Source organism: Mesorhizobium sp. WSM3860 (assembly GCF_002294995.1).
Classification (GTDB): Bacteria; Pseudomonadota; Alphaproteobacteria; order Rhizobiales; family Rhizobiaceae; genus Mesorhizobium.
This window is the reverse complement of sequence record NZ_NSGF01000007.1, coordinates 109432-166429: the sequence shown is the minus strand read 5'-3', so window position 1 is coordinate 166429 and position 56998 is coordinate 109432. Positions and strand designations below refer to the sequence as shown.

General features: G+C 58.7%; 56 protein-coding genes, 3 pseudogenes and 1 riboswitch (2 of these 60 running past the window's edge). Of the genes and pseudogenes, 22 read left to right on the top strand and 37 right to left on the bottom strand.

Going from position 1 to position 56998, the window contains the following annotated elements; genetic code table 11:
- Positions 1-139, bottom strand: the 5' end (the start) of a protein-coding gene (locus tag CK220_RS14220; RefSeq protein ID WP_095812114.1) for a thiamine pyrophosphate-binding protein. Its footprint begins 1664 nt before the window's first position; the window shows 139 of its 1803 coding nt (coding positions 1-139); its start codon is at positions 137-139; the stop codon falls past the left edge of the window.
- Positions 140-511: 372 nt separating this feature from the next.
- Between CK220_RS14220 and CK220_RS14215 the strand changes: the two genes are divergently transcribed.
- On the top strand, positions 512-1396 hold the full coding sequence (locus CK220_RS14215) for a sugar phosphate isomerase/epimerase family protein (RefSeq protein ID WP_095812113.1): 885 nt from the start codon (positions 512-514) through the stop codon (positions 1394-1396).
- A 34-nt stretch (positions 1397-1430) separates the two neighbouring features.
- Here CK220_RS14215 and CK220_RS14210 read toward each other — a convergent pair whose 3' ends face one another.
- Positions 1431-2186: a DeoR/GlpR family DNA-binding transcription regulator gene (locus CK220_RS14210; RefSeq protein ID WP_095812112.1), complete on the bottom strand. Its 756-nt coding sequence runs from the start codon at positions 2184-2186 to the stop codon at positions 1431-1433.
- A gap of 535 nt (positions 2187-2721) precedes the next feature.
- Between CK220_RS14210 and CK220_RS14200 the strand changes: the two genes are divergently transcribed.
- From CK220_RS14200 to hisN, 3 genes are all read left to right on the top strand, one after another.
- Positions 2722-3918 (top strand): Gfo/Idh/MocA family oxidoreductase, encoded by a 1197-nt coding sequence (locus CK220_RS14200; protein WP_210201427.1) that lies wholly within the window; start codon positions 2722-2724, stop codon positions 3916-3918.
- Positions 3919-3982: 64 nt separating this feature from the next.
- A complete protein-coding gene (locus CK220_RS14195) occupies positions 3983-5008 on the top strand; it encodes a glycoside hydrolase family 3 N-terminal domain-containing protein (protein ID WP_095812109.1) in 1026 nt (341 codons plus the stop codon).
- Between the two features lie 149 nt (positions 5009-5157).
- Entirely contained in the window at positions 5158-5949 is a 792-nt protein-coding gene (gene hisN, locus CK220_RS14190; protein WP_095812232.1) for a histidinol-phosphatase, read from the top strand.
- A gap of 118 nt (positions 5950-6067) precedes the next feature.
- Here the strand turns inward: hisN and CK220_RS14185 are convergent, their stop codons facing one another.
- Complete coding sequence (locus tag CK220_RS14185; RefSeq protein ID WP_095812108.1) at positions 6068-6889, bottom strand: helix-turn-helix transcriptional regulator; 822 nt, start codon at positions 6887-6889, stop codon at positions 6068-6070.
- 130 nt (positions 6890-7019) lie between these two features.
- Between CK220_RS14185 and CK220_RS14180 the strand changes: the two genes are divergently transcribed.
- Positions 7020-8021 (top strand): Gfo/Idh/MocA family oxidoreductase, encoded by a 1002-nt coding sequence (locus CK220_RS14180; protein ID WP_095812107.1) that lies wholly within the window; start codon positions 7020-7022, stop codon positions 8019-8021.
- A gap of 129 nt (positions 8022-8150) precedes the next feature.
- On the opposite strand, the gene CK220_RS14175 is transcribed toward CK220_RS14180, so the two are convergent.
- The 8 genes from CK220_RS14175 to CK220_RS14140 all read right to left on the bottom strand — a co-directional run bounded on the left by CK220_RS14175 (position 8151) and on the right by CK220_RS14140 (position 16956).
- Positions 8151-8966 (bottom strand): IclR family transcriptional regulator, encoded by an 816-nt coding sequence (locus tag CK220_RS14175; RefSeq protein ID WP_245429176.1) that lies wholly within the window; start codon positions 8964-8966, stop codon positions 8151-8153.
- A gap of 59 nt (positions 8967-9025) precedes the next feature.
- Complete coding sequence (locus CK220_RS14170; RefSeq protein WP_245429175.1) at positions 9026-10603, bottom strand: ABC transporter ATP-binding protein; 1578 nt, start codon at positions 10601-10603, stop codon at positions 9026-9028.
- A 1-nt stretch (position 10604) separates the two neighbouring features.
- On the bottom strand, positions 10605-11435 hold the full coding sequence (locus CK220_RS14165) for an ABC transporter permease (protein WP_095812106.1): 831 nt from the start codon (positions 11433-11435) through the stop codon (positions 10605-10607).
- A gap of 17 nt (positions 11436-11452) precedes the next feature.
- The gene (locus tag CK220_RS14160) at positions 11453-12409 is read right to left on the bottom strand and encodes an ABC transporter permease (protein ID WP_245429172.1); all 957 of its coding nucleotides are present in this window, start codon (positions 12407-12409) and stop codon (positions 11453-11455) included.
- Positions 12410-12480: 71 nt separating this feature from the next.
- On the bottom strand, positions 12481-14067 hold the full coding sequence (locus tag CK220_RS14155; RefSeq protein WP_095812105.1) for an ABC transporter substrate-binding protein: 1587 nt from the start codon (positions 14065-14067) through the stop codon (positions 12481-12483).
- 78 nt (positions 14068-14145) lie between these two features.
- Complete coding sequence (locus CK220_RS14150; RefSeq protein ID WP_095812104.1) at positions 14146-15024, bottom strand: dihydrodipicolinate synthase family protein; 879 nt, start codon at positions 15022-15024, stop codon at positions 14146-14148.
- 485 nt (positions 15025-15509) lie between these two features.
- Complete coding sequence (locus tag CK220_RS14145) at positions 15510-16100, bottom strand: DUF1349 domain-containing protein (protein WP_095812103.1); 591 nt, start codon at positions 16098-16100, stop codon at positions 15510-15512.
- Positions 16101-16311: 211 nt separating this feature from the next.
- Positions 16312-16956, bottom strand: coding sequence for a hypothetical protein (locus CK220_RS14140; RefSeq protein WP_245429170.1), 645 nt, complete (start codon positions 16954-16956; stop codon positions 16312-16314).
- A gap of 497 nt (positions 16957-17453) precedes the next feature.
- On the opposite strand from CK220_RS14140, the gene CK220_RS14135 reads away from it, so the two are divergent.
- Entirely contained in the window at positions 17454-19049 is a 1596-nt protein-coding gene (locus CK220_RS14135; protein ID WP_245429205.1) for a GMC family oxidoreductase N-terminal domain-containing protein, read from the top strand.
- A gap of 134 nt (positions 19050-19183) precedes the next feature.
- Positions 19184-20407: an MFS transporter gene (locus tag CK220_RS14130; RefSeq protein WP_095812100.1), complete on the top strand. Its 1224-nt coding sequence runs from the start codon at positions 19184-19186 to the stop codon at positions 20405-20407.
- 379 nt (positions 20408-20786) lie between these two features.
- On the opposite strand, the gene CK220_RS14125 is transcribed toward CK220_RS14130, so the two are convergent.
- From CK220_RS14125 to CK220_RS14080, 10 genes are all read right to left on the bottom strand, one after another.
- Positions 20787-21686, bottom strand: a complete 900-nt coding sequence (locus CK220_RS14125) for an alpha/beta hydrolase (protein ID WP_095812099.1) — start codon at positions 21684-21686, stop codon at positions 20787-20789.
- A gap of 43 nt (positions 21687-21729) precedes the next feature.
- A complete protein-coding gene (locus CK220_RS14120; protein ID WP_141245144.1) occupies positions 21730-22404 on the bottom strand; it encodes a hypothetical protein in 675 nt (224 codons plus the stop codon).
- Complete coding sequence (locus CK220_RS14115; protein ID WP_095812097.1) at positions 22397-23914, bottom strand: FGGY family carbohydrate kinase; 1518 nt, start codon at positions 23912-23914, stop codon at positions 22397-22399. Before CK220_RS14115 ends, CK220_RS14120 begins: the two co-directional genes overlap by 8 nt.
- A complete protein-coding gene (locus tag CK220_RS14110) occupies positions 23911-24633 on the bottom strand; it encodes an amino acid ABC transporter ATP-binding protein (RefSeq protein WP_095812096.1) in 723 nt (240 codons plus the stop codon). The genes CK220_RS14115 and CK220_RS14110 overlap by 4 nt, the downstream gene beginning before the upstream one ends.
- Entirely contained in the window at positions 24630-25283 is a 654-nt protein-coding gene (locus CK220_RS14105) for an amino acid ABC transporter permease (RefSeq protein WP_095812095.1), read from the bottom strand. Before CK220_RS14105 ends, CK220_RS14110 begins: the two co-directional genes overlap by 4 nt.
- Positions 25280-25948: an amino acid ABC transporter permease gene (locus CK220_RS14100; RefSeq protein ID WP_095812094.1), complete on the bottom strand. Its 669-nt coding sequence runs from the start codon at positions 25946-25948 to the stop codon at positions 25280-25282. Before CK220_RS14100 ends, CK220_RS14105 begins: the two co-directional genes overlap by 4 nt.
- Before the next feature lie 183 nt (positions 25949-26131).
- Positions 26132-26941: a transporter substrate-binding domain-containing protein gene (locus CK220_RS14095; RefSeq protein ID WP_095812093.1), complete on the bottom strand. Its 810-nt coding sequence runs from the start codon at positions 26939-26941 to the stop codon at positions 26132-26134.
- A 73-nt stretch (positions 26942-27014) separates the two neighbouring features.
- Positions 27015-28262 (bottom strand): Xaa-Pro peptidase family protein, encoded by a 1248-nt coding sequence (locus tag CK220_RS14090; protein ID WP_095812092.1) that lies wholly within the window; start codon positions 28260-28262, stop codon positions 27015-27017.
- A gap of 344 nt (positions 28263-28606) precedes the next feature.
- Positions 28607-29278, bottom strand: coding sequence for a GntR family transcriptional regulator (locus tag CK220_RS14085; RefSeq protein WP_095812091.1), 672 nt, complete (start codon positions 29276-29278; stop codon positions 28607-28609).
- A 344-nt stretch (positions 29279-29622) separates the two neighbouring features.
- The gene (locus tag CK220_RS14080) at positions 29623-30873 is read right to left on the bottom strand and encodes a D-amino acid dehydrogenase (RefSeq protein ID WP_095812228.1); all 1251 of its coding nucleotides are present in this window, start codon (positions 30871-30873) and stop codon (positions 29623-29625) included.
- Between the two features lie 136 nt (positions 30874-31009).
- A riboswitch (glycine riboswitch) is annotated at positions 31010-31099 on the bottom strand.
- Between the two features lie 225 nt (positions 31100-31324).
- Here CK220_RS14080 and CK220_RS14075 point away from each other — a divergent pair.
- Positions 31325-32473 (top strand): annotated as a pseudogene (locus CK220_RS14075) (IS30 family transposase).
- 468 nt (positions 32474-32941) lie between these two features.
- On the opposite strand, the gene CK220_RS14070 reads toward CK220_RS14075, so the two are convergent.
- The 8 genes from CK220_RS14070 to CK220_RS14035 form a co-directional block, all read right to left on the bottom strand.
- Positions 32942-33238, bottom strand: coding sequence for a hypothetical protein (locus tag CK220_RS14070; protein WP_095812090.1), 297 nt, complete (start codon positions 33236-33238; stop codon positions 32942-32944).
- Positions 33239-33326: 88 nt separating this feature from the next.
- The gene (locus tag CK220_RS14065; protein WP_095812089.1) at positions 33327-34862 is read right to left on the bottom strand and encodes an FAD-dependent oxidoreductase; all 1536 of its coding nucleotides are present in this window, start codon (positions 34860-34862) and stop codon (positions 33327-33329) included.
- A gap of 180 nt (positions 34863-35042) precedes the next feature.
- On the bottom strand, positions 35043-35699 hold the full coding sequence (gene fsa / locus CK220_RS14060) for a fructose-6-phosphate aldolase (RefSeq protein WP_095812088.1): 657 nt from the start codon (positions 35697-35699) through the stop codon (positions 35043-35045).
- A gap of 115 nt (positions 35700-35814) precedes the next feature.
- Positions 35815-36192, bottom strand: coding sequence for a DUF488 domain-containing protein (locus CK220_RS14055; RefSeq protein WP_095812087.1), 378 nt, complete (start codon positions 36190-36192; stop codon positions 35815-35817).
- Complete coding sequence (locus CK220_RS14050; protein WP_095812086.1) at positions 36183-36404, bottom strand: hypothetical protein; 222 nt, start codon at positions 36402-36404, stop codon at positions 36183-36185. Before CK220_RS14050 ends, CK220_RS14055 begins: the two co-directional genes overlap by 10 nt.
- 41 nt (positions 36405-36445) lie before the next feature.
- Positions 36446-36850, bottom strand: coding sequence for a cytochrome c family protein (locus CK220_RS14045; RefSeq protein ID WP_095812227.1), 405 nt, complete (start codon positions 36848-36850; stop codon positions 36446-36448).
- 119 nt (positions 36851-36969) lie between these two features.
- Positions 36970-38739: a GMC family oxidoreductase gene (locus tag CK220_RS14040; RefSeq protein ID WP_095812085.1), complete on the bottom strand. Its 1770-nt coding sequence runs from the start codon at positions 38737-38739 to the stop codon at positions 36970-36972.
- 27 nt (positions 38740-38766) lie between these two features.
- Positions 38767-39507 carry a gluconate 2-dehydrogenase subunit 3 family protein gene (locus CK220_RS14035; RefSeq protein ID WP_176479085.1) on the bottom strand — a complete coding sequence of 247 codons (741 nt, stop codon included), beginning with the start codon at positions 39505-39507 and terminating at the stop codon, positions 38767-38769.
- 215 nt (positions 39508-39722) lie between these two features.
- Between CK220_RS14035 and CK220_RS14030 the strand changes: the two genes are divergently transcribed.
- Positions 39723-40574: a LysR family transcriptional regulator gene (locus tag CK220_RS14030; protein ID WP_095812226.1), complete on the top strand. Its 852-nt coding sequence runs from the start codon at positions 39723-39725 to the stop codon at positions 40572-40574.
- Here CK220_RS14030 and CK220_RS14025 read toward each other — a convergent pair.
- From CK220_RS14025 to CK220_RS14015, 3 genes are all read right to left on the bottom strand, one after another.
- Positions 40564-41421, bottom strand: a complete 858-nt coding sequence (locus tag CK220_RS14025) for an ATP-binding protein (RefSeq protein ID WP_095812083.1) — start codon at positions 41419-41421, stop codon at positions 40564-40566. The genes CK220_RS14030 and CK220_RS14025 overlap by 11 nt on opposite strands.
- Before the next feature lie 106 nt (positions 41422-41527).
- Positions 41528-42052: a plastocyanin/azurin family copper-binding protein gene (locus CK220_RS14020; protein ID WP_176479084.1), complete on the bottom strand. Its 525-nt coding sequence runs from the start codon at positions 42050-42052 to the stop codon at positions 41528-41530.
- Positions 42049-42462 carry a DUF5602 domain-containing protein gene (locus tag CK220_RS14015; protein WP_095812224.1) on the bottom strand — a complete coding sequence of 138 codons (414 nt, stop codon included), beginning with the start codon at positions 42460-42462 and terminating at the stop codon, positions 42049-42051. The genes CK220_RS14020 and CK220_RS14015 overlap by 4 nt, the downstream gene beginning before the upstream one ends.
- A 418-nt stretch (positions 42463-42880) precedes the next feature.
- On the opposite strand from CK220_RS14015, the gene CK220_RS14010 reads away from it, so the two are divergent.
- The 8 genes from CK220_RS14010 (at position 42881) to CK220_RS13980 (ending at position 46932) form a co-directional block, all read left to right on the top strand.
- Positions 42881-43405 carry a PTS sugar transporter subunit IIA gene (locus CK220_RS14010; RefSeq protein WP_095812082.1) on the top strand — a complete coding sequence of 175 codons (525 nt, stop codon included), beginning with the start codon at positions 42881-42883 and terminating at the stop codon, positions 43403-43405.
- Between the two features lie 179 nt (positions 43406-43584).
- On the top strand, positions 43585-44049 hold the full coding sequence (locus CK220_RS14005; protein WP_095812081.1) for a group III truncated hemoglobin: 465 nt from the start codon (positions 43585-43587) through the stop codon (positions 44047-44049).
- Between the two features lie 60 nt (positions 44050-44109).
- A complete protein-coding gene (locus CK220_RS14000) occupies positions 44110-44613 on the top strand; it encodes an Rrf2 family transcriptional regulator (RefSeq protein WP_095812080.1) in 504 nt (167 codons plus the stop codon).
- Positions 44610-44753, top strand: a complete 144-nt coding sequence (locus CK220_RS31920) for a hypothetical protein (protein WP_176479083.1) — start codon at positions 44610-44612, stop codon at positions 44751-44753. The genes CK220_RS14000 and CK220_RS31920 overlap by 4 nt, the downstream gene beginning before the upstream one ends.
- A 90-nt stretch (positions 44754-44843) precedes the next feature.
- Positions 44844-45143: a hypothetical protein gene (locus tag CK220_RS13995; protein ID WP_095812223.1), complete on the top strand. Its 300-nt coding sequence runs from the start codon at positions 44844-44846 to the stop codon at positions 45141-45143.
- A gap of 86 nt (positions 45144-45229) precedes the next feature.
- The gene (locus tag CK220_RS13990) at positions 45230-45436 is read left to right on the top strand and encodes a hypothetical protein (RefSeq protein WP_141245142.1); all 207 of its coding nucleotides are present in this window, start codon (positions 45230-45232) and stop codon (positions 45434-45436) included.
- 305 nt (positions 45437-45741) lie between these two features.
- Positions 45742-46206: a nucleoside diphosphate kinase regulator gene (gene rnk, locus CK220_RS13985; protein WP_095812078.1), complete on the top strand. Its 465-nt coding sequence runs from the start codon at positions 45742-45744 to the stop codon at positions 46204-46206.
- A 162-nt stretch (positions 46207-46368) separates the two neighbouring features.
- The gene (locus CK220_RS13980; protein ID WP_141245141.1) at positions 46369-46932 is read left to right on the top strand and encodes a nucleoside-diphosphate kinase; all 564 of its coding nucleotides are present in this window, start codon (positions 46369-46371) and stop codon (positions 46930-46932) included.
- 7 nt (positions 46933-46939) lie between these two features.
- Here the strand turns inward: CK220_RS13980 and CK220_RS13975 are convergent, their stop codons facing one another.
- Positions 46940-47485 carry a DUF488 domain-containing protein gene (locus tag CK220_RS13975; RefSeq protein WP_095812076.1) on the bottom strand — a complete coding sequence of 182 codons (546 nt, stop codon included), beginning with the start codon at positions 47483-47485 and terminating at the stop codon, positions 46940-46942.
- Between the two features lie 422 nt (positions 47486-47907).
- Between CK220_RS13975 and CK220_RS13965 the strand changes: the two genes are divergently transcribed.
- From CK220_RS13965 to CK220_RS13945, 4 genes are all read left to right on the top strand, one after another.
- Positions 47908-48570, top strand: coding sequence for a 5-formyltetrahydrofolate cyclo-ligase (locus CK220_RS13965; RefSeq protein ID WP_095812222.1), 663 nt, complete (start codon positions 47908-47910; stop codon positions 48568-48570).
- Positions 48571-48673: 103 nt separating this feature from the next.
- A complete protein-coding gene (ctaD, locus tag CK220_RS13960; protein WP_095812075.1) occupies positions 48674-50269 on the top strand; it encodes a cytochrome c oxidase subunit I in 1596 nt (531 codons plus the stop codon).
- Positions 50270-50312: 43 nt separating this feature from the next.
- Positions 50313-50915, top strand: a complete 603-nt coding sequence (locus CK220_RS13955) for a Tim44/TimA family putative adaptor protein (protein WP_095812074.1) — start codon at positions 50313-50315, stop codon at positions 50913-50915.
- Positions 50916-51539: 624 nt separating this feature from the next.
- Complete coding sequence (locus tag CK220_RS13945) at positions 51540-53468, top strand: adenylate/guanylate cyclase domain-containing protein (RefSeq protein ID WP_095812221.1); 1929 nt, start codon at positions 51540-51542, stop codon at positions 53466-53468.
- Between the two features lie 118 nt (positions 53469-53586).
- On the opposite strand, the pseudogene CK220_RS13940 reads toward CK220_RS13945, so the two are convergent.
- From CK220_RS13940 to CK220_RS32470, 3 genes and pseudogenes are all read right to left on the bottom strand, one after another.
- Positions 53587-54053 (bottom strand): annotated as a pseudogene (locus tag CK220_RS13940) (PIN domain-containing protein).
- The gene (locus CK220_RS13935) at positions 54053-55192 is read right to left on the bottom strand and encodes an XRE family transcriptional regulator (RefSeq protein ID WP_095812072.1); all 1140 of its coding nucleotides are present in this window, start codon (positions 55190-55192) and stop codon (positions 54053-54055) included. Before CK220_RS13935 ends, CK220_RS13940 begins: the two are co-directional and overlap by 1 nt.
- 66 nt (positions 55193-55258) lie before the next feature.
- A pseudogene (locus tag CK220_RS32470) lies at positions 55259-55447 on the bottom strand (hypothetical protein); the annotation flags it as partial.
- A 541-nt stretch (positions 55448-55988) separates the two neighbouring features.
- On the opposite strand from CK220_RS32470, the gene CK220_RS13925 reads away from it, so the two are divergent.
- Positions 55989-56609, top strand: coding sequence for a hypothetical protein (locus tag CK220_RS13925; RefSeq protein WP_141245140.1), 621 nt, complete (start codon positions 55989-55991; stop codon positions 56607-56609).
- A gap of 328 nt (positions 56610-56937) precedes the next feature.
- Here CK220_RS13925 and CK220_RS13920 read toward each other — a convergent pair whose 3' ends face one another.
- A protein-coding gene (locus tag CK220_RS13920; protein ID WP_176479082.1) for a hypothetical protein crosses the window boundary here: on the bottom strand, positions 56938-56998 show its 3' end. The gene runs 239 nt beyond the window's last position; only the last 61 of its 300 coding nucleotides appear in the window; its start codon lies off the right edge, out of view — the gene reads right to left on this strand; the stop codon is at positions 56938-56940.

The window sequence follows — 56998 nt, the reverse complement described above, 5'->3', positions numbered from 1 at the left end:
GGATAAAGGGCAGTTGCGAGCCTTCCTCGAGAAAAGCATCGAACAGGGCCCAGATGCCATGTCCAGGTACGCCAGCCACATATTCGACGCCATATTCCTTGAGCGCTCTTGCGACGATCTGCCCACCGGTCAGTTTCATTGTTCGACCCTCTTATGTTTTGGCTGACGAGGCGGTTGCGAGATATGCTCCTCGTCCATGCTCTTAGTAAGCAGCCATGGAGGCCCTTGCGACAAGTTCGCAGGGTAGGTTTATTCGACGCAATGTGACGCGCTATCAGAGAAGAATTGCGACAGTAGAGGTTGTCCGTTTCCGGCCGCTGATGGACGAAATATGCCGAGAATGGGCTCCTGCCAAGCGCAGTACGCGTCCGGGTTCCAGGAGATTTTCGACGCGATGTAACGCGATAAGTGCTGCATATCGCGCAAGAATTCGTACTGCCGCGCAATTCCGCCTCAACAAGGCGTATGGCTTGCTTGCTGGCAAAGTCAACCACTTACGACGGTCGAGGCCATGTCGAAGCGCAACCAGATTGTCCTGCATGCACTCGTCGCGCGATACGGCACGCTAGCCCTTGACCTCGATATCGCACACCAGATCGGTTTCGACGGGCTGGAAGCATCCGGCGCCAAGATTCGAGCTTTCATGGACGCTGGCTTCAGCCCCCAGGACTTGCGGCGCCTTGTCGGCGATACTTTCATTCCAGGAATTGGATTTCTTCTTGACGTGGAACGCTACGGCGATGCCCGAAAGGACCTGCTGAAAGACGCGGAAGCGTTGACGGACCTTGCCGCGGCGATTGGATCAAAGGGCATGCAGGTCATTACGGGTCCAATCAGTCTCGAGGCTCTCGATCCCAGCAGCGTTACCCGGCGACCCGATCTCTACCGAGGCGTTGTTGGCCTGCCGATAGAGGAACAGATCGACATCACGGCGTCTGGACTGGCCGCGGTCGCCGACATTGCCGCCCAGCGCAACCTGGTCATCTACCATGAAGCGCTGTCCTGGACGCCGCTCAACACCCTTGACAGGCAGCTTCGCACCATCAGGAAAGCAGCGCGCGACAACATACGTCTCGTCGTCGACTTCTGGCACTGTTACACCTCAGGCGACGGCCCCGAACAAATCTCGCGATTGGACAAGGATCTGATCTACGGCGTGCACATTTGCGACTCTCTCCCGTTTGCGGGAGGAATCCCCGACGAGCCCGTGCTGCGCGATGTAGAAACAGGCAAGGGCGCCCTAAACCTTCGAGAGTGGGTGGCTGCCGTGAAGTCCACCGGCTACAATGACTGGTGGAGTTGCGAACTGTTCTGCAACAAGCAGCATCAGATGAACAGCTACGACGTCGCTCGCGATCTCAAAACCCTGTTGCAGGATCTTGTGGAAGCTCCTTAAGTCGCCGGTCGTCGAGGCTTCGATTTGGACCACCCTATGCGCGGTGGATCACCGTGCCCTGCTTGCTAAACAATTGGAGGGTCTCGGCAGTTAGCTGGCGCCCGACCACCAAATGGTCGATCTCTCCAGGTCCCGAAACTTGAAATGGCGCGACCCTCGACGTCCTGTCGACGGTAGCAAAAACCACCCGAGCGGCGCTTCGCCGACACATCACGCGTTTGATTTCAGCCTCGGCAAGGTCGAATGCGGTCAAGCCGACGGAAGCATCTACGGCACAATCGGCGGCAAAGAAGAAATCGGCATGGAACTGCTCCAACTGCGAGAGGCAGACGGGTCCAAAAGAACAACCTTTGTCCTGGTCGTACAGGCCGCCCAACAGAACCACGCGCGCTAGACGATGCCCTGCCAACGCCGTCGCGACAGACGGAGCGTTCGTCACAACCGTCAAGGCCATGTCACGGGGCAAAGCGGTAGCGCATGCGACGCTTAGGGCTGCTTGATCCATCAGGATCACTGCGCCGGACTGCACGAGCTTGGTTGCGGCAGCAGCCGGCGCCGCGAGATCGGTGACGGAGATTTTCAACCGCCCGCCTCCCGTGCCGGTCGCCGATGATCTGGCGAGCGCTCCGCCGTAGACCCTGCGGCAAAACCCGGCTTTGGCAAGATCGCGAAGATCGCGGCGTACGGTGTCTTCCGACACACGGAATTCGAGCGCCAGCGCGTTGGCCAGGACCTTGCCCTGTTCTGCCAATCTATCGAGTATGATCGCCTGGCGCTCTTCCGAAAGCATCACCCAAACCTCCCAAGCAGATCATGGGCAGCTTCTATTTCCGTCTTCATGGCTACCGGAAATAACTCCCAACGGAGCCTGGCGACAATGTCTTCCTGGCCGGCGCTGCCAGTCGAGCCAGAGCGCTGCTCGTCGTACATGTGGTCGACTAGTCCCACTACTTGCCGCTCACCAATGCAATTTCGCACAGTCATCATTCCTGACGCATTTGGACGTTCTTTTCCGATGTCGGGAAAGGGGGAATGCGGGTCGTGGAGGCCTCCGAGATATCCTATCCACCAGACCAACCCGGGTTGTCGTGATCGCTCACGGGGTGCGGATACCATCGCGGCTGAGCGGCGGTCAAATGCGAGCATGGACTTGATGCTCCGCTGAATAGCGATCTAGGCACATCGCGTCACTGTGCGTCACAGATTGGAACCGTGCGAACTTGTCGCTCGATCTAGCGAGTGGAAGGATACCCTGGGACTTTTCCTCAGCGCAGCCGCTGTCGAATAGGACGAGTACAACATCCGTCTCCGACCGGGTCAAGAAGGTGGACCGAAATGCGCAATGGGTACCTATGAGCCTTCTAACGAATGACATCCCCCGCAAACGTCGCTTTCGCGCCGGCATGGTGGGAGGCGGTCGTGGTTCATTCTTTGCAAGCCGCCACCGAACTGCCATGCGGCTAGCCAATCGTTTCGAGCTGGTGGCTGGTGCCTTTTCGTCCGACCCGCAAACCTGCCTTGAAGCCGGCGAGGCGCTTGGGGTGACTGCGGAGCGCAACTACCTCAGCTTCCATGATATGGCGGCCTCGGAAGCGACTCGCGAGGATGCGATCGAAGTCGCGATCATCGTCACGCCCAACCATCTGCATTTCGAACCGTGCAAAGCGTTTCTCGAGGCGGGTATCCCCGTCATCTGCGAAAAGCCGCTGGTCCATTCGTCCGAGCAGGCGCGCGAGCTTCAGCGAATAGCGGCGGCAAACGACACGTTCTTTGCCGTGACATACACCTACACTGGCTATCCCATGGTCCGCGACGCGCGGGCTCGTATCCGCGCGGGCGAGATCGGGCAGGTTCGCTTCATGCATGTGGAATATCTGCTCGAATGGCTGGTGAACGACCCGTCGAAATTAGGCAAGGGCGGGATATGGCGCGGCGACCCGGTAAAAGCCGGACCGACGGGCGCGCTGGGGGATATCGGCACGCACGCTTTCAACATCCTCGAGTTTGTGTCCGGGCTCCGGTGCACTGCACTCAGCGCCAATCTGATGCGAACGGTCGACTCTTTCGGGTTGGACGACACTGATCTGATCCAGCTGGAATTCGAAGGCAACGCCAACGGTCTCTTGTGGTCCTCCTTTGCCGCTCCGGGCCATCGCAACGGCCTGCGCTTCAAGATCGTCGGCTCCAAGGCCACCATGGAATGGCGGCAGGAGGCGCCGGAAACGCTCAGTGTATTCCGGCTTGGCCAAGGCGACCTCACCTATCGTCGCGGAAATGGCGACCTCTCGGCCGACGCGAAACAGGCCACCAGCCTGCCAGCCGGCTCTCCCGAAGGCTACCTCGAAGCGCTTGCCGTCTTGTACAGCGACTATGCGACGGCGCTTGAGGCAGGCCGAAACTGGCGAGAGGCGCTGCAGGTGCCGGTTTCCGACATCTACGAAGGGCTGAGGGGCGTCCTGCTTTCCGAGGTCAGCGTTGAGTCTTCAGCGTGGAAGTCGTGGGTTGCGTTCCCAACTTCCTGAAGCAGACAAATGTCAAATGCCTGAACTCTGCCCTCTCAGAGCCAAACACATCAGGACTGAAAAAATGGATGACATCTCCCGCGACGCTTACGCAGTACTCCTACCAGCCTTTGACAAGGTTGAGTTCACTGACGCGTCGGCGTCTTTCTTCAATGCCGGCGGCGTCGCTTCCCTTCTCGGATCGACGCGCGAGGAATATGTGGCGCGTCGCATGTCGCCGGCCAGGCAGCGATCCGAAACGCCGCAGCTTCTCCTGGACTACCACGACCGCGCGCGGGCGCTCGCAGACGATGTGCTGATCGCAATCGACTACGAACTGGGAGGGGTGCACCGCCTTCATAAGCTTGGACCCCAACTTCCTCATCCGCGCGAAGTTCTGGAGATGAAGGAGAGCGAGATCGAGCACTTCGGAGCGGAGGCGGCTCGCGCCGCCCGGTCCTGCGGTATCAACTTCTTCCTGGCGCCCGTCGTCGATCTGGTGACCGGAAGCAACCCATGGCTGCGGGACCGCACCTTTTCCGTGGATGCCGACCTCGTCAGTCGCGCCGCGTCCGCATTCATTCGAGGCGTTCAGAGCCAGGGCGTGGCGGCAACAGCAAAGCACTTTCCGGGGCATCCCCATGTGCCGGCTGACCCGCACGACAGCGCGACTGTGACGGTCATTGCCTCGCCGGACGAGCTCAAACCCACTCTGAAATGCTTCGACGCGGCCATCGCGGCGGGTGTGCGCGCCATCATGACCGGACCCATACCGGTCGATGCGATCGATCCGACCGAGCCATCGTCGACTTCCGCAAAGGTGGTCGCGATGCTTCGCGGCGCCCATAGATTCCGTGGCCTGATCGTCTCGGACGATCTCGATCTGCCCGGAACGTTACGCGGCCGCACGGTTCCGGAAGCCGCGGTGGCGTCGCTCAAAGCCGGCGTCGACCTTCTCCTATTGGCGGGCGGACCCCAGGTCGATGAGGTGGCAAACCGTATCATCGCCAGTGTCCGCGCCGGCAAACTCGAACGAGACGTGGTTGCCCGTGCGGCGAGCGCAGTGCGTCTGCTGGCCGCGAATTCTGATCGGTCCATGCAGGCGGCCTGAGGAACCACCCGAGCAAATGCGCATGCCTTTGCCGGATACAATCGCCCTGTGCCTGTTCTAGAGAGAGCAAAGCGCGCGTCCCAGAAATTCGAACTCGATCCGCGTTTGACGCAAGCGGCGGCCGCATCGACCAATTGGAGATGGAACCCATGTCAAAGCTCCCGGACTCATCTTTCCTGCACCATCTGGCTGACTTGGCAGATGCCGAGACCCTGCCCCGCTATCTGGTCGATCTCGCCGTAGAGACAAAGGTGAAGGCCGGATACGGGTTCGATCCGGTGACGGAGGCAGATCGCGAGGCTGAAATCGCATTGCGCGCCGCCATAATCAAAGAATTCCCGGACCACGCCGTACTCGGCGAGGAATTCGGCGAGACTGGCGGCGGCAGCGACTGGCGATGGGTCCTCGATCCCGTTGACGGAACGCGACCTTTCATCTGCGGCCTTCCGGTCTGGGGGACGCTCATCGGCCTAACCAATCGCGGCCACGCCGAGATGGGGATGCTCAGCCAGCCCTATATCGGCGAACGGTTCTGGGCCGACGCGACCGGCGCATGGCGCCAACGCGCCGGCGAGCGGAAGGCGCTCAAGACGCGCGACATCGACAATCTTTCCGACGCCATCCTCCACACCAACTCGCCCGAACATTTTCACGGTGATCTCAAGGCTGGATTCGAACGGCTGAACAGCGCAGTAAAGATGACCCGGTATGGCGGGGAATGCTATGCCTTCGCAATGCTGGCGGCGGGTCGGATTGATTTGTCGCTTGAGCCGTCCCTGCAGCCTTACGACATTGTCGCCCTGATACCGATCATCGAGAAGGCAGGCGGCGTCGTCACACGCATAGACGGTGGCCGCGCCGAAGAGGGAGGGCCGGTCCTTGCCTCAGCAACCCCCGCGCTGCATCGGTTGGCGCTGAACGGGCTTCTCGGCAGAGCGTAGTCTGATTGAAGATGTTACGGGCCAAACCAGCCCAGCAACGCCGCATTCAGCCTTCCTTGTGCCAGTCCGAGGATAGCCTGTTCATAGACAACCGCCTCGTGCAGTGAAAGCTCCGAGACTACATCTGGATCATGCCGGACCCGTCCCCGAGATACTGCAGCACTTCCCTGGGGATGCTCGAGTCACCCCTGTCGATCACTGTAAGCTCCTTGAGGTGACGGCGCTGAAGCAGGCCTGGTCCCTTGTAATGCAAAGCGACCTTCGTTGAGTAGGGTTGCCGAAAGGCATTGGCCGCGATGCCGCTGGCAATTCCGAACATGAACCGCTTGGCATTTCGCTTGACCTGGGCGTAGACGCCGAAAGTGATCTCATTACTCTGAATGCCCTCGAAGTCGGCTGTGAAAAGCCTGTCGGCAACTGGGAAACTAAACCCGTAGTACTTAAAGACATATTCGGTTTTCCCCGGCTTGTCGAAGCTAGGAAACCGTTCGATATAGTAATGTTGCAAAAACTTGTTTGGCCTATACAGGCAAAACGCCGACTTAAGAATGAAACCTTTATAGATCGAAGAAAATTGATATCGATCATAAACACCCAAGATTTCCGAGTCCTGTACGGTACTGTCAAAAACAATATTCGAAAGGAAATTTACAAACTCAGGCAGATGCCGGGCGGTCGACATTGCATGAAAAAAGTTTCCGTCGATCAGCGTCCGAAATTCCTCGGGATTGGAGAAAAGGATCGGAACGCTCAGGCCGAAGAAGTTCGCGATCGTGCGCAGATTGGCACTCGACGGCACATGGGCGCCTGACAAATATTTGTTAAATTGTTGCCGGTTGACGTTTAGTTTGCGACAAACAGCAGCGACAGACCCGTGGCGATCGCACAAGGTCCTCAGATTCGCCGCGAGCGCGGCAGTATCCCCTGCGATGTGATTCACCTCGATCGCCTCCCCGATGACGCGAACAGACGCTATGTGTACGTCACTTTAATGCAGACTTCAACGAGATGCGAAGTTGGCTGCAGCGTGCGAATGCGCCCATACTTGGACCGGATTAGGAGCGCCCGGCATGGCAACTCACGGCAAGACGGGGTGGTCAGTTATGGGCACCGGCACCATCGCCACTGAGCAGATGGTCGCCGGCATCAGGGCGCAAGGGCATACTCCCTTGTGGGTGGTCAGTCGGCGAAAACTGGATGCCGCGCATTTCGCCCAGGACCTCGACATTCCACAGTGGACGACCAACTTGTCGAATGCCCTCGGCGATCCTGACGTCGAGTTCAGCTATGTCAGTGCACGCCTTGGGCGTCGGGCGCATTACATCACCGCTGCAGCGAAAGCTCGCAAGAACGTGCTCTGCGACGGACCGATCGCCGAAAACAGCAAGATGGCCGCTGAGCTTGTGCGTCTGTGCGACACCGCCGGCATCGTGCTTGCGGTACATCACCCGTTCCGAGCATCGGCAATCCACCAGACCATGCGCAGACTGATCCTGGATGGTGACATCGGCAAGGTGCAATCAATGCTTCTCACTCGCGAGGGACCATACAAGCCCGCAGCCAAGCGCAGAAAAGACGATCTCGATAGCGAAGGCGACATCTATCTCGACATGTCCGTCGACGACATTGACCTTGCCAGGTTTCTCACGGGTGCAGAGCCGCGTGAAGTTTCAGCCCTTTGCACTCTTGTCGAGGGCAGCCCTAGCCAGATTTCCTATTCATTTCAGCTGGACGATGGCAGCTTATTTCATGCATTCGAGAGCTTCGCGATCGCGGACTTGGAAAGCACGGTGGTGGTGGCTGGAGATCGCGGTACACTGATCGCCCATGGTACGCTGAATGGAAAGGCTTCGGGTACCCTTATGCGTCGGCACGGAGCCAAGAATGAACTCGTGCCGGTTCGCGACGGGGACGCACATCTTGCTGCAGTCGAGGACTTTGTCAGCGCCCCGGAGCGAAAACTGTCCTGGCTGGCACGAGGATCAGACAATGTCGCCGCCCTGCGCGCCGCAGAAGCTGTGGCTACGGCCGCCTCCAAGCGCCGAACCGCCATAGTTCAAGGCAGCCAGTAAACGAGGGGTGTTCTCAAGCGAGATCGATCTGCGCCGGGTATTGCGGACCAGTGACGGCGCCAGCTTGACGCCAATCGTACTCAACGCCGAACGCTGCAGAGCTGAGGCGTGGACTGTAGCAAAACTGACCTAGGATTGCCTGGTGTGATCGGATGGCTTTCCCGAATACCCCATTGCACGAGATATCTGCCCTGCGATCTCGGCAATGCGCCCCCCGGTCGAGGGGACATCCTCGTCGGTAACGCGCGCGATTGGCCCACTGATGCTTATGGCGCCGAGCGGGCGTCCCGATTGATCGAAGACAGGCGCACCGATGCAGCGTCCTCCTATGGCGGACTCCTCATTGTCGATAGCATAGCCCCGCTCCCGGATAAGCGGAAATTCGGCACGCAATTGGTCGAGGGTGGTGAGGGTGTTATACGTGTAGCGGGGGAGCCCCGGTTCCCTTAGCAGCACGTTGACTTCCTGCGCATCAAGCCAGGCGAGAATGGACTTGCCGAGAGAAGTGGCGTGCCATGGATTGACTACGCCGACGGATGCTCCCTGACGCAGCGTCTGCATGGCCTCGATACAGTCCACGACAATGACCTCATGGCGCAGCCATAGAGCGAAGCTGACCGTCTCGTTAAATTGCTCATGCAAGATTTCGAGATAGGGATGGGCTACGGTTCTAACGTCCCTGCGATGTAGTGATTTCTGCCCAAGAAGATAAAGCCCAATGCCCAGGATATAGCGATTGCCGTTGACTTTCTCGATCAGCCCATGCCCGACGAGACTGGCGACATAACGCGAGGTGGTTGGCTGGCCCAACCCGACTTCGCGCGCGATCATCGACAACGACATCGGCTGGTCCGACCGTTCAAGAACGCGCAAGACGGCTACCGCCCGGTCAACAGCGTCAAAACGGGCATTTTTCTGCTCATCGGTGAACAGGTCGTTTGGCAAGATCGTTCCAGCGAATCCGTGGCAAAGGACCCTCTTGGTGCGCCAAGAAGACCCGGCCGTCAATTGAGCCGCGGCGCGGCACCCAACAACATTTTCGTATAAAGATCCTGTGGCGAACGCAGGACCTCGTTGGTTTTCCCCGCCTCGACTATGTTCCCATCTTTCAGGATTATGATGGACTGCGCAATTTCCGAAACCAGTGGCAGATTATGCGTTATGAACAGCATCGCAAGGCCGTCCTTTTTCAGATCGAGCAGAAGCTCGACGACCGCCGCCTGCACAGACACGTCGAGAGCCGAGGTGATCTCGTCACAAACCAGAAGCTTCGGTTTCATCGCGAGCGCGCGGGCCACCGCGACACGTTGACGCTCGCCTCCGGATAGGTCCGCCGGATAAAGGTCGACAACCCTTTGCGGCAATCGAACGCGGTCCAGAAGCGACCGGACTTCAGCGCCGACCTGTGCTCTATCAGCCAGTCCTGTGAGGCGAACGGTGCGTGCGATACTTTGGGCGACCGATTCCTTGGGGTTAAGTGAGCGGTCGGGATTTTGGAAGACGATCTGCATGGCGCTCAAATCTGCCTTTGAGCGACTTGAGACGGCGAACGGCATCAAATGCCCCTGGAATAACAAGCTGCCCGAAGCGTTGCTGTGCAAACCTGTCACGCAACGGCCCGTAGTGGTTTTGCCGCTGCCGCTGCCGCCGACCAAGCCCACGCACTCGCCTTTGCCGACCGAGAATGACACTCCGTGCACGACCTCGACGTGACCATGAGCCGCGCGCAGGTTCTTCACCTCCAGGACGCTTTGGATTTCGATTGCACCCTCGGCCTCGCGCGCCGCCGCAGGACAATCGGTTACCAGTCGTGGAATAGCGTCGAGCAGCATGCGCGTATAGTCGTCGCTCGGTGCTGCGAAGACCTGCTTGCGGCCCCCTTGCTCGACGATCCTTCCAGAAAGCATGACGGCCACCCTGTCTGCCACGACGTTGACGACCGCAAGGTCATGGGTGACGTAGACCACGCTGGCGCTGCTGGACTTGACCAGCCTCGCTATCAGCTCAAGGATCGTCTGCTGGGTGGATACGTCCAGGCCCGTGGTGGGCTCATCCATCACGATGACTTGCGGAGACGTGATGAAGGCCATGGCAATTGCGATGCGTTGCAGTTGACCGCCGCTCAGCTCGAAGGGATAGCGTCTAAAAAACTTTTCATCGTCTGGCAGATCGACGCTCCGCAACGCCTGACGCATCAGTTGCTTCATGCCGGTGCCCGTATGGCCGTGCGCCGCAAGAAGCTCGGCCATTTGCTTGCCGACTGACATGCGGGGGCTGAAGCTCGTGGTCGGATTTTGTGGAACCAGCGATACTTTGCCGCCCTGGAAGGCACGTTTCTGCCGCCCCGAGACCGAGAGGATGTCGGTGCCGCCAATCAAAATCTTGCCGGACGAAATACGCATTCCCGGCCGCGCAAAGCCTAGCAAACTCAAGGCGACCGACGTCTTTCCAGATCCCGATTCACCGATGATGGCCAGGACTTCACCCCGCTCCACATGAAGGGAGACGTCGCCGACGATTTCGCGGCCGTTCAGATCATGCATGAAAAGGGATTGCACAACGAGCGGGATTGCTTCGGTCATTTCAAATCTCTTTCGACCGACCGACCGAGCGCGCAAAGCTGTCGGCAAGCACGTTGACGGCAACGGAGAAGGCAGCAATTGCCAGAGCTGGCGCGATTGCGATCCATGGCGAGATCGTGATGCCAATCCGGTTTTCACTGATCATCAGACCCCAGTCGGCCGCCGGCGGCGGCAGGCCCAGGCCCAGATAGCTGAGGGAGGCGTAAAGAATGATCGACCCGCAAAGCCGCACACCGAAGTCGGCAAGGACCGGCGTCAGCACATTGGGAAGGATGTCGAGGAAACAGATCGCCGTCCAGCTTTCTCCGCGGGCGAAGGCCGCCTCCACGTACTCGTTCTTGGAGATATCCATCGTAATCAAGCGCACGATGCGGAAGATGCGAGGCGAATGCAGGATAACGATGCCGACTATGACGGTAGGGAGGCTGGGCCCGGTCGAGGCGAGAAGCACCAGGAGGAAGATGGCTGGCGGCAACGCATAGATGACATCGGAGATTGCGATCAGCAGGACATCGAGGGGTCCTCGCCGCAGCCCGGAATAGATGCCCAGGGGAACGGCCACGATATAGGCCGCGACGGTCGCGCACAGTGCAACAACCAGGACTGTCCTGCCGCCGTAGAGGAAACGGCTGAAAGTGTCGCGACCGAGGAAATCTGTTCCGAGCCAATGCTCGTACGTTATGGGCGCGAACGGAGCGCCGACAACTTCATCAAAGGCGTAGGGGCTGAAATAGGGTCCAAGCGAGGCAAGAGCGACGATGACCAGGACCAAGACCAGGGCGATGCGGGCCGCGGGCTTGGCCAGCGTAAGGCGCAGGACAGAGGTGGACATGGACCAATCTCCCCGGCTCAGTTATTGCCGCGTGCAACGCGCAGCCTTGGGTTCAGGAGCAGGATCAGCGCTTCCGACACCAGGTTGATGAGCACGTAGGTAGCCGTGATGATCAGCGTAATGGCGAGCACTGTCGGCATGTCACGGTTGATCACCGCATCTGAAAGCGCGCTGCCGATTCCGGGCAGTTGGAAAACGGATTCGGTCACAACGACTCCTCCCGCCAGCCAGGCTGCGTTCAAGGCGATAGTCTGAATGGTCGGCGTGATGGTGTTGGGAAGGACGTGCCATATCAACACCCGCGCGGGACTTATCCCGCGCAGCCGCACCATGTAGATGTACTCGGCGCTCAGCACTTCGAGGGCCACCGCCCGAACCATGCGCACCACCTGTGCGAGTGTCGTGCCAAGCAGCGTCAGCACCGGCAAGATGAACAGGCTGGATTGGGAGGAAAGAGGCAGGCTGTCGTTGATCAGCGAGACCGGCGGCAGCCAACGCAGATAGACCGCGAAAAGCACGATCAGCACGGTGCCAATGACGAACTCAGGCAACGCAACCGTGACGATGGTCGGCACGGATATCAGGTGATCTGCCAATCTGTCCTTGTAGATCGCCGCAAGGATGCCAAGGACGAATGAGAGCGGTATCAGCAAAAGCAGCGACGTGACCGTCAGTATCAGGGTGTTGACGGCCCTTGGCCCGATCGCCTCCCACACCGGCCGGCCCGAGGGAATTGATCGTCCGAAATCGCCAGTGAGGGCGCCTTCGATCCAGCTGAAATATTGCACGACAGCAGGCCGGTCCATGCCGAACTGGCGCCTGAGCGCCTCAACCGCCGAAGGATCAGCCTTGGCACCGAGCGCAGCCCGGGCCGGATCCCCTGGCAGATACTGGGTCGCGGCGAAGACGACGATGGACACGGCAAAAAGCGTGACAACAGCCAGGGTTATTCTTGTTAACAGAAGCTGGAGCAAAGGCTTATTCAAGGGTCTCACTTTCAAGAAGCGGAACCGCCGCGGCCTGGCCGGCCACGGCGGCTTGCAGCTCACCCGAGATAGACGTTTTCGAACTGATAGTAGCCAAGATTTCTCTGGGTGGAGGGAACGATGTTCTTGACCTTGGCACTGGAGGCGTCGAGGAGATCGCGGAAGCCCCAGATGATGTAGGCTCCTTCGTTCCAGAGGACCTTCTGCGCCTCCACGTAATATTCGCGGCGTTTGGGGGCGTCGAAGGTGGTTCTTGCCTTGCTCACCCACTTGTCGAACGCGTCGCTGGTCCAATCCGGTTCGTTCCAGTAGGCGCCGCGCGCATAGCCCTGGCCGAATTGGGATTCGAGGGTGTGCTGGCCCCAGTCCGAACTTCCCATCTGGGTCTTCTTGAAGTTCGGGCCGGAATAGTAGCTGTCCGGCGGGACAACCATGAGCTCGATGTTCACGCCAATTTTCTTCGCCTGGTTGGCGATGAGGGTGGCAGACGCCTGCATGCCTGGAGCAGCGTCGGAAGTGTAGAGGGTGATTGACTGGCTGTTGTCGTAGCCCGCCTGCTTGAGCAGCGATTTGGCCTGATCCGGATCGTATGCACGCTGCGGGAGTTCGGATGCATAGTCCGGGTCGGTGATGCAATGCAGATCGTTGCCGATCCTGCCATAGCCGGACAGCGCGTTGTCGAGCAACTGCTGGCGATCGACCATCAGCCTGAATGCCTGCCGGACCCTCACGTCAGTAAATGGCTTCAGGTTTGTCATCATGAATTGATCGGTCGTGGCGCCGCTCTTGGAGCGCAGCAGGGTGAGTGCGGGATTTGCTTCAATCAAGCGGGCGAGACTTCCATCGAGCTGAGCCACGGCATCGACCTGGTTCGCCACCAGCGCGTTCATGCGGGCGGTCGGGTCGTTGATCGCGATGAATTCGACCCCATCGAGATATGGCTGACCGGGTGTGCGATAGTTATCACTGCGCGCCAGCGTCACCCGCTGGCCGCGGGACCAGGACACAAACTTGAAGGGCCCGGTCCCGATCGGCTTGTCGAAGTCGGTCGTGCCGTCCTTCATGAGGAACATGACCTTGCTGCCCAGCACTTGCGGCAGCAGCGCATAGGGCTGCTTCAGCTCGACTTCGACCGTATTGGCATCGAGCGCGCGCACCCCTTTCGGCTCCAGGAGCGGCGCCAGGTTGGGGTAGGCATCGGCCTTGTTGTCGGAATTGAGGATGTACTGGATGGTGTAGACGACGTCCTTGGCCGTGAAAGGCGCGCCATCATGCCAGACCACACCTTTCTTGAGCTTGATCTTCCAGACGTTGCCCTCGGCGTTGTGAGTGAAGTCATCCGCCAGCTTGTTATAGAGCTTACCATCCTTGTCGAAGTCCGTGAGCCGGTCGAAGATCGACTGGGCGACGGCGAAATCCATATCGCCTGTCGAGATAAAAGGGTTGAGCGAAGATTTCGCGCCGGCAGCTCCAAGGCCGACGCGGAGCGTGCCTCCCCGCTTTGGTTCCTCGGCCAGAGCCGGGCGTAGCCCCGCCCCGGCAAGCACGATACCTGCGCCCAAAAACAGGCCTGTCTTCAATACATCGCGCCGCCCTACAAGCGTCGGATCTGCGTTAGGGCGATTGATGTCGATGTCCTTGCTCATTTCCACATTCCCTCTGTTTGGATTGTTATGTTTGCTTGTCTAATCGACCAACGACGGGCAGCTGCGGCCGATTCCGGCTCAGGCAAGCAGTCCGGCTTGCTTGAGCGCCTTGATGATGTTTTCCTGATCCTCCTTGGCCAGGTTGCCATTCGGCAGGCGCGGTTCACCCACCTTGCGGCCCTGGGCATTGATCGCGAACTTGATGCGGGCGGGAAAATTCACGCCCTTGGTCATTTCGCGGGCGAGCGGTGCGATCTTGTCCGTAAGCCTGCGGCCGAGCGCGTAGTCGCCCGCTGTATGCGCGGCATGGATCTCCACATATTGCTTCGGGATGACGCTGTTGATGCCGGAAATCGAGGCCTTTGCCCCGAACAGGAAGCTCGCAATGTTCACGCTGTCGGCACCAGCGGCGATGACAACTCGGTCTCCGACGGTCTGGACCAACTCCGTCACGGGCTCCAGCGCCACCTCCTTCACGCAGATGACCTCGGGCAGCTTGGCTATGCGCTGCATGACGGCCGGCGGGTTAAAGAAATGATTGTAGTAAATGATGGGAAGCGAGGTCGCCGCCCCAACATCCTGGATGAACTTGTCCAGCCCATCCCCGGACGGAGTATTGTAGATGGGCGGTCCAAGCATGAGGGCGCAGGCGCCGTTCTGCTTGGCGATTTGACCACGCTTTATCGCGTCACGTGTGGTGGTCGTGATTATGCCGGCAATGACTCGCAGCTTGCTGCTGGTTGTTGCCGCCTCCACCAGGATGCCGAGTTCTTCGGCGGAAAGTTCATCACCTGAACCGGTGCTGCCGCCGACGACGGCGAGGCTGATGCCCGCGCTCTCCATGAACTTCAGTTCGCCCTTGAACAGATCAAGGTCCAGATCACCATCGGGTTTGAAGGTCGAGACGAGCGGCGGGATGATCCCCTTGATCTCGTCCTTTTGAAGCACAGTCGTCATTGCCAATCCTTATTTCACTCAGTGAAAGTCACTATTACTGAATGAACATCCCGTGAAGTGCTTCGCTTGTCAAGAGCGTTTTGCGCAGCGGGCTCGTCCTCGAGGCGGATCGCCGGTCTTCTGTTCAATGGAAGGCGTGAACGCGGGCGACTTCCGGCTTCTGTTGGCCTGGAGCCGCTTTGCGGGCTCTGCATCAGAATGCCAAACCGGAAGCAGGCGAGGGAAAACGAGACGGCGTCACTGTCCGGGCCACCGCCCGCGGTGTTGCCGACGCGATGCCGTTCGCGCCAGGATATGAACGAAGCCGCGCGCCCCACTTGCTCCTACCGGAAGTCGCGGCGGCCGGATGTGCGGGTCCGCTCGTGTTATCAACCAGCCGATAAAGCAACCGCCGCCGCTATGATAACGCGCACTGTTCGAGAACAGATCGAAGTAGGGAACCGGGCCGTTGCAGATGACGGCGTCGTCAATGAGTGCCGGCTGGACTATTGTCCGTTGCGCAGATCATCGATCTTGCCGACGGAAAGTTTGATGTCCGAAAAGACAGCGGTCGTGCCCTCACCCGTGGGCGATTGAACCCCCATGCCGATCCGGATGGGTCGCCTTGCAATGCCAGGCAGCGTGAACCAGCGCAGGAAGTTCCAATATTTGCCGTCGGCCGAAAAATGGAGGGCGATTGCTTCCCCATCGCTGTAGATGCGCAACCACACATGGTCGCCGGGATAGGCCGGGCCGTCAGAATCGTCGGATGTCGTGCGCGTAACCACGCTGACGATGGTCGGCTTGCGCGCGGCAGAGAACTCGAAGGCGATCTTCGCCCAGTTGTCGCCGTCGCACTCGATGAAGAGGGCGCCACCGTCAAAGGCGGAGGCGAATTCGACGGAGACCTTTGCAGACAATGCAAAATGCTTGTCTTCGACCTCGCCCACCAGTCGCGTGACATTTGCCATCCGGCTTTTGCCGCCTGGTGCGAAGAACCAATCGGTCTTTGCGTTGGCACGCAGCTGCACCAGATCGCCCTGGATTGTCGCGTCGCCATTTTCCGTGCCCTCAACGAGCAAGGTGTCGAGTTTCATCAGTGCTTCCTTTCCCTTAGAATACTTCGTGCCGAGCGGGGCGCCGTTCTGATCATCCACGCCGAAAGTCCGCCACCAGCCCCCCGAGGCAACGCCGTGTCAGTCCGCACCTATGCGGGATTGCCAGCCCTGAATGGCCGACGGAGACACGGCCGACCCCTGGTCGCGACGCCATTTGAAGGCTCGTGAGTGAGCACGACTTTGCCAGCTGTCAGGGATGAAGTTCTATGGCCAGCCAAACTGAGTCGGTATCCGCGTAGTAGCGATGCCAGGGGTAGGTCCACTGGTTCTTGCCGGTAACCCGGCAAAATGGGTCGTGCGAATATCCGACAGGCATAACCACGTCTTCGTAAATCGTGGCTTCGTCGCGCAGTCGAAACTTCTGCATGCGTCCGCTGCCGTGGATCTGGGTATGCGTTTCCAGGAAAGGGTGCTCGTTATGGATGAAGCAGTCCGTATCGCCCGGCGACCACCACAGGTTCAGCTTGAGGGTAAACGTCTGCGGCGATCCTGGGGCGGCACGCTCATGGGTGAAGACCAGCGGGTCGGTCGACACCGTACCGATCTCGTCCTGCGACGAAATGAACAGCGGCGTATCGCGCGGAAAGCTCTTGATGCGATTGCCGAGCCAGTCCCAACCACGAAACATGCAGCCGCCAAGATTGGTGGCTTTTCGCACCTTGAGGATAGCCGCTCGGTCCGCGGACTTGATTTGCCCGCCCTTCAGCCATGTCGACTTCCAGGCGGGCACGATTGCCGGATGCTCGTCCCCGGTGATCATGGCGCTGGGACTGATGTTCACAACGACCGCGTCTTCAACGGCATAGTCGCGGACATCCTCCACGAGTTTGGCCAAGATGAAGTCGTCGGCAAACGAAAGGTCTCTCGTTTGGTTGGGCACGGTTTTGGTCCATCCTGAGGGTGACTTTCGCCACACCAGACCACAATGCGGCAGTTGGAAGAAGTGCGCGTTGTGACGATTCTTGTCGTGACCTGACGTCCCTTGTGCGTCGCCCTGCGAATGCCTTCATACCCGCGATACTGGCACTGGCGCTATCTGCTTTCCAACCATCGCCCGGACGGCCAAACCTGCGGGGCGTCCCATGCCTGAGCCCAGGCGCGACGTCTTTCTCAGCGCGTCATGTTGCGTCTAAGTTCGCCATCCTGCGAACTTGTCAGCGGTGCCCGATGTTTGCCTACTAGCCGCCGACGCCTCGGTATTGTCGAGGTTCGCCGCGGTCAATCGAACATTGACCGAGGCGTCCTGGCCCTGAAACCGGGGCCGCTTTTAGGATCGGACCGATGACATCGCATGGCTCGGCTCTCTGGGGCGTACGTCCGCAGGAAGAAGTGATGCAAACCAAATGTGACTACATCGTCATTGGCGGCGGCTCGACCGGCTGCGTGATTGCCTCGCGCCTTTCGGAAAATCCCGATGTCTTGGTCTTCCTGTTGGAGGAAGGGCCGCGCGACCTCAATCCTTACATCCATATACCGGGCGCCTACTACAAGACTGCTCAAGGATCGCTCCTGAAACGAATTGCCTGGGAGCCCACCGCAAACCAATCGCGAAGCGAGCAGCCGACCATGGTCCAGGCCCGAGTGCTGGGCGGAGGCAGTTCAGTCAATGCCATGATCTATATTCGTGGCGCCCCATCCGACTACGCCCGCTGGGAAGCGCTCGGCGCCGATGGCTGGAATTATGATGATGTGTTGCCATTCTTTCTGCGGTCCGAAGACAACAACCGGTTCTGCAATCAGGCTCACGCCGTGGGCGGACCGCTAGGCGTTTCCGACATCGACCACATCCACCCCCTCACACGCGCCTGGCTGCAGGCGTGCCAGCAGGCCGGCCTGCCCTATAATCCGGACTTCAATTCAGGCGACCAGGCCGGCTGCGGCCTTTACCAGATCACCGCCAAGAACAAGCGGCGCAGCAGTGCTGCCACTGCCTTCATTAAACCCGCCCGCCGCAGACCTAACCTCCAGGTCCGAACCGGTTCCACGGTTACGCGAATAATCGTCGAGAAGGGTCGTGCCGTCGGTGTGGAGTACGTAGCAAAAGGCCGCAAATGGGTGCTTATGGCCAGTCGCGAAGTGATCCTATCGGCGGGTGCGATTGCCTCGCCGAAATTGCTGATGTTGTCGGGAATTGGTTCCGCCGGCGCCTTGCGCGAACATGGCATTCCTGTCGTTGCCGACCTGCCGGGCGTTGGGCAGAACCTCCAGGACCATATCGAGATATCTCTTGTCTATCAGTTGAACGGCCCCCACAGCTACGACAAATACAAGAAGCCGCACTGGAAGGCCGCTGCCGGTCTGAATTACCTCCTCTTCAAGGATGGTCCCGCCTCGTCGAACCTGATCGAAGGGGGTGCGTTCTGGTGGGGCAATACGAGCGAAGCAATCCCGGATGTGCAATACTTTATGGTGGTGGGAGCCGGCATCGAGGAAGGCGTCGACGCCGTCCCAGGCGGGAATGGCTGCACCATCAATCTTGGGCAGATCAGGCCGCGGTCTCGAGGGGAAGTGACGCTGAGAAGCGCCGATCCCCATGACAATCCACGCGTTGCACCGCGATATTTTTCCGACACCTACGATCTGGATGCCGTGGCTGAAGGAACGATGGGGGCGTTCGAGATCATGGAGCAGCCAGCCATCCGCCGCTACATTGCCTCAAGGCAGATCCCGTCCGCCGGGACAGCGACGCCACTTCAGGTGAGAAAGTTCTGCCAAGAGGTCGCGCATCCGGCGCTGCATCCCGCCGGCACCTGCCGAATGGGCGAGGACGGCATGGCAGTCGTTGATCCCGAGCTTCGCGTTCACGGTATCGAAGGCCTCCGCGTGGCCGACGCATCAATCATGCCAACCCTTATTTCCGGCAACCCCAACGCAGTTTGCATTATGATCGGCGAGAGGACCGCGCACTTTATCCAGCATGGCAAGTAGTAACGTGCGACCCTGCTCCGCCCCGTCTCAAGGATTAGCCTGCGCCCGCCCGGCCGTTGCCCTTCCCACCCTAACCGTGACGGCCTCGCTCCAATCACCGGCGTTTCTCAAATTTCAACCCTGCAGCAGTGAGAATGGCGTTGCTGAAGGATAGCTCGACGATCTCCCCAGCCATCAGAAGCAGCCGTTTCTTTTGCAGCCTTTTCTTTTTGGGAGCAGGCGTCGGCATCGGAGCTTGGGCGTCCTCACTTCCGGTCCTCAGCGCTCAAATGGATCTGGACAAGGCGCAACTTGGGCTGATCCTAATTGGCTTCGCTCTGGGCGCAATCGTGATGATGACCAATATCGGGCGCTTGGCAGCGATCGTCCCGAGCAGCGTACTCAGCTTGTTAGGATCCTTAACATTTGGCGCAGCGCTGTTGGCCCTCCCGCACGCCGGTGGCACCTATGGGCTGGCGCTGATTGTGTTTCTTGCCGGTACCGGATTCGGAACGCTCGACGTATCAATGAATATTGCTGCCTCGACACTGGAGCGTCGTATGCGCCGGCAAGCAATGTCGTCTTTCCATGCCGTATTCAGTTTCGGAAACTTGATCGGTGCGTTCGTTGTCGGCCAGATACTGTCCCACGGTGGCGCTTTGACCATATGCCTTGGCGTCGCGGGACTTGGTGTGGCGGCAGCCGCGGTTGTCGCCTGCGTAGGGTGGAACAATTCAGGCTGGTTCGACGATCCTGCCGACTCCATTGAGGCGACGGATGGCAAATTCGATAATGCATTAAAGAACCACCTGTACCTGCTCGGTGGCCTCGCATTTCTGGCAATGCTCGCCGAAGGTGGGATGATGGATTGGAGCGCTATTTTCATCGTGACACGATCCGGCGGAGCAGAGAGCACAGGAGCCTATGGCTTCGCTACTTTTGCTATGATGATGGCGACGGGAAGACTGTTCGGTGACCCCCTCGCCAATAGGATCGGTCAGATGCCAATGTTGCGCTGTTGCGCAATAGTCTGCGCGGGTTCCGTGCTCATAATGATCCTAATGGCTGACAGTCTTCCGATTGTTCTGGTCTCGCTCGCCGTATGCGGTCTTGGGCTTGCCAACGTCGTCCCCACCCTTTTTGCGGCCGCTGGCCGTGCAGGAGGCACTTCTGCTGCCCGGGCAATGTCAATCGTAACGACGATGGGATACGCTGGACTGCTCTTAGGTCCTGGGTTGTTGGGCTTAATCGCTCAGATCTGGTCGCTAGCCGGCAGCTTCTGTGTCATCCTGCTGGCCTTTATGGCCATCTCTGCTTCAGGGCGCTCCGTAACGGAAAATGAGGCCACTGGTGACCGGCCTGTTCACCGCAGCAGTTAAACGAATGGCTCACATTTAGGGCTGCTGTTTCGAGCGACCTGCCATTACCGCTTAACATTGGGCGAGCGGCTGGATCGGATCCTTGAATCGATTTCGGCGAACCGCCTCGTAACCCCCTGGAAACAACGATTATGTTAGTCGCCGAGGGTGTGAAATTTCCGCGCAAAATCAATGGTTTGGAGGATGGTTAGCCAACCCATATCCTTCGTATGATCTCGTATGGTCTGGCGAACCTGATGACCAAGAAGGGGACTAGTTTCCATGCGAGCGGTTGTCTCTTTTATCCCGATAGCGCGCCTCAGAGGCCTACATTGCTCCTCCGCGGAGCCATCCGATCCGATGACTCCGCCAGCAGCCTTCAGCCGCCACGACTTCGCTGTCAGTGCAAGTCTAATACCGCATTGATCACCATTTCAGGCGCCTCAAGAGGGATATTGTGACCGATACGCGGAAGCACACGTCGCTCGTAAGCACCTTTGAAGTATTGAGCTTCGTTGTCAATTTCAGACGCCGGGACAACACCGTCCGCGCCACCGCAAAGCGAAATGGTCGGAACGATGATGGCTGGCCTTTCTGCCAGCCTGCGCTCCAACTCTTCGAGAGCCGGATCTCCTGGGGCATACCCAAAGCGATGACGATACGAGTGGATAACCACGTCAACGAAGTCAGGATTCTCAAACGACGCCGCTGTCTGTGCAAAAACCTCTTTGTCGAATGGCCACAAGGGCGACCAAAGCTTCCATAGCAAGCTGCAGATGTCGTTTCGGTTTGCTGCCAAACCAGCCTTTCCGCGTGCCGTATGGAAATAGTATTGATACCAGTATCGATACTCCGCGTCCGGGCTCTGAGGTGTAGCGGAACCAGAAATGTCTTGTATGCTATAGCCACCACCAGTCACCAAACAACGGACCCGGTGGGGCCAAAGCGCCGCAACGATGCAAGCCGCCCGGGCACCCCAATCATACCCCACCAAAGCTGCGCTCGGAATTGCAAGTTCATCGAGGAGATCGAGAAGATCACGACCAAGCGATGCCTGCTGTCCGGTTCTCATAGATTCATCGGAAACAAATCGGGTTGGCCCGTAACCGCGCAGATACGGAACGATGATCCTGTAGCCGCGCTCACTTAGCGGACCGACAGTATGGTCAAAGCAACGCGGATCATATGGAAAACCATGTAGCAGCACGATTACGGGTCCCTCGGCAGATCCATGCTCCTCATAAGCCAGGTGCAAGTCACGCGTGCGAACAATCCGAGTTGGGAAATTCCTTCCTGTCATTTCGAAACCTCCTCAGAAATTGCACTTCTGGACCGATGCCATCTCACCGAATTACAAGCGCGTTCTGAATTGCGGCAAGTTGTCCCGTCCAGTCTAGATCCGCGCCAAACTTCTGTTCAAAGAGGGCCGAACCTACTGTAAAACCCCATGGCGACAGGCGACGTATCGCCTCGAGCCTGAAAAACGAATTGATACTGCCGGTAATGACCGTCGGCACAGTGTTGCACACGTGCAAGATCTCCTTTGCCAAGGCCTCAGGCTCGCCGTCGGTGTAACGGTACATCGACAAACAGAGCCCTGCTGCCCCGCCCTTTATGACGCGCTGGGCATCGTCCAAGATCTCCTGGACAGTCCCGTGAAGCATTCGCGGGATCCCAGACCGGCGGCCGAAGGTTGGATAGTATGCGACACCTGTAGGAGCCAGCAGATGCACCACCGAGGCGTGGAATGCACAGCCAATCAGATGTGAACATCTGTTGCGGATGGCGAACTCGGCCGCGATCAGACATTCCTCCTCATCCTCATTGAGAGACTCGAACACTATAGATTTGCCCTCTTTGTGCATTACTGCCGCGATATCGCCGCAAGCCTCGTGGGACAACGGCGTGTCCTTGAAACCCCAGAAACGGATTGGTGACTTGCGACAGCTCTCAAAGATGTCGATCGCATCGGGCACGGTCTGGTCATCCCGTGTCAACATCGCAATTACTTCAGTCAATTTTCTCTCCTTGAAGTTCCTCAGCCTTTTTTCGCATATCACTCAGTTCGGCATAGGCTGGAGCCAGTTTGGCCTGAACAGACCGATAGTATTCGTAGTAGCTGCGATACATATTTCGAAAGGTGAGCTGCGGCTCAAATGTCCTTGTTGGACTTACTCCAACCTGAACAGCTTCTTCGAATGAGGAGAACGTTCCAACGCCGACCCCAGCGAGAAGGGCCACTCCGAAGGCCGCGGAACCGGATGCGACGCATTGAACAGATCGATCCAGGATGTTCGCAATTATTTGCGGCCACACCTTGCTTTCTGCGCCGCCACCAATGAGACGCCAAGCCGTCGGCGGTTCAGCTCCTGTGTAAGCCCCCAGACAATCTCGCAACGAGAACGCGACGCCCTCCATCACCGCACGCGCAAAGTGGCCGCGCGTATGATGCGCTCGAACGCCGGTAAAACTGGCGCACAGGTCAGGGTTCCAGTGAGGAGATCGCTCCCCCATGAGATATGGATGGTAGAGAAGACCGTCGGCACCGGGTCCTACGGATTGAACTTCGAGGTCTATGAGCTCGTAGGCCTGTTTTTCCGCGGACAGGAACGTGTCACGAAACCACCGCACACTGTGTGCAGCAGAATTCGTGGCCAGGCAGTTGTACCAGAGACCCGGGACGACATGGCCGTAGGTGAGCGCTTTCGGGTTCGGCGTGGCAGTTTCCGAGAAAATGCATATCGTCCCCGCGGTGGCCAGCTTGACGACTCCAAGCCCGCAAGAGTGGACTCCGGCACCAAAGCACTCGGCGGCGGTGTCTGAGGTACCGGCAATCACGGGCGTGCCCGCAAGCAAACCGGTCTCTGCCGAAGCCTTTTCCGTCACGTATCCAGCTATGGCCGTGGGTTCGATGATTTGGGGCAGCATGCTGGCAGCCAGAGGAACGAGACCACAGAGATCCTTAGCCCATTCGTCGGCTGCCATGTCCACGAGCATGCTGCCCTGAGCATCAACTCGGTCCGTGTTGTATTTCCCGGTCAGCCAATATCGAACATAATCTTTGCCAAACAGGATATTTGACGCTTTCGAGAACGCTCCGGGTTCATGTGCGCGCAGCCACATCAACTGCGGAAGAGTCCAGGTAGGGCTTGGAGCCTGCCAGGTTTTTCTGAATATCTCTGGATTCGACGAACCGAGCGCAGCGGCAATGGAGGCGCTTCGCTGATCCGTCCAGATAATAGAATTCCGCACCGGGACGCCCCGATCGTCAAGCAGGACAGCATTGTGCGTCGGCGCGGTGACACCGATTGCCCCCACGTTGGATGATCCAACTTTGGAGACAACCGACTTGATGCAGCTTGCAGCAGCGGCCAGCCAGTCAGCAGGCGCCTGCTCCGCCCATCCGGATTGTGGATGGAGCGTCTTGTATTCTTGCGACGCCTGCGCAGCGGTGCTGCCGATGGCGTCAATTGCCATGACCTTGCAACCGCCAGTTCCGAGGTCGACACCCAGAAGGAGGCGTTTCATTTGACCGCTGCCAGGAACAGTTTTGTAAGGTCGTTCTGAGGCTTGCCTATGACCTGCTCCGGAGGACCGAACTCGCAGATCTTACCTGAAGCAAAGAAGGCCACCTGGTCGGATATTTCTCGAGCGAAGCGTATTTCGTGCGTGACAATGAGCATTGTCATCCCGTCCTTCCTTAACATTCGCAAGGAATCCAAAACCTCCTGAACAAGACTCGGATCGAGCGCTGAAGTGATCTCGTCGAGAAGCAAGTACCTGGGCTGCATCGCCAAGGCACGTGCAAGCGCCAGGCGCTGCTGTTGCCCGCCGGAAAGCTGGCTCGGGTAGGCATTTGCTTTGCTGTCTAGGCCGAAGTGAGCCAACTCCTGAACAGCGAGTGCGGCGGCCTCCTTCTTCGGCAACCCCTTTACGATCCTGGGTGCCAGCGCAACATTTTCGAGCGCTGTTAGATGAGGAAACGCATTGTATTGCTGAAAGACAATACCGATCTTCTGTCGAAGCTTGTTGAGGTCGGTTCTCGGATCGTTGACCTGCGTACCATCAACTCTGATACTGCCCGCCTGGACAGGCTCTAGCCCGTTTATGCATTGCAACAGCGTGGATTTGCCTGAGCCGCTTGCACCGATAAGAGATACGACGCGGCCCTTCTCAACTGCAAGGCTTATACCTTTCAGCACCTCAAGTATGCCAAAGCGCTTGGTTAGGTTGTCTACTTCGATCATCGCCGTATCTTTCCTTCGAAGTGATCTACCCAGGCGGTTAAGGGGAAGCATAGAGCGAAATACGCTACGCCGACGCCGGTCAAAATTAGCAACGGCTCCTGTGTGCGGTTGATCAAGATCTGCGACGTACGCAGAAGCTCGATGTATCCCAATACCGCCGCGAGCGAGGTATCCTTGATCAACCCACCCACGAGCCCCACCGACGAAGGCAAGATGGTTCTGAAGCCTATCGGGAACGTCACGTAGACAAAGTCCTGCACAAGCGACATCCCGAGCGACCTGGCGGCCTTTCGCGTGGGTAGTGGAACTGATTGAATGCCACCGCGAACAAGCTCGCCCCCGTATGCCATCATGTAGAGGCTGAGCACGATGATACCTGTCACAAACGGGGGCGTTTTCAGACCGCTCAGCGAAAGCACGCTGTTCGCAAGGATCATCTGGATGATCACCGGCACGCTTCGGACAACATCCGCAAGCACTCCGAGAGGTACAGCAACATAAGCTTTATCTGAGGCTCTACCCACACCTGCGATGATCGCCAGTACGGTCCCTGCCGCCAAAGACACCGCTGTGAGAGCGATGGTTCCAAGCGCCCCATAGAGGACAAACCACAGGTCGCTGACCGACAACGCAGTAAACGTCTCATTCATCGCGCGGGGTTCCTGCTGATTTTTCTGAAACCCACCCATGATAGACCAAGAAGAAATTTGGCAACCACGTAGTAGATCAACGCAGTGATAGCGAAGAACTCAAACGTCCGAAAACTCTTCGACGATTCGAACGCCGCTGTCCCAGAAAGTTCCTGAAGTCCGACTACCATCCCCAAAGAGGAATTCAGCATAGCTACCATCACCGTGTTGGTGATGGGAAACCAGGCGAATGCAAGAGCCTGCGGAAATATGATTCGAATGAAGGTCTGGGCTCGCGTCATTCCAAGAGACCTGGCGGCGGATGACTGTTGCACTGGCACGCTGGAGATCGCGCCGCGCAGGTTCTCTGACAGATAGCTAGCGTTGTTGAATGTCAGAGCGAGTAAAGTCGCCACGTAAGAGCTGAGATTTATCCCGAATGCTGTCAGCCCAAAATAGGCGACGTATATCTGAAACAAGCACGGCGTGTTTCTCCCGATATGGACCCACCCGCTGCCCACTGCGAACAGGACACCCCTCGATTGACGCATCAGGGCCAAAGGGACCGCAATAACAAACCCTAACGCCATCGACAGGAAGGTTATCTGCAGGGTCAAAGCTGCTCCCGACATCAAGGCGGGAAATGCGCGCCAGACAACGCCCCACTGGAACACGTAGTCATTCATTTCGAAAACGCTCCATGCATCGGTCCAAGGGTCCAACGCTACATCGCGGTATAGCCAACACGGTCGCAGGCATACGCTGCCTTCCCATCGATGGCAGGGTCGACTTCTGGTCATCATGGTACGATGCTACAGCGCCGACGACGCGCTTGCGCCTGCCGTCGACACTATGCTCACGTGACTGCCTCAGTACTGAACATCCGCACGCGCAAGGGCCGGGACTTCGCCGCCGAACCACTTCTCGAAAAGCGCCTTGTATCGTCCGCTTTCGACCTGGTAGAAAATGAACAGGTTGATCCAATCGCGTAACCCGACATCACCACGGTTCACCGCGATCGCTGACCAGTCCGTGAAGTTGGGGACGTAGCAGCACAACTCCATCGACTTGTCTTTTTGAGCCTTGAGGATTTCGGTGACGAACGTGTTGGTCTCGATCAATGCGTCAGCTTTTCCTTGAGAGAAGGCCAGAAGCTGCTCGGCATTTGAGCCATAGCTCTGATTGAGGCACCCTTCTGCCCAGGCCGCGCACTGTTTCAGGTATTCGGCCTCAGGCGTGGTTCCGCGCACGACGGCTACGTTCTTGCCACGCAGGGCCTCCCACGATTTGATCCCGGAGCCCACACGGCTGATCACAGAGAGTTTGTAGACGAGGTACGGATGCGAGAAGAGTACAGTCTTCGCCCGCTCTGTCGTGGCCGTCATGCTGCCGATTGTGACGTCCACCTGGTTCGTTACCAACGCCGGAATGCGCTGCTGCGACGCCGTTTCGACTATCTCGGCCTTTACGCCGAGCGCCGCAGCCATGTCATTGCAATACTCGACATCGTAGCCTGCAGGCTGATTGTCTTTGTTCCGGAATCCGGCAGGTGGAAAGTCGAGCATGACGGCGCATCTGAGTGTGCCCGAGTTGATGACGTCGTCAAGCTTGTCGGCATGGGCCGGCGCGGCGCAAGCGAACGCGGCAAGAGCCGCCAGGTAGGCATATCTGTGCAACATGTTTCTTCTCCCATTCGTTGCTGATTCACTATATTATATATAATATCGAAGGTCAAGCGATCTGGCTCTTTGGCTACAATTCCAGGGCATCGACCAGCGGGGTTTTGGAAAGGATCTCGGCGCCCCTGCTGGTGATGAGAACTTGCTGCTCCAGCTTGACGCCCTCCTTCCTGCCTCGCTCGCCGATGTAGCTCTCCACGGAAACGACCATGTTTTCCTCGAAGGTCGCTTCGTAGCCAAGCTCGGCGAAGTCGCACCCGAACGGGATTTGCGGGTACTCGCCCACCATTCCGACGCCGTGGACCATGGCCATATACCTGTTGGGAACAAAGCGTTCGGGCAACGGCCAGGCCGCCTCGGCAAACTCGCGTGCACTCAGGCCAGGCTTGAGCAATTCGATGTTGGTCAGCAGCTGCTCTTGGCTGATTTCATAGAGTTCCCGCTGCTCTGCGGTGGGCGTTTTCCCGGGACAAATCCATGTCCTGGAAATGTCCGACATGTAGCCGAGCGGCCCGATCATATCGGAATCGAATGCAACGAGGTCCCCGGCCTGGATGACTCGATCGCTGCACTCCTGATACCAAGGATTGGTTCGCTCGCCAGAGCACAAGAAGCGCGATTCAATCCACTCGCCATTGTGCGCAATGTTGACGTCATGAAAGACAGCCCAAAGCTGGTTTTCGGTAATGCCCGGCTGCAAAGCGGCCTTCATCCGTTCGCACCCGACATCGCAAACGTCTGTAGCCAGTCGAAGAGCCTGAATCTCTTCCACCGTCTTTATCGACCGCGCTCGCTCCAGCGCTTCCTGAGCATCAAACAGCTTGATTCCGTGGCTTCTCAGCCTGTCGGCGCCGCGAGGTTCACATCGATCGACAGCCAATCGGTTATTCGAACCCCCGTATTCCCTGACGACCGCGGCAATGTCCTTGGCCCAGCTGTCAGCCTTTTCGTCTGCGCGCCCACCCGCAACCTGAAAGAACCAAGGCGTGGATCCTCTGATCTCGTCGATCGTTTTCAATCCGTCGTTCAAATGTTTCGAGCTGAGGAACTCGAACAGCACGACCGGGCCGGCAGTGGATATGAACGCCCATCGGCCGGGTGCGTGGATTGTCCAGCCGAACTGGTTGCGGCTGCCCGTCGCGTAGCGAATGTTTATCGGATCTGCGAGCAGACACCCTGCGTAATCGTGCCTTGCGAGTTCCCGCTGAATTTTTGTGAGGCGCTCGCTGTTGAGTTTCGACTGATCGATTTCCTCCAGCCTGAGGCCGACATCAAATGCAAGCGGCTGGACGTTTGCAGGTGTCAAAAAAGGCGCTTCCATCGCTCACCTCGATCTAGATTATATATTATATATAATGCGAACAGATGAGGTGAGGCAAGCCCTTTTTTGCGAATGTCGCAAGTTTCTGCGAATGGACAAAACTAATGACGACAAGGGCATCTGAGGCTCAGGAGGCACTCACCCAGCGAAAGCGCCGATGAGCGCGTCGTCGTCCGCAAGGACGCGCTCGGACCCCTCTCGCACGATGCTGCCCGCCTCCAGCACATAGCCGTAGTCGGCAAACTTCAGGTCGACCTTGCTGTTCTACTCGACGAGCAGAATGGTGACGCTCTCGCGATTGAGGAATAGTGCGCAGTGGCCGCGAGATGCGGGCGGCCTAACTGCTAAGGTCGCTTGTCTTTGTCCATGTCGGCGAGAAAGTCGACCAGTTCCCGACCGGCGGCCAGGATGTGCCTTTCGAGCATTTTCGCAGCACCCTCCTCGTCACGCTCCCTGCAGAGGATCAGCAATTGGCGATGCTCCTTCTGAGAACGGACACCGCCGCCAATATTCCGCAACTGGACCCTTGTGTATCGATCGGCTCGAACGTGATAGGCTTGGGCCAAGGCGATGGTCTGTGGTCTGTTGGCCGGACGGTAGAGCAAGGAGTGGAATTGCCAGTTTAGACGCCCGTATTCCTGGACTTTCTGTTGGAGCAATGCGTCATCAAATTCTTCAAGAACTTCCTTGGCCTCCTCTAAAGCCCGCTCAGTTATGTTGTGAATTGCCCGCCTTAAAAGAGGAACTTCCAGGTAGGCCCGGATTTCAAATACCTCGACAATGTCGTCGAGGGAAAGGGACGCGACCACCGAACCGTGATGCGGTTTTGACACCACCAGGCCCTCGGACTCGAGCTGAACCAGAGCTTCACGCACAGGTATTGGACTTACGCCCAGCTCTTTTGCTAGCGGGTTCTGGCGCAACGGTGCACCGGAGGCAAACTCTCCACTTATGATGCGCTCTCGCAGGGTATTCAGAACGTCCTCAGACAAAGTTCTGCTTTTTCTGATATCCATGAGAGGCCTTCCAGCATCCTCGATCTACATCAACGAGACAGATACGACACAAAACCAGATTCCGAGAAGGCTTATACCTATCTCTAGGTGAGAAGCGGCCCCCTATTCGGCACGAAACCGGCCCAAGACGCCCGACTAGAGCGCATTTCAACCAACTCCCGGCTACTTTATATATAATATATACATAGGTCAAGCCTGCACCTCAGGCGGTGGTGCGGTCGAAACCAGGATTAGCTCTCTGGAAGGTCCCGTCCGGCAGGCGTATTCGGACCGAAGCGGCGCACGGGACCTTGGCCCTACGCCGTGCCGGGCCGCCATGGAATCCATGGTCTCGCATCTCGGAATCAGGCTGCGCTCTCGGTCGAACAAAGTTCGCTTGAAATTGTGTCTGCCACCACCTGTGCGGTAGCGGCAGACAAAGTCCAACCAAGGTGCCCGTGGCCGGTATTGTAGTACACTCCACGTTGGCGACCTTTTCCGAATCTGGGCATCATATCAGGCATCATCGGTCTGAGACCCGCCCAGGGAACGACCCGGTTGGTTTCTACTCCGGGAAACAGCCTACGCGTCCAGTCTACCAGGGGCTTGATGCGGTCGTGGCGAATATCACGGTTCATTCCGTTGAACTCCGCCGTGCCAGCGACACGGAAGCGTCCGTCACCAAGGCGACTCGTCACGATCTTGGCGCGGTCGTCTAGCAGGCTTACCCATGGCGCGCCATGCCGACTGCTTTCATCTTCGAGATGAACGGTGATTGAATAACCCTTGACCGGATAGATATTAACACGGTCACCCAGCATCGCGGCGAAGTGACGGCTAGCCAATCCTGCACAGACCACAACGCCATCGGCTTCCACGATCGTGAGATTTTGTTCTCCACCGGCCCGACCAACGGTGCAGCCAATGCGGAACATGCCGCTCCGCGTTATGGAGTCGACATTTGCGTCAAACAAGAACTGAGCGCCGCGCTGCTCGCACGCCTTCGCGAGGCCCACACTGAATTTGTGGATATCTCCCGTAGAATCCGACGGGGTGTAGAGGCCGCCGTACAAATCGCCGTGAACGGCCGGCTCGATGCACCTTGCTTCCGACGCTGTTACCGGCCGGCGATCCAGGCCGCCCTTGACCAGCATGGAATTAACCTCGAGCGCGCGTTGAAAGCTCGGCCTATCCCAGTAGATGTGCAGAATTCCACGGCGGACGTGATCGAAACTAATGCCCTCTCTCTCGGCAATCGAAAAAAGGTGCTGGCGCGCCGCTATGGCCAACCTGGTGGTTTCGGTGGTGTTGTGCCGATATCTCGAAATGTTCGAAACGAATTCAGCGAGCCAGGAATATTTGTGCCAGCTGGGCGCAGGATTCATGAGCAATGGAGCATCCCGCTTAAGGATCCACCTAAGGCCTTTAAAGATAGTGGACCAGTTGTTCCAGACCTCGGCATTGCTTGCCGAAAGTTGTCCGCCATTCGCAAACGACGTTTCCATGGCAGGGTAGCGATGTCGGTCCAGCACCGTGACCGAATGCCCACGCTCCAGTAGTGCATAAGCTGTGGTGATGCCGGTGATGCCGGCTCCGATAATAGCCAAATGAGACACAATGCTCTCCGCGGTCAAACTGAGGGACGAGCCGAAGCTCCTGTTAGTCCCCAATCTGTCGCTTTACCTGAGAGCTTAATCGCATGAATTGCGAGTTCCCCTTCGGTGGGCACTCTGGGTGCCTCTCTCCAGATCGTTCAACAGCGCGGTCTTTTTGCCTGAGAGTTTCCTGGGGGGTTGCTCCTTCGGCGCCGGCCTTTCTCCCGGACTCTTCCGAACTATCTCAATGAACAAATCGCTCCATATGATGAAAGGTGACTGCTTGCAATGGGCCTCGCTCAGGGTTTTCAGCGACCAAGCCTGTTCGGCTGCAGCCGGCTGCATGTGACCAGCCACTTGCAAGCCATGTCTGCTTTCAGGGCGTGGCAAGCACGTCCAATGGCCGACATCCGGCGGTGGGTTCAACCGGTCACTGCAACACTCTTAATCTGAGAGGACGAGGAGGTGTTGCATGGTGACGTCACGGATCTGGTTTACGTCAGCGCAGAAGGCCGAGCTTTGGTAGCGATGGAAGCAAGGTCAGAGCATTTCGTCGATCTCGCGGGCACTGGACCGCCGGAACAAGACCGGCGTTCAGCGGATCGTATCCTTACACGGCGGCATTACTCCCTCAGCAAGGCGTAGAGCAGCCTCGGCGCTCGGGCTGGCGGAGCGCGAAGAGATCTCTCGCGGGATCGCGGCGGGTCTCGCGATACGCGCTATTGCACGAAGTCTCGGGCGATCGCCATCGACAATATGTCGGGAGATCTCTCGCAATGGCGGTGCACAAACGTATCGCGCAGCCCGGGCCGACAAGCAGGCTTGGCAGCGCGCGCTACGCCCGAAGCAATGTCGCCTGGCGCGCTCTGGACGGCTACGGGGGCGGGTGGCGCAAAAGCTGGCGCTGCAATGGTCGCCGGAGCAGATTGCGGGCTGGCTGAGGCGAGCGTACCCAGGCGATCCAAGCATGCGGATATCTCATGAAGCGATCTATCGCAGCCTATTCATCCAGTCGCGAGGGGTGCTCAAGAAGGAACTGACAGCGCACCTGCGCACCAAACGACAGATGCGCCTCGGCAAAGGTGCACAGAGCCAAACGGGGCAAGGTCAAATCCTCGATATGGTCTCCATCCGCGAGCGTCCCGCAGAGGCGGAGGATCGTGCCATCCCAGGCCATTGGGAGGGTGATCTGCTCACAGGAGCGAACGACACAAACATCGTCACCCTCGTCGAGCGGCACAGCCGGTTCACGATGCTTGTGAAGTTGGCGAGAAGGGACTCGGCGACCGTCGTGGCGGCCCTCGCCGAGAAGATCGGCACTTTGCCCCAAGAGCTGCTGCGCTCGTTGACCTGGGACCAGGGCAAGGAGATGGCTCGTCATAAGAGCTTCACCGTCGCAACCGATCTACAGGTCTACTTCTGCGACCCGCGCAGTCCCTGGCAACGCGGCAGCAACGAAAATACCAACGGTCTGCTCAGGCAGTACTTCCCGAGAACAACCAATTTCTCGCAGGTCTCGCAGGCCCAACTCGACGGCGTCGCCCTGCGGCTCAATCAGCGCCCCCGAAAAACCCTGGACTTCGAAACGCCCGCCTATAGGCTACGGAAGGTGTTGCAGTGACCGGTTGAACCGGCGCATTGCTGCCATTCGGCAGAAGTTGAATGCGGTCAGCGAGTGACTGGATCAGCTTCTTGAATCAATTTAGGCGAACCGCTTCGTAACCCATTGACAAATAACGATTATGTTAGTCGCTGAGGGTGTGGTACTTCTAAAGAAAATCAATGGCTTACGGGATGGTTAGCCAACTCATATCCTTCGTATGATATCGTATGGTCTGGCGAACCTAAGGATCGCCGAAAGAGATAACTTTCTCCAATCAAGCTAGGGCGCGACGATCTTCGATGGAAGCGGAATCCCCTTTCGGAGGAGACCGGAAGCGAGGCGGTTTGATTCTAAGCGTCCAGTTAGCCTTAGGCCTAACGACTGTCAGGCAAAGGTCCGCACCGAACGACGCGGGCATCTGAAGCCTCGCGCCGCAAATGCCATTGCATTCCCGTTTCATGCTGACCCCGAGACGCCCAGGCTGGCTTACTCAAACATGATCCGGGCAGTGCCTCTTTTGGCGATCAACATTCTTCGGGCTTCCTGAATCCGCTCTGCCTGCAGTTTGGTATATGGACCCATCGGTCGGGTCTTTTCATCGCCGCGACGGACCATGCAATACCAGCGACCGCTGTCCGAGAAGATCTCGACTGACGTGGGCGGCTCGCCCGGCGTGCCTCTGGCAACCTCGTTTTCGAACTCGACGATCTTTGAATAGCGCTGAGCTTGGGCAACCGCGCGCGGTCCGTCGGCAGCCCGAAAACCCTGTTGCGTTGTGGACATAGGTTGATCTCCTTCCGGGCCACCACGGCGCCCTGTTCGATAATTCTGGTTGCGCTCTTTGTCCCGGTCGCCGTGCCCGGAGTGGTTGCTAGGTCGCCATTTGGCGCTCCATTTCCACCTCGGCTTCCAGGCTCTCGACATCCTGGAAGATCGAGGCGGCAGCCAACATGCGCCCTCCCCTCTTGAAACGCAGCAGGCAGTCCCTGGCGGCGATGTCGCCCTCGACTGCGATCTCGTCCCATCGTTCGGCATGACCGACATAGTTGATCGGGACGTCGTAATGCTGGCTCCAGAAGAACGGGACTGCAACGTACTTCTCGCGGTGTCCGAGCATATTCAGCGCGGCGGCCTGCCCCTGCCTTTCAGCAACCACCCAATGTTCAACCCGGATATTTTCGCCGCTGTGCGGATCGGGCCACCGCGCGATGTCGCCGGCGGCGAAAATCCCTGGCCCGCTCGTTTCCAGGAAAGCGTCAACGGCGACGCCGCGGTCAACGACCAGCCCTGCTTTCTCGGCAAGCCCGGTGTGCGGCCGCACACCAATGCCGGCGACGACGAGATCCGCCGCCAGAGTACTGCCGCCGCTGAGTCTCACCGTCCCGCCGTCGATGCTGCTTACGGTTTGCTCCAGATGGAACACGACACCGTGCTCTTCATGCAGGGCGCGGACAAAGTCGCCCATCTGCGAGCCCAGGATACGCTCCATGGGCCGCTTCTCCGGCGCCACGACATGGACGTCGATAGCGCGCGCACGCAAAGAAGCGGCAACCTCGAGCCCGATGAAACTGGCGCCGATCACGACCGCACGGCTTGCGGTGGCAGCTCGCGCAATGATCTCCTTGCAATCCGCGAGCGAGCGCAACGTGCGGACATGCGGCTGGTCGGCGCCAGGGACGGTCAGGCGAACAGGTTCCGCCCCGGTCGCAAGCAGCAGCCTGTCATAGGGAATCCTGCCCCCGTCCGCGAGGACGACCTGCCGCGCTCGGGCGTCGACATGCATGGCTTCCGTGTTGAGCCGCAGGTCGATGTTGTTCTTGGAATAGAATTTCTCGCCGCAGAGCGGTATCCAATCCTCAGGCGCTTTTCCGGCGAGATAGTCCTTAGAGAGGTTTGGCCGGTCGACGGGCGGCGATTGGTCGTTACTGAGCATGACGATGCTGCCTTGGAATTGCTCCCGCCGCAGCATTTCGGCCGCTGCGAACCCCGCCGCGCCGCCGCCTATGATGACGATTTTCTCAGGCGCCTGGCCGGAGCCTCCGGAGCGCGGTTTCGGAGCCGTCCGTTTCAGTTTCTTGCCGACGAATATGCGGCCGTCCCGCTGTTCGACCGCCCAGCAGGCGAGATGACTGAAGCCAGGAGCGCGCAACGCTTCCCCTGTCCGCAGATCGAAGCACGCATGGTGCCAGGGGCAGCGGACGGCATCATCCGCCACAAGGCCGTCTACGAGCGGCCCACCGTAGTGCGTGCATGCCGCACTGATCGCGAACACCTCGGTGCCGCGACGCACCAGCAGCACTTGATCGTCGCCACATCGGCCGACCAGCTTGCCGCCGTCAGGAAGGTCGGCAAGCGCGACACCTTGACTGAGATCCGGTCCCGTCGACTTGTTCTGGTTCTGGGCCATTGCCTTCTCCTTTGATATTTCAGGATCAGACGTGCCCTTTTCAGTCGAGAAGCGGGAAATCGGCTGAAAGAGCGTTGGAATTCAACAACAGCATCTCGCCATTCCAGGCATCCTGCAAACGAATTTGATCGGCAGTTGCGTGCATATTTTATGATAGATGCCGACAGGCCGGACCAACATTTACAGGATAGCTTGCCCTGTCTTGCCCCAGTCAGTGAGAAAGGACTCGAGGCCCTTGTCGGTGAGCGGATGTCTGGCGAGATTCCTGATCACAGCTGGTGGTATGGTGGCGATATCTGCGCCTGCGATCGCCGCCTGTTTGACGTGGAGAGGCGTGCGAATTGAAGACGCCAGGATTTCCGTCGTGAGGGATTTGTCGTTGTCGTAAATTGCCCGGATTTCGCGGATCACCTCCATGCCGTCCAGACCGAGATCGTCGAGCCTGCCGACGAACGGCGAAATGAAGGCCGCGCCTGCCTTGGCCGCGAGAAGGGCCTGGTTGGCTGAAAAGCACAGTGTGACATTGACCTTGTGTCCGAGCCGACTGAGCGCGCGGCAAGCCCTGAATCCATCCCAGGTCGATGGCACCTTGACCGCCACATTTGGGGCGATGCTGGCCAAACGCTCCCCCTCGGCGATCATGCCATCGAATTGGTTCGCCGTGACCTCCGCTGAAACCGGGCCCTCGATCGTCTGGCAAATCTCCTTGATCACATCTCTGATCGGTCGGCCGGTCTTTGCGATAAGAGAGGGGTTTGTGGTCACCCCATCGAGGACGCCGGCGGCAGCGAGTTCGCGAATTTCGGAGATATCGGCGGTATCGGCAAAGAATTTCATTTTTGTGCTCCTCAAGGTGGACGAGCCCTCGGTGATTGGATGAGTGTTCTTTGCTTTGGTTCCGGGAGAGTGGTCCCCGCACGCCCGGATGGCATGCGGGAGCGACCTGACGTCTCTACCGAGGTCTCAGCAAAATCTCCCTGAGGACGACCGCATCGTTGTGGGCCTCGTTATGAGCCGAATAGACGAGTGTGACGGCACCATCCCTCATCAGGTCGCGCAGCCGGTCGAGTTCATCGCGATGCTCATGGATTTCGGCCGCATATCGCCGGCGGAATTCCTCCCAGCGGGCTGGATCGTGTCCGAACCATTTCCGAAGCTCGGTGCTTGGCGCGAGTTCCTTCATCCAGTGGTCGATGGCGGCGTCGGCCTTCTTGACCCCGCGCGGCCAAAGCCGGTCAACCAACACCCGCTTGCCGTCGTCGGTAGCAGGGCTCTCATATGCCCGCTTCAACTTTACTCTCCCGTTGAAGATTTTTCCGCTCATCGACATCGCGTCCCGTCCGTCTCCGTGTCGTTGACAGCATCGAGAAGCCGGGAGAATTCCCTTCTAAGGATTAGCTCGTCGGCGTCATCGGATACGAACACGAAGATGTCGCTGCGATATCGCTCGATCCAGTGATGGCCGGTTCCATGGCGGCGCAGGTAATCACTGATCTGATGAACCGTGGAATACCCTAGACCCTGACGCAGGACGAACTTCATAAGATTGTGCTTTGCAAAGCCGGGACAGGTCGCCCCCTGACTCAGGGGGCGACCTGTCCCTGAGCGTTGAACTGTTTCAGATAGGCGATTACGTCCGCGATCTCCTGGTCCTTGCTGAGACCGGCGAATGTCATCTTTGTGCCGGGTACCAGTTTGCGGGGCGCGCGCAGATAGGTCGTCAGCGTCGGTTCATCCCAGGTCAGACCCGAATTCTTGTTCGCCGCGGAATAACTGTAATCCGGATTCACACCGGCCGCTCGGCCGACGACCCCGTTCAGGACCGGCCCTACCCCGTTCCTTGCGTCAGGGCCGACCTTGTGGCAGGCCATGCACCTCTTGAAGACGACGGCGCCGGCTTCGGCATTGCCGGAAGATGCGTCCTGGGCATGGGCCGCACCGACTGCGGTAAGAATCGCGGTCGTCAATCCAAGGAACGTCGATTTCATGTTGGCTGCTTTCAATGAGCGGCGGCTTGGTTTTCGCCAAGCCGCCCTGGCAATATCGGGATTCGAAACACCCAGCCTGCCGGATCCAAAGTGTGATCCGGGGACCCGGCAGGCTTGCCTCAGGAGGGAACCAGTGGACCGGGGTTCTTCAGATATTGGTTCTTGATCGCGTCCACTGCCCAGTACGCAAGAGCGCCTACCGGTCCGGTCGGGTTCTTCCCGGCGTTCTGGGGAAACACGCAAGCGCCGGTGACGAACACGTTCGGAACATCCCAGACCTGAAGATATTTGTTGAGAACGCTGGTGCTTGGGTCGGCACCGAAGACTGCTCCGCCTGTGTTGTGCGTGCTCTGATAGGGGACGATCGAATAGGGGATGGGCGGCACGTTTCGATCGATCTTGATCGCACCCATCTCTTTCGCGAGCGTCACGCAGATGTCGGCCTGAGCGTTCATCTGCTTTATCTCGTTGTCCTGGAAGTCGAATGTCATCCTCATCAGTGGACGTCCAAAAACGTCGGTGTAGGTCGGATCGAGGCTGAGATAGTTCTGCCGGTAGGCCATTACCGCGCCTTGATTGCCAACACTGGCGGCGTGGTCATAGCTGTCGACCACTGCCTTCTTCCACTCTGACCCCCAGCGCGGCGTTCCGCGCGGAGTTGGATGCGACTGTATGGGCCGGGCGCCCGAGTTGCTGCAGCTGATACCGCCGCCGCCGATGTAGCCGGCCTTCACGAAGTCGTAGTTGTCGCCGTTGAAATCATCCATGCAGGTCCCGAGCGCGCCTGCGCCCATGAAACGATTCAGGATGGTTTTCTTGTCGAAGAAGGCCGTAGCTCCGCCACCGCACTGATAGGCATAGTTGCGGCCGACCACGCCCTTCCCCATTGCTGGGTCATAGGGCACGCCAATTCCCGATTGCAGCAGCAGATTGACGTTGCCGAGCGCATAGGCCGCCAGGATGATGAGATCGGCAGGCTGTTCGAATTCGCGTCCGCGTGCGTCGAGATAGGTGACGCTGACCGCCTTCTTGCGGGTCGAGTCGAGATTGACCTTCAGCACGATCGAGTTCGTGCGCAACTCGAAATTCGGGTTCTTCAGCGCCATCGGAATGACGGTGAAATGCGGGCTAGCCTTCGCATTCGCCTCGCAACCGAAACGTTCGCAGAACCCGCAATAGTGACACTGGCCGAAGGCCACCCCATCGGGATTGACATAGTCGCGAGACGCGTTTGACGACGGGTTGGGGAAAGGGTGGTAGCCGAGATTGCGGGCCGCCTTCTCGAACATCACCATGCTCTGCGCGGCTATCATCGGCGGATTGGGATACTCGTTCTTTCGCGATCCCTCGAAGATGTTGCCGCCGTCGATCTTTCGGCCGTTGATATTGCCGGCCTTGCCGGAGGTGCCGCAGGTTTTTTCGAACTTGTCGTAATAGGGTTCGAGATCGTCATAGGTGATCGGCCAGTCCTGCAAGTGCATATCGGAAGGGATGATCTTTTCGCCATATTTGTCGACGGTCCGGCTGCGCGCCTGATGATCCCATTCGAGCCAGCGCCAGGTAACTCCGTTCCAGTGCACGCCGGCGCCGCCAACGCCCTGGCCGGGCAGGAAAGAGCCGAGTTGACGCATCGGCAGCGCCGTTTGCGATTCACTGTTGCGGAATGTGATGGTTTCCCGCCGCACGTTCTGCATGAGGTCGTGTCGGGCGGCGTAGCGCAGTTCGTCATGGATCTGCGGGTCGATAAAGTCCGGATTGGTGTCGCGTGGACCTCCCCGCTCGAGGGCAACGATTTTCAGCTTGGTCGATGCAAGCTCTTTGGCGATGATGCCGCCAGTCCAGCCGAGACCGACAATCAGGACATCAACCGCGTTGAGTTTGGTGGCCATGTTATAGTCTCCTTCTTCTTCCGCCGATCAAATGATATCCTGGATGCCCTTCGGTTCAGCCTGGTAGGGCTTGTTCCGAAACGGCTCGATCTTATCCATGTACATGGCATCGGCGCCTGGGAAGCCGATCATTTTCCAGGCCGCTCCGTCCTTGTTTCCGCCATACATCGGGTCAGCGAAATAACCCTCGATCGTGAGTTGGAGCAGGAGCCCAAAGAAAGTTGCGGTCGGCACTGTCGGAAGGTCGACCTTCTTGCTCTCGAGGTCAGTCATCACCGCGGCACGATCTTTGGCCGAAAGGCTGTCGAAGGTGCTCTTGTGGTTTTCCTGCACGTAGGCCTCGACGTCGGCGATGCCGGCCCGGATCAGCTCCGATGGCGTCATCGGTAGTTGATAGCCCTGCTCGGAGGTACCCTCTCCATACGGTCCTTCCAGATACAGACGGTCGCCCTTGCCGTATCCGCCGGCCATCTGCCGATCGATATAGATCGCGACGCCGAGCTCCTTCGCACCGGGGCCGGTTGAATCACTTGGAATGAGCGTATCGAGCGCCGCCTCGATGAAGGCGGATTCATCGATGTTGAAGAATTCGTAGCCCGAGTCCTCGGCACGGGTTTTCGTGACGTCGGTCACGTGATGATGCGTTTTGCCGGTCGCCGCGACCACCATTTCGTCGGCCGATGCGGATCCGCCTAGCGGAAGCGTACTCGCTGCCGCTCCGGCAGCGCCGGCCGCGCCGAACAACTTCAGAAAGTCGCGACGCCCCACACCGCCTTGGCCCTTATCTTTCGTCGACATGATCTCTCCTGTGACGCTGCAGGCAAAACGAGGGGGATGGAGAGGGCATGCGCCCCGCTCCAACCGGCGCTGCGCAGCATCCAGCGCTAAGCTTTGGTGTATTTCCTCGAAGCCTATTGCTGACGTTAGCTATCTAGCAAACGAAATTGATTGACATTTAAACGCAATTTTTATGCTATATGTCGATGGACATTGAACTCGCCCGCACCTTCATAGAGATCGTTTCGACAGGGAGCTTCATACGGGCATCGGAGCGCTTGAATGTCGCCCAGACGACCGTAAGCGCGCGAATCCGCAACCTCGAGCAGCAACTGGGCCGTCCGCTTTTTGTCCGCCACAAAGGCGGAGCTTCGCTGACCCCGGCTGGTGAACAATTTCTTCGCCACGCCCCGATGTTCGTCCAACTGTGGCAACGCACCTTGCACCAGGTTGCCGTGCCACCGGGACGCCGGGCTGTTCTGACGGTGGGTAGCGAAGTCAGCCTTGCACAACCTCTTCTGCTCGATTGGGTCCGATGGATGCGCCTCTCGCTTCAGGATATTGCTCTTCGGGTACACGTCGATGTGCCGCAGGATTTGATCAATCAGGTCGCGTCGGGAATGGTCGACTTGGCGCTCATGTACGCGCCCCCGCACAGACCGGGTTTGAAGATCGATCTGCTTCTGGAGGAAAAACTCGTCCTCGTGACCACCAATTCCGAAACGCGCCCGCTGGAAGAATCCGACTATGTCTACATGGATTGGGGACCGGACTTTGGACTTCACCACGACATGAATTTCCCGAGTGCTGCGCCGGATCTCTCTTTCGATCTCGGTCCGCTCGCATTGAACTATGTTCTTGCGACTGGCGGCTCTGGATATTTCAGGATGAGTTCAGTGCAGCCTTACATAGAGGCTGGCCAGCTGCATCTTGTGCCTGAAATGCCGCAGTTCTCCTATCCGGTTTACGCGGTGCAATCCGCGAGTGCTGACGAGAGTGTCGTAGGTCCTGCCTTGGCCGGACTGCATGCCGTCGCAGCCGGCGACGTCAAGCTGTAGGAGCTCTTGGCGACGTTTTGGCTTCCGGCTCGATTGACGGGAACAGGAGTTCGACTGTCGTTCCAACCCCGCTTTCACTCGCGATGCGGACATGGCCTCCAACCATCTGCGTCAACGCGCGAACCTGAGACAGCCCCATGCCGGTGCCCTGCTCGCCCTTGGTCGTGAAGAATGGGTCGAACGCCTGTTGCAAGACTTCCGTGCTCATACCGCAACCGTGGTCCTTGACGCGAACACAGGCATAGGTTCCCGGCCCTGGCGGCTCCGGTGTAGCGGTCTCTTGGACCAATCGTTCCGTGACGACCCTGATCTCCCCGCCATTGGACATAGCGTCTCGAGCGTTGACCACGAGATTGAGCACCGCAGTATCGAAGAGCGCCGGATCGATCAGGCAAGCCGGTAAATCGGAACCGAGTTCAAGCGTGACGCGCACATCGGGGCCGGCGCCATACCGCAGCAATGGCCCGAAGGACCTGAGGAATTCATTCAGGTCGCCGGCATGAGCGTCGAGTTCCCGATACTTTGCAAGAGCGAGCAACTGCGAGGTCAAATCGATCCCGCGATCAATTCCTTCCCGCGCCATCGCAAGTGCGGCCCGCACACGATCAGGATCGTCGGCACTTCTTTCGGCGAACCTCAGGCCGGATTCGATCACGGCCAGTAGGTTTCTGAAATCATGGGCTATGCCGCCCGTCATTTCGCCCAACGCGGCAAGCCGATACGCCGCATGCTCGCGTCGTTCGACTGCGGTCCGGGCATCGAGGGGAACGTGCGACAACTGAGCGCGCCCCTCGCGCTCTACTCGGGAGCGTGACTGATTTTCGCATGGATACGCGTTGCCGGTCATGAAAGCTGCCCCACCACCCACTGTCGACAACTAGGGAACCCGTCCCCCAGTCTGACATCGTATTTGGCTCTCCTCGTTGGAGGACGTCTGCCTCTCACGCGCATGTCTAGGTACGCCAGGCGATCCCATTCATCATGATGTCCTCGACCGAGGGGAAGGCCTTGAGGGCCTCCTTTGGGAGGTCGCCACTCACTGCAGCTTGCTCCGTCCAGCCATGCTTTTCAGGCTCGCCGACAATGATGCGGCCGACCATTCCGGCATGCTCATGCGGAATGCAAAAATAGTCATAGACTCCCTGTTCCATGAGGCGAACCGAAAAGCTCTCGTTGGGCAGGAGGTAGTCGGAGTTCCAGGATTTTGCGGCCTTGGGCATACGAAGTGGTTGCCCGAAGTTTTCGGGATTGTAAGCAGTCGTTGTGTGGGCGTTGGAGGAATTGAGATTGATCCAGCGGACCGTCTGTCCTGGTTTGATCAGAATGCCTATCGGGTCGAACCAAACCTGTGAACCGTCATCGCGGCCTTGCATCTTGATTTCGACGATCTCGCCGCTCCACACCGCCGAAGGAGAGAGGGAGAGGGCGGCGACAAGACCGCCGCCCGTGCCCAGTATTTGACGACGCGTGAGTGTCATTTGGCGACCCGGGCTTCGTCATCGACCGAAACATGCCATAGCACGACGTGGGCATGCGGGACTTCGACGCCGGGGTGGCCGGCATTGTAGTAAACGTCGACATGGTCGACTTTGCCGCCCGGTGCTGCGAGGTTGTCAAAACGCTTGTCCGGATTGAGATCCTTGATCGGCAGCATATAGATGGTGCTGACGACCTGGCCGTCGTGGTCATAGGCGAGGAACGGACCTGCCGGCAATGACGCCGGATCAACGAAGAGTTGGCCCATTCCCGGGAGGAAGTCGGGCAGCTTCACAAGTTTGCTGACCTGTTGGTAGGGAGCAGGTGGCGGAGATTTGGTGACGTCATTCGCCGCCATAGCGCAAAACGAGCTGGCCATTGTTACGACAACTGCGAGGGCAAGCTTTTTCATCACGGCATCTCCTTGTTGGACCAAACCCGCGACGGCCGAAATGCTGGGAAAACCGCCAGAATTTTGGTTGTTGGCACGGCCCTTTCGCGCCTCGCCAGCAAGCGGGAGACGGTTCTGTTCGTCAAACGAAATAAAATGAGATTTCAGTGCATTATTCCTGCTCGCCACAGGTTCCATCCTGGGCTTGATTTAGAGAAATCCCTCATTACGTCTGAGTCGCAATGAACATTGTCAGCCTCGATTTCAGGCGAGAGCCGAGACGCCTCAAAACTGGCTATTAGCCCGGACGCGAGAAGCTTTGGCTTCGCGTCCGGGATAGCAAACATCTCCACATCTGCATTGTGATCTCTGCCGTGCTCAGCGCTGCGGGTAAGGGCCTATTGCCATGGCGTTTGGATCGGCACGGAGGTTGACCCTTATGATCTCGCCAATCCTGTTGGAAGAAGACGTTTCTCTTGATCTTGTGACGAAGGGAAAGCAGTCGGCTTTGTCAAAAATCGGTATCAGGATCGCGAGGAGAGCCGGGCTTGACGAGCAAATGGTTTTGCGAGGTCTTTTCGACCGCGAGCGTCGCGGCTCGACAGGGATCGGTCGCGGCGTCGCGATCCCCCACGCTCTGCTCGACATGATCTCTTTGCCCGTATCGTCTTTGACGCGCTTGACGCCGCCTATCGATTTTGACAGCCCGGACGACGAACCCGTTGACCTCATCCACACGGTGTTATGGCCGCGCGCTGCAATTCTCGACTTCCTGCCTGCTCTTTCGCAGACATGTCGGCTGCTTCGGGAATCCCGGGTTCGAGAGGGACTCCGACAGGCGCGGTCAGCCGATGAGGTAGTGTCGGTGCTTTTTGGTACTTGGTCGTTTCCGGCAATCTCCACCAAATCCCAAGAGTCCTGCGCCGGAAACAACGTCGATATCAGGGCGTTCGGCAATGCCTAGATTCTGCTGGCGGTGAACGAACCACATTCAACTAGAAGGCACATCACCAGGCGCGTGGATCCGGCGGATCGGCATTCTCTTGCAAAACATAGATTGGAAATATATCTTTTAACCTGCGCAGACGCCATCGACCATATGTGCCGGAAGGCCGCTGGCATTGCGGTAGCAGGAGCAATCCAATGAGCGAGACCGATCAACGTAGGAAAACGATCGTCGTCGACGGCGTCCCGTTGCCGGACGTGCTCGACGAGACGATGATCCGCGGCGTCGTTCACGGCTTTTATGACGAAATCCGCCGCGATGACCTTCTCGGCCCTATTTTTCAGGAAAGAATCGAGGCGGACAAATGGCCTCAGCATCTTGCGAAGATGTGTGATTTCTGGTCGGCGACATTGCTCCGAACGTCGAGATATGAAGGTCGACCGCTGCCGCCGCACTTATCAATAGCCGCTCTGAGCGAGGTCCATTTCCGTCGCTGGTTGAAGTTGTTTCGCGCGACGGTGCACCGCGTTTGCCCGCCCAAGGTGGCTGCGCTTTTCATGGATCGTGCGTTGCGCATCGCTCACAGTTTCCGTCTGGCGGTCGCCTTCAACCGAGGCGAAAGCACGGTTGGCATCGACCCTATCATCGAGAGAGACCTATGATGCCGGATCGGTTTGTGAATGGTTCGTGCAATTCGAAGCGATTGACCGGAGAAGTCGTTTATGCGGCTGACTAACTTCTCGGACTATGCCTTACGGATGCTGATGTTCGCGGCATCCGCCGGTGACCGCCTGATAACGATTGAGGAAGTCGCGCGCGCATTCAACATATCGAGGACACATCTCAACAAGGTTGCCAATACACTGACGCGAAGCGGCTATCTGAAGGCAGTCCGCGGCCGCTCCGGAGGTCTTGTTCTCGGGTGCCGTCCGGAGATGATCCGTATCGGCGATGTCGTGCGACTAGCCGAGCCGGACTTCGCGCTGGTTGAGTGTTTCGCCACCGGAAACCAATGCGCACTCACGGGCTCCTGCAAGCTTTCAGGCATACTAGGCGAAGCGATAACCTCCTTCCAGGTCACGCTGGACCGCTACACGTTGGCCGACATCACCCCCACACCGAAGGATTTCCTTGGTGGTCCGTCGCCACCTGGTCGCACTGGGGCGGCGAATAAGACTAAGTCGTTTTCGACGCCTGACGCTTTCTCAGTTGGAGACGAGCCATGATTGAACCGAAGATGAACGACAAGCCGGTAGCAAAGCAGATCGATTCTGGTATCGATCCGGACAACAGTCTGCTGCCGATGCTGATTGGCGGCCTTGTCCTGATAGTCATTGGTGCGATCATCGTTATGATGTTCGTCTAGTTCGGAGCGAGGCGCGCCACCGTTTAGGGTCGATATTCAAGTCGAGGCAAAAGAACCTCGCGGCCCGGACGCATGAAAGAGGATCTTGTAATGATCACTGGTGCCCAATGTCGTGCCGCTCGCGCACTGGTCGAATGGACCCGTGAGAAGCTTGCAGCCAATTCAGGCGTGGATGCCTTGATCATCGAAGAATTCGAGCGACGGATCACCCTCCCCGACCGGGAGGTCTGCGACACACTGCAAACCGCGCTCGAAAAGGCCGGTGCCGTTTTCATTGCCGAGAACGGCGGCGGCATCGGCGTTCGCCTGAAACTCAATCGCTCGGAGGTCAGGCGGATCGGCGTTCTGGAGAATGAGGGGGGCATCGTCGGAACAGACGCCGTTCCGTAGGATCGATGAATTCACCGTCGGCAGCCCCTCGATGGATAATTTCAGAATCCCGCATTGGCTGAATGGGTGCAAGCAGGGAGACCGTCATGAAGGTCATGTGGGGTGATCTCACCGAGGAGGAGCAGATAGCGCTTAAGCGCATGAATCGCGGACCCTACCCGGCTCTATCGAAAGCATTGGCCGAACGCCTTGTCTTCCTCGGGCTGGCGGAAGAGCGACCGCGCGGAACGGGCATCAACAGGACTGGAAGAGAACTGGTGATAAACACCTTGCTCGGCATTCGCCACGAATAGCCCAAGACTGGCACCGCTGAGGCGGTTGCCTTGACTTCCGAGATTTGCTTACCCAACTATGATCTTATGAACGCCGCTGCTAAAATTCTTTGCGATTTTCTTTTCCGGGTCTGCCCTATCGCGGGATCGTAACCCCCGGCTCGGCCATGTGCCCCGAGCCGAGGGGCGTGACTTACATCGACATGGAATGATCCGCAGGGCTGCACGTCCCCGTGGTATCGCGCTTCGAGCAATAAACCTCCTCGACTTGGCCAGTTTCCACGTCCTCGATGGCGGCTGGCTAACTTGAAATTGTGAGAATTCAAATGCCACCAAACACGAAAACCCGGCGTAAGCCGCACATCCGCATCTCGCAGTCCGACCATGTGCGTTTATCGGCGCTCGCAAGCACGTTTGCCGCGCGAAACCCAGATGCGTCCGATGAACTGGTTGCCGAACTCGAGCGTGCACGCGTCGTCGCCGATGGCTGGGTCTCCGCCGGCACTGTCCGGATGGGCTCGACTGTGACGTTCAAGCCCGACACCGGCGATCGGAAAACCGTCACGCTGGTCTATCCGGGCGATGCGGACATCTCTGAGGGCAAGGTTTCCATCCTGACGCCGATCGGCACGGCCCTGATCGGCCTCTCGGCTGGACAGTCGATCATGTGGACCGCCCGAAACGGGCGCCAGCACGAACTGTTGGTGCTTGGTGTGAACCATCCCGCCCCGGAAGACGGTGGTACAGACCGCCTCGCACCCGCGTCGCCGTCGATCGCCTCGAACCTCTAGACATGGGCGTCTCCATTCGCCTCCTCAACCACGCAGGCAGTCTGATCGCGGGAGCCTGACCCCTGGGTCGGCCTATCCTGGGCCGGCGCAGGGGTAGCTTTTCACCACCCGATCAATTGCTTGATGCCGGATCCCCTGCACGGGCCCGGCTGGAGACGTTTCATGCCCATTATCGATAGCTGCCAACTGACCACCAAGGACTACACCATTCTTGAGGTGATACGGGAGCGCCATCCGATCCGCGACGAAACCTTCTCGACTATTCTTCAACGGAAGATTTCGAGAGCAGTTGTAATGTTTCGGGAAGACATCCCTGCAGACGTCGTGACGCTCAGCAGCCGCGTGGCTTATCGGGTGAACAACGGCTCTGCCGAAACCCGCATCGTCGCCCATGACCAGATGCGCGGTCTGGTTGGCATGCTCCTGCCTATCACCAATCCGCGCGGCCTGGCGTTGCTCGGTCTGGCCGAGGGCCAATCGATGTCCATTCCAACAGCGGACGGCAGCCTTGAAACGCTGACCGTGCATGAAGTGGTCTATCAACCAGAAGCCGCAAGGCGCGAGAGACTGAAGCTGGCGGGAGTTGCTGCTCCGGACTCGCGGCGGCTGGGCGGACCGGTTCTGCGCGTCGTCCATCGTTCCGATGAACCGCATGACGAAGCTCAGAACAAGATTGCGACGGCCTTCGACGCCGGGTTCGACGACCCGGGTCCGTCGGCCGCCTGAGACTCGACTATCCCCAAGGCCGTGAAGGCGGGTAGACAAGAGTTCCGTCGACCCGTGCCTTCACGCCGTCGGTGAGTTTCGCAGGCTCGACCTTGTCATGGCCCATTAGATGAAAAACCGTTTCGCCGTGGCTGATCAGATAGTCAGCCACGATTCTCCTGTGACAGCGCCACCAGAGCGTTTCCGAGCACATGACGGCACACCGCCGTTGCCTGCCGAGGCACACAAGCCGGTTCAAGCCGCCATGAAACTCCGCTGACAGCGCGTAGTCGGCGTAGTTGTGAAAACTCTGGTTTATCCAGAATGCGTTGAGCGTGCGTGGAATGTCGTGGGCTTTGTGGCGCAGGCCGCCAAGCTCGGCAATGTACTCATATCCGACCCCGAACGTTGCCAGGCTTTCCGCAAGCACCTCGCTGTTGAACTGCGGGTTCGCCCGCGATCGCCGGACGGTCCTTATGTCGACCACCAGAGTAACTTCTCCAACTCCAAGCAGGGCAACAAATTCGGCAATCGACCGGGTCGAGTGACCGATGGTAAAAAATGGATAAGGCATGTTCGGTCAATCCGTGGCGATCCAGGCTTCCAGCCACACGCGGTTTCCAGCAAAAGCGGATTCGTGCGGCCCGACGGTATGGCGAGTCGGTGTCTGGCGCGTTCCCAGAACTAAACGAACCGCTGGGCGTACCATTCATCGCGCCCCGCCGGCATAAGTAGCGCGCCATTGCGTTTACGGAATGAAGAGCTGACGTCCGAGTTCTTCCTTAAACGTGCGGATGCGCGCACTCACCTTGGTTTGCGTGACATGAAGACGATCTGCGGCCCTCAGGAAACTGCCCAAGTGGACGATTTCAGGAATGTGCGGGCGCCGCGAATGCAATAATTTTGCACTCATTCAACATTTAATTCCGTTTGCCTTCTTGTTTCGTGCATAGCACGCTCCGATGCCAGCAGTGGTGCACCGACATGGAGTTGGCGATGGCCGAGGAGAGAAACACCGACCCGGAAATCCGGGAATACGCATCTCCCCCCTGCTTCGCGCATGAACTTTCATCCGAGTATGGCGGACAATCGCAGGTAGGGGATTCCTGGAGCGACGTCCTGCGCTGGCGCAAGACGGAGCGGCAGAGGCTGATCGGGGAGCGCCTTGCCATCGACGCCGACGAGAGGAAGACCAGGTCGGACCGCATCGCTTCGCGCCTCGATCTTGCCATCGGCAAGGTCAGCGGGCGCATCGTCAGCAGCTATTGGCCCTTCCGCGGTGAGCCCGACCTTCGCAACTGGGCAATCAAGATCATCGAGCGCGGTGGCAGGATTGCGCTTCCTGTCGTCATCGGGAAAGGCTGGCCGCTGGAGTTTCGGGTATGGAGGCCGGGCGACCCACTTGAGCGTGGCGTGTGGAACATCCTGGTTCCCTCACGCGGCCCCTCGGTCGTCCCGGACGTCGTGATCGCGCCGGTAGTCGGCTTCGACGGAGGGAATTACCGCCTGGGTTACGGCGGCGGGTTCTTCGACAGGACCCTCGCGGCAATTCCTAGGCGACCGTTGGCCATCGGAGTTGGCTACGCTGGAAGCAGGCTCCGAACGATCCATCCGCAGCCCCACGACATTCCGATGGACGTAATCGTCACGGACGACTGACGCACGAAGCAGACAACGCTTGGTTCTTTGATCGCGACGGCGGCTGAATGCCGTCCATCGCGGCAAATCCGGCTTGCCTGCAATGAAAGGCAGGTAGAGCACCATGTCGAATCCAGCAATACCGTTCGACGACCACAAGCCCCGGTTCATCGCAAGGTGGTTTTTTTCGACCAACCACAAGGATATCGGGACGCTTTACCTACTGTTTTCGATCATGGCGGGGGTCTTCGGTACCGCACTTTCCGTGTTGATCCGCATTGAACTCCAGGAGCCCGGGTTGCAGATATTCAGCAATCCGATGACCTACAATGTCGTCGTCAGTTCTCACGGCCTTGTCATGATCTTCTTCGTGCTCATGCCGGCCTTGATCGGCGGCTTCGGCAACTGGATGGTGCCGATCATGATCGGCGCGCCCGACATGGCTTTTCCGCGCATGAACAACATCTCGTTCTGGCTTCTGGTGGCCGCGTTCATCCTCTTCGTCACCTCGATGTTCGTGCCGGGAGCGCCAGGCACGCTGGGCCATGGCGGCGGCTGGACGCTCTATCCGCCGCTTTCGACATCCGGTCAGCCAGGCCCCGCGGTCGACCTCGTCATCCTTTCCATCCACCTTGCGGGCGCGTCATCGATCCTCGGCGCGATCAACTTCATCACGACCATCTTCAACATGCGCGCGCCGGGAATGACGATGCACAAGATGCCCCTCTTTGCCTGGGCGATGCTGGTGACCGCCTTCATGCTGCTGATGTCGCTGCCGGTGCTGGCCGGCGCGATCACGATGCTGCTCACGGACCGCAATTTCGGCACGACATTCTTCGTCCCGGACGGCGGCGGCGACCCGATCCTCTATCAGCACCTGTTCTGGTTCTTCGGTCATCCGGAAGTCTACATCATGATCCTTCCGGGCTTCGGCATCGTCAGCCACGTCATCTCGACCTTCGCCAAGAAGCCGATCTTCGGCTACATCGGCATGGCCTATGCGATGGTGGCGATCGGCGCGATAGGCTTCGTCGTCTGGGCGCATCATATGTACACGACCGGCATCTCCGTTGACGCCCAACGCTACTTCGCCTTCGCCTCGATGGTGATCGCAGTGCCGACGGGCGTGAAGGTGTTTTCATGGCTCGCCACGATGTGGGGCGGGTCGATCGAGTTCAAGACACCGATGCTGTGGGCTATCGGCTTCGTCCTGCTCTTCACCATCGGCGGCGTCACCGGGATCATGGTCGCCAGCCCCGGTATCGACCGCTCACTGCACGACACCTATTTCGTGATCGCCCACTTCCACTACGTGCTGTCCTTGGGCGCGGTCTTCGCCATCTTCGCGGGCTTCTACTACTGGTTCCCGAAGATGACAGGCTACATGTACAGCGAAGCCTTGGGAAAACTGCATTTCTGGACGATGTTTATAGGCGTCAATCTCGTCTTCTTCCCACAGCATTTCCTGGGCATGGCAGGCATGCCGCGCCGCTACGCTGACTATCCTGACGCTTTCGCCGGCTGGAATTTCGTCTCCTCGATCGGCTCCTACATCTCTACCGCGGGGCTGATCATCTTCTTCGTCGCAGTCGCCGAAGCTTTCAGCCGCAAGCGGCTGGCCAGCGGCAACCCTTGGGGAGCAGGGGCAACCACGCTTGAGTGGCAGCTGCCCTCGCCGCCCCCCTTCCACCAGTGGGAACAACTGCCGCGCATTCGTTGAGCGCCTGCGGCACTAGGAGTGTCATTCCCGAAAGGAGATCGCCATGAACGAGGCGGCAAATACGGGCAGCCATTTTGTGACCCTGGCGCTTCTGGCGCTCTATTGGGTGCTTCTCAGCTTCCTGCCGCAAATGCTGTCTGGTCCTGACGGGGGGATGACTGGGCAGAAACGCGGACAGGCTGCCGGTAAGAAGGGACCGGCGACGGCCCCGTCGCTTGCACTCGAAGCTGTCCGCAAGGTCGACAGGCTTTTCGACGAAGCGTCTTTCCTGCGCGGCGCTTTGGACGCGTACGAATCCATTCTGAAAGCCTACGCGGCAGGAGACCTGACTCCGGTTCAGCGGTTCGTGGGGCCTGCGGTTCTGGAAGTATTCCAGAGCGCCATCGCCGAACGCCGCCAGAGACAGGAAACGCTCGAGCTGATGGTCGTCAGCATAAAGGCGGCAACCATTGTCGACGCCCTTGGCGAAGGCGACACCGTCGAAATCGTCGTCCGATACGGTTCCGAGATGATCAGCGTGACGCGCTCGGCGGACAATCTGGTCGTTGCCGGCGATCCGATGCGGATCATCCAGGTGACGGACGTGTGGACCTTCGCACGTAGCAGCCAATCCGCCTGGGCGTTGATTGCGACCGACTGCGGCTGATAGCCTGCCGTCTCTTGCGGTTCAAGGTCAGGGTCGCCACTTGTTCGAGAGGCTCGGCAGTGATCCTGCGCAAGCTCTATCGACGGCAGCAATCCTGCAGTTCGTATTTGGTCTCGCACGGCATCTATTCAACAGAAAGTTTCAAGATGGGCTCGATCGAAGATCCGGCACTGCGCGACAAGATTCTATACGGTATCTGCAGGCCGCGGTCGGAGAGGATTTTCGGTGTCGGTTAAGCTCTGAGCAAAATTCACGTTTTAGGCAACCGACCTCAGCGCGCTGTGCTGACAATGTCGGCTTTTGGATAGCGATAAAGTCCGTGACCGACTTGGCGCAACGCTATCATTCCGCAGAAGACAAATGGATTGTGAGTGGCCGGATCGCCTTCTTGAATCGATTTCGGCGAACTGTCTCGTAAAATGGGGGCGGGACCCGACCGTCAACTTTCAGGATGACTGGGCAAGAAGCCGACCCTTGTGTCCAGCCTCGTGCGGACCGCTTTGCACCAGAAGCGACCTTTCCGACCACCGGGGCTAATGGATGGCCTCCTGACTTTGGTGGGCCCCTCGTCAGGGCGCTGCGCTGGGTGTACCATTTTGGCCATGTTGGGTCCGGGGCCGGATGATGATCGTCCCTCCATTGAACCGGAAGCTGCTGGCGATCCTGGCGGCCGATATGGTCGGCTACTCAAGGGCGATGGAGGCCGATGAGGCCGGCACAATTGAGCGGTTGAAATCCGTTCGTGCCGAGCTGTTCGACCCCGCCATCTCCCAGCACCATGGCCGCCTCATCAAGCTGATGGGCGATGGCGCGCTTGTCGCCTTCGACAGCGTGGTCGACGCAGTCGCCTGCGCAGCGGAAATCCAAAGTGCGGCTGCCGCGCGCAATGAAGGTCTGCCCGAGCCTGAGCGCATCGTGTTCCGCATCGGGGTCAATCTGGGCGACGTTGCGCTGGTTGACGGCGATGTCTATGGCGATGGCGTTAATGTCGCCGCGCGATTGCAGCAACTCGCTGATGCTGGCGGCGTGATTGTGTCGGGCACAGCCTTTGACCATCTGCAAGGCAAGCTTGATTGGTCCCTCGATTTCGCTGGCGAGCAACAAGTGAAGAATATCAGCCGCCCGGTTCGGATGTACCGGCTGAGGCTCGACGGCAAGCGGCCGCGCTGGACCTTGCGTAAGGCGATGCGGAGCTGGGTTGGGACGGCGGCGGCCATCGTACTATTTGCTCTGCTGGGCGGCGGCGGGACATGGTGGTTCTTTCACTCAGCTGCTCTGGGTGCCAAGCCGTCGGTCGCAGTGCTGCCCTTCAACAACTTTGGCGGCGACGACGCCACAGGGCGTCTGGCCGATGGCCTCACCGAGGACATCATCACCGATCTCGCGCAGTTTCCCGAACTCGACGTCGTGGCACGCAATTCGACGCAAGCGTACAAAGGCAAGTCGCTGGATGTCCGCCAGGTCGCAAGTGCGCTCGACGTCGGCTATGTGCTGGAAGGCTCGATCCAGCGCCAGGGAGCCCGGCTGCGGATCACCGCGCAGTTGATCGATGCAAAAACCGGCAACCATCTGTGGTCGGAGCGATGGGACCGGCCTGCTGAAGACGTGTTCGCCATTCAAACCGAGATCGCCGAGCAGGTCACCAACCGTCTCGGCAACGGCGTGGGGCTGATTCAGGGAGCGGGGCGGGCTGCAGCGAAGCGCAAACGGCCGGACAGCTTGACTGTCTATGATTACTATCTGCTCGGAACCGAAAGGATTGAAAAGATTACCGTAGCGGATGAGCAGGAGGCCATCAGGCTGCTCAACCGCGCTGTCGAGCTGGATCCGGAGTTCGCACGCGCCTGGGTGGAACTTTATCATGCTCATAACATATTGGCTGGCTTCGGTATCAATCCCGAGAGCGAGGTCAAGGCGGCTGCCGATGTCGCCGAACGCGCGGTGCGGCTCGATCCGAGCGACGCCGAGGCGCACGCGGTTTTTGGCATGAGCCTCAAAGACAAGGGCGACAACGCCCGCGCCAAAGTCGAGCTGGACACGGCCCTCCGCCTCGCTCCGGGGTCGGCCGAAATCCTGACATTCTATTCCGGCTTTGCGTCAGCCTTCGACGAACCCGAACGCGGCGCTCAGTTGGTCGACCAAGTCATACGGCTCGACCCGAATTACCCGATGTGGGCAACCGCTTTCTACTCCAATGCCTATTTTATGGCTGGCCGCTATGAGGACGCCTTGAAGATGCTGGAGCGCAAGACGACCGATAACTACAGCAAATGGGAGTGGATGATGCGTAGCAGCTCCTTTGCGGCTCTGGATCGAATCGATGACGCGAATGCTTCGGTCAGGGAAACCCTCAAACGGTATCCGGAGCTGACCGTCGAGGGCATGGTCAATGAATACAGCTTGAGCAAGACGGAGCGCGGTCGTTTCATCGAGACAATGCCGCTCGCCGGCTTTCCGCTTTGCGCCAAGCCCGAGGCGCTGGCAGAGCTCGCCAAACCTGTGCGGCTGCCGGAATGCGAGGCGGAGGAGGCGAAGCCTCTGGGGCAACCATAGGACCGAAAAGGGGCCGACAGCCGACTGGCGAGTGTTGGGCGGAAACTAGCAAAAGCTGCCATCGCGGCATCCGCAGCTACTCTCAAACAGCGGGTCCCAGGTTTGAGCCCAACTGCCGCTAAAACTCCCAGCCCTCGCGTTCCATGAACTCTTCGAGCGACATGCACTCCACCTCGAAGTGGCGGCAGATGTTCGGGATTTTCGCGCCGTTCGGCTTGAACTCCTCCATGGTGACCACTCCTCGTCCCTCCGACGCCGCCTTCGCAATCACAAACGGGTCGGCGTTGCGCCCGCCCCTGAGCAGCTTCCGCTGCTCGATGTTTTGCTGGAAGTGCACGACCCCGTATATCTGGCCCACGAACGCGCCCTCAGCTGCGCCGGGTATGTGGAAGAATTCTTCCCGCTCCCCCGCCCAGTCCCTCAAGGTCTCCACAGGACCGTCCAAGCACTCGCGGCGTACCTCGCGGTGGAGATGATCCGGCCATCCGCCACCAGCCCATCAAAACGGTCCCACAGCGTCGGGAAGCGGCGTCGATAATAGTTCTTGAACAGGGTTGAGAGGGGCGAGGTGTCGAACACGTACATTAAGCAGCCCCCCGGCTGAAATACTCCTCCAGAGCCCCAACGTGACGCGGCTTCGTGTCGAGGAAGTCTGCCAGTTGCCCCTCGTCGATCCTGTTCTGGTGGTACTGCGACAGTGCCAGGGCGACGTACTCACGGCCCAGGTACGCGAGCTTGGTCCAATACGGGTTTCCGCCCGGCGCACGCTCGACCTGGCGCTGCGCGTTCCACCGTTCGACCGCTCGGTCGTACTGGTCCTCGGCCACCCTTCCTTGGTCCAGCAGGCGACGAAAGATAACCTCCCTGCTGACGTGGAATTGGGCCGAGAGAGCCTCCGCAGTCGCCTCGGTGGCCTGCCTTCCGGCCATGGCGCGTTGGAAGGCGTCTTCTGGCAGCAATACCTGGGCAGCGAAGCTGTTGCAGATAACCTCAATCTGCCGGGCATCGCCAACGAGCCGATCAACGTATCGGTCGCGAACCTTATCGATTCCGCTGGTATGGAAGATGAGGTGTGCGAGCTCGTGGAAGTAGGTGAATATCTGCCGGGTTTTGGTCGAACTGTTGTTCACATAGATTACTGGGAACTCCTCGTCGTAGAGGCAGAACCCCGAGAAGTCGTCCGCTCGGAACGCGTCCTTGAAGACGAAGATGCCCACGTTCAGCAGCGCCGTCCGCCACTCCTTGAGGGCCGCATCATCACCGTGCCAGGCCTGCTGCTGCTGGACGGTCACCCCGACGTACTGCCGCACGGCGGCGGCCATCTCGGCTATATCTACGTTCGGAGCGAACTGTAGATCCCGCGTGATAAGGCGCTCTGCCGGGTTCCGCCCCTGGGTGAGTTCCGCCAAATTGATCTGCATGGCCTTTGCCTTGCGCATCAACATACGGACCCGGCTCGGCAGGCGATCCAGCTCGGCCTCAGGCAGCGTGCGAAACGTCTCGTCGATCGGCGGCACGTCCGGCGGGTCGGGGAAGAAAAACACCGCGATCGGGACCTTGAGCGTGTCGGAGAGTTGCTCAAGCTGCGGGTAGGTCGGCGCGGACGCACCTGCCTCCCAGTCGGCGATCCGCTTGAACTTCTGTGCGGCCTCGTCACGGCTCAGCCCCGCTCGCTGGCGGGCCCAAACCAAGAGGGCGGGGTTGATGGGAATCTGCTCTGCCATTTCGCTCCAGGTTATAGCGGGGAAGCAATTCTTCCTATGCCAAAGATTGCGCCACTTACTCGACACTTAGCCGGCCAGCATCAGAGAGCACCTCTTTAGATTAGACTGCCGCCCACCGTCAGATCTCGGTTCGCTTTGCGGGATCAGAGCGTCCTCTATGTCCACGCCAAGATACCGAACGGTGTTCTCGATCTTCGTGTGACCCAGCAGGATTTGAATCGCGCGAAGGTCGCCGGTGGCATTGTAGATCACCGATCACCTGTCTATCGGCTAAGTCCCCAACGGTCGGTCGTTCAACTCACCGGCCGTAGCGGGCTGAACGGATGGCAGCTTCAGAGCTTGTGCATCGGAAGGCTGAACGGCCGAAATGAGGCGTATATTGTTGAAAAGTCCAACACACCGCAAAGTCGCCACCGGTAATAGAATCCGGTTCCACCCCAGCGCATTGCACGGAATCGGGATTCGTTTTTGGGGTCTTCGCGGAACATCATTCTACGCCAATGCAATGGGCGGCCGCGACGCAGACTTTTCAACAGTATCAGGCGCAAAGCTACCATTCGCGTCATGGAGATGAGAGTTCGGGTCAGATTTGCCCTCGCCCGCTTGTCTTTGCAACACCGTTGCAGGTCCTCACGCCCAACACTGCAGGAAATACCGCAGGGTATCCGATTGGGGGGAAAGGCGGTAGCGCATGCGGTTGCGTGCTTCCACAACTTCATCATTACAGACCCTCCATATTTGGACATATATGGGCGGGGGCAGCATCGTCGAATGGCCGCTGGGAGAACGCTAGATCATGGTTTCGAGGCCAACACACAACGAGCGGTCTGCGAAAATCCTTTCCCGTGTCGACGCGTGGGGTTTTCCTCCAGCCGTCCTCCAACGGTTTGGTGCCTTCGTCCTGATCTGGGGAATGTTCGAATCCCGGCTGGAAATGTGCTTGTGGGCATTGCGAGGCGATCAGGTGGCAGGCACGCGCCCTTGGACGGACAAGACGCCGATTGGGCAATGGCTTGATGAACTCGCGGCCGAGCGACAGCATGTTCCTGCCGATTGTCTTCACGTGCTCCGCTATGCGATGAACGCCGGCAAGGACTTGGCCGACTATCGCCATGCGATCGTTCACGGGTGGATGTTCGCCACCGGCGACATGCCGACATTCATTCGGAATCCTGGCTTGTTTGGGGAGAAAAGGCACCGCCCCACCCACGACGCCCATGTGAGTGAAAACCTGCTGGATATGGCCGTCGACAGCGCGTGGACGCTTTGCCAAGTTGTCTCGCTGGCGAAGGCCGGCTGCGATGACCCAACCACATGGCCGGAACTAGCCGCAATCGGAAGCAAGGTTCGACGGGCCATGTCGCAGGCCGGCGAGCTACGGCATCTGACCGAACTCATGAACCATGAGAAATATTAGGCGGCAACGGTGAAGAGTTAGGAGGGTCGCAGAGCGCGGCGCGCCCAAAAGCCGACTAATCTGAACATCGCCGGAGCAGCGGAGGTCGTGGCCGAAGACACGATCCCCAGCCACGGAACCTCCTATGCCCGACGAACGGACGGGTTGCAGGCGATTGAGGAGTGAATAGGACATGGCAATCAAACGCAAAGAACGGCTGGCGGAGCCCTTTTCAGTTCGACTCCAAATCAACGACCTCGCGTTTGCGGAGTCTGTCACCTATCGGGAGTAGGTGAGGTGCCGAGGCTCGCGCCGCGGGAGCATCGAAAACAAGCCGCGCGCCGCCCAGTCAGCTAGCGTCGGGATAGATCTTGCGGGCACTCTGACGCGCGACCGCCCCGGCTTCTTCC

Coding starts and splice junctions, on each gene's coding strand:
- CK220_RS14055 (WP_095812087.1), bottom strand. CDS start 36,192: ATGTCGATGAGCGGAAAAATCTTCAACGGGAGAGTAAAGTTGAAGCGG.
- CK220_RS14020 (WP_176479084.1), bottom strand. CDS start 42,052: ATGACACTCACGCGTCGTCAAATACTGGGCACGGGCGGCGGTCTTGTC.
- CK220_RS14070 (WP_095812090.1), bottom strand. CDS start 33,238: ATGTCCACAACGCAACAGGGTTTTCGGGCTGCCGACGGACCGCGCGCG.
- CK220_RS14150 (WP_095812104.1), bottom strand. CDS start 15,024: ATGACGACTGTGCTTCAAAAGGACGAGATCAAGGGGATCATCCCGCCG.
- CK220_RS14130 (WP_095812100.1), top strand. CDS start 19,184: ATGGCGTTGCTGAAGGATAGCTCGACGATCTCCCCAGCCATCAGAAGC.
- CK220_RS14085 (WP_095812091.1), bottom strand. CDS start 29,278: ATGGATATCAGAAAAAGCAGAACTTTGTCTGAGGACGTTCTGAATACC.
- CK220_RS14010 (WP_095812082.1), top strand. CDS start 42,881: ATGATCTCGCCAATCCTGTTGGAAGAAGACGTTTCTCTTGATCTTGTG.
- CK220_RS14040 (WP_095812085.1), bottom strand. CDS start 38,739: ATGGCCACCAAACTCAACGCGGTTGATGTCCTGATTGTCGGTCTCGGC.
- hisN (WP_095812232.1), top strand. CDS start 5,158: ATGTCAAAGCTCCCGGACTCATCTTTCCTGCACCATCTGGCTGACTTG.
- CK220_RS14165 (WP_095812106.1), bottom strand. CDS start 11,435: ATGTCCACCTCTGTCCTGCGCCTTACGCTGGCCAAGCCCGCGGCCCGC.
- CK220_RS31920 (WP_176479083.1), top strand. CDS start 44,610: ATGATTGAACCGAAGATGAACGACAAGCCGGTAGCAAAGCAGATCGAT.
- CK220_RS14045 (WP_095812227.1), bottom strand. CDS start 36,850: ATGAAATCGACGTTCCTTGGATTGACGACCGCGATTCTTACCGCAGTC.
- CK220_RS13995 (WP_095812223.1), top strand. CDS start 44,844: ATGATCACTGGTGCCCAATGTCGTGCCGCTCGCGCACTGGTCGAATGG.
- CK220_RS13955 (WP_095812074.1), top strand. CDS start 50,313: ATGAACGAGGCGGCAAATACGGGCAGCCATTTTGTGACCCTGGCGCTT.
- CK220_RS14125 (WP_095812099.1), bottom strand. CDS start 21,686: ATGACAGGAAGGAATTTCCCAACTCGGATTGTTCGCACGCGTGACTTG.
- CK220_RS14210 (WP_095812112.1), bottom strand. CDS start 2,186: ATGCTTTCGGAAGAGCGCCAGGCGATCATACTCGATAGATTGGCAGAA.
- CK220_RS13990 (WP_141245142.1), top strand. CDS start 45,230: ATGAAGGTCATGTGGGGTGATCTCACCGAGGAGGAGCAGATAGCGCTT.
- CK220_RS14025 (WP_095812083.1), bottom strand. CDS start 41,421: ATGACCGGCAACGCGTATCCATGCGAAAATCAGTCACGCTCCCGAGTA.
- CK220_RS14195 (WP_095812109.1), top strand. CDS start 3,983: ATGGATGACATCTCCCGCGACGCTTACGCAGTACTCCTACCAGCCTTT.
- CK220_RS14170 (WP_245429175.1), bottom strand. CDS start 10,603: ATGACCGAAGCAATCCCGCTCGTTGTGCAATCCCTTTTCATGCATGAT.
- CK220_RS14030 (WP_095812226.1), top strand. CDS start 39,723: ATGGACATTGAACTCGCCCGCACCTTCATAGAGATCGTTTCGACAGGG.
- CK220_RS14115 (WP_095812097.1), bottom strand. CDS start 23,914: ATGAAACGCCTCCTTCTGGGTGTCGACCTCGGAACTGGCGGTTGCAAG.
- CK220_RS13975 (WP_095812076.1), bottom strand. CDS start 47,485: ATGCCTTATCCATTTTTTACCATCGGTCACTCGACCCGGTCGATTGCC.
- CK220_RS14180 (WP_095812107.1), top strand. CDS start 7,020: ATGGCAACTCACGGCAAGACGGGGTGGTCAGTTATGGGCACCGGCACC.
- CK220_RS13980 (WP_141245141.1), top strand. CDS start 46,369: ATGCCCATTATCGATAGCTGCCAACTGACCACCAAGGACTACACCATT.
- CK220_RS14005 (WP_095812081.1), top strand. CDS start 43,585: ATGAGCGAGACCGATCAACGTAGGAAAACGATCGTCGTCGACGGCGTC.
- CK220_RS13945 (WP_095812221.1), top strand. CDS start 51,540: ATGATCGTCCCTCCATTGAACCGGAAGCTGCTGGCGATCCTGGCGGCC.
- ctaD (WP_095812075.1), top strand. CDS start 48,674: ATGTCGAATCCAGCAATACCGTTCGACGACCACAAGCCCCGGTTCATC.
- fsa (WP_095812088.1), bottom strand. CDS start 35,699: ATGAAATTCTTTGCCGATACCGCCGATATCTCCGAAATTCGCGAACTC.
- CK220_RS14215 (WP_095812113.1), top strand. CDS start 512: ATGTCGAAGCGCAACCAGATTGTCCTGCATGCACTCGTCGCGCGATAC.
- CK220_RS13935 (WP_095812072.1), bottom strand. CDS start 55,192: ATGGCAGAGCAGATTCCCATCAACCCCGCCCTCTTGGTTTGGGCCCGC.
- CK220_RS14000 (WP_095812080.1), top strand. CDS start 44,110: ATGCGGCTGACTAACTTCTCGGACTATGCCTTACGGATGCTGATGTTC.
- rnk (WP_095812078.1), top strand. CDS start 45,742: ATGCCACCAAACACGAAAACCCGGCGTAAGCCGCACATCCGCATCTCG.
- CK220_RS14135 (WP_245429205.1), top strand. CDS start 17,454: ATGCAAACCAAATGTGACTACATCGTCATTGGCGGCGGCTCGACCGGC.
- CK220_RS14065 (WP_095812089.1), bottom strand. CDS start 34,862: ATGGCCCAGAACCAGAACAAGTCGACGGGACCGGATCTCAGTCAAGGT.
- CK220_RS14155 (WP_095812105.1), bottom strand. CDS start 14,067: ATGAGCAAGGACATCGACATCAATCGCCCTAACGCAGATCCGACGCTT.
- CK220_RS14095 (WP_095812093.1), bottom strand. CDS start 26,941: ATGTTGCACAGATATGCCTACCTGGCGGCTCTTGCCGCGTTCGCTTGC.
- CK220_RS14015 (WP_095812224.1), bottom strand. CDS start 42,462: ATGAAAAAGCTTGCCCTCGCAGTTGTCGTAACAATGGCCAGCTCGTTT.
- CK220_RS14100 (WP_095812094.1), bottom strand. CDS start 25,948: ATGAATGACTACGTGTTCCAGTGGGGCGTTGTCTGGCGCGCATTTCCC.
- CK220_RS14090 (WP_095812092.1), bottom strand. CDS start 28,262: ATGGAAGCGCCTTTTTTGACACCTGCAAACGTCCAGCCGCTTGCATTT.
- CK220_RS14105 (WP_095812095.1), bottom strand. CDS start 25,283: ATGAATGAGACGTTTACTGCGTTGTCGGTCAGCGACCTGTGGTTTGTC.
- CK220_RS14110 (WP_095812096.1), bottom strand. CDS start 24,633: ATGATCGAAGTAGACAACCTAACCAAGCGCTTTGGCATACTTGAGGTG.
- CK220_RS13965 (WP_095812222.1), top strand. CDS start 47,908: ATGGCCGAGGAGAGAAACACCGACCCGGAAATCCGGGAATACGCATCT.
- CK220_RS14145 (WP_095812103.1), bottom strand. CDS start 16,100: ATGAAACTCGACACCTTGCTCGTTGAGGGCACGGAAAATGGCGACGCG.
- CK220_RS14050 (WP_095812086.1), bottom strand. CDS start 36,404: ATGAAGTTCGTCCTGCGTCAGGGTCTAGGGTATTCCACGGTTCATCAG.
- CK220_RS13925 (WP_141245140.1), top strand. CDS start 55,989: ATGGTTTCGAGGCCAACACACAACGAGCGGTCTGCGAAAATCCTTTCC.